General features: G+C 60.8%; 46 protein-coding genes and 1 tRNA gene (2 of these 47 cut by a window edge). 29 read left to right on the top strand and 18 right to left on the bottom strand.

Annotation, left to right across the window (positions count from 1 at the left end; all coding sequences use genetic code 11):
- From ACKLNA_RS10885 to ACKLNA_RS10875, 3 genes are all read right to left on the bottom strand, one after another.
- Positions 1-690, bottom strand: the 5' portion of a protein-coding gene (locus ACKLNA_RS10885; RefSeq protein WP_108563389.1) for an ABC transporter ATP-binding protein. 438 nt of this gene lie to the left of the window's left edge; 690 of the gene's 1,128 nt are visible here — the first part of the coding sequence; it begins with the start codon at positions 688-690; its stop codon lies beyond the left edge, outside the window.
- Between the two features lie 218 nt (positions 691-908).
- The gene (locus ACKLNA_RS10880) at positions 909-1,538 is read right to left on the bottom strand and encodes a response regulator transcription factor (RefSeq protein ID WP_085709227.1); all 630 of its coding nucleotides are present in this window, start codon (positions 1,536-1,538) and stop codon (positions 909-911) included.
- Complete coding sequence (locus ACKLNA_RS10875) at positions 1,539-3,938, bottom strand: PAS domain S-box protein (RefSeq protein WP_408985849.1); 2,400 nt, start codon at positions 3,936-3,938, stop codon at positions 1,539-1,541. It abuts the gene before it with no gap.
- A 73-nt stretch (positions 3,939-4,011) separates the two neighbouring features.
- On the opposite strand from ACKLNA_RS10875, the gene ACKLNA_RS10870 reads away from it, so the two are divergent.
- Positions 4,012-5,001 carry an alpha/beta hydrolase family protein gene (locus ACKLNA_RS10870; RefSeq protein ID WP_408985848.1) on the top strand — a complete coding sequence of 330 codons (990 nt, stop codon included), beginning with the start codon at positions 4,012-4,014 and terminating at the stop codon, positions 4,999-5,001.
- Positions 5,002-5,049: 48 nt separating this feature from the next.
- On the opposite strand, the gene ACKLNA_RS10865 is transcribed toward ACKLNA_RS10870, so the two are convergent.
- From ACKLNA_RS10865 to ACKLNA_RS10855, 3 genes are read right to left on the bottom strand one after another with little or no spacing between them, the layout of a single operon-like run.
- Positions 5,050-5,817, bottom strand: coding sequence for a TerB family tellurite resistance protein (locus tag ACKLNA_RS10865; protein WP_408985847.1), 768 nt, complete (start codon positions 5,815-5,817; stop codon positions 5,050-5,052).
- 1 nt (position 5,818) lies between these two features.
- Positions 5,819-6,490, bottom strand: a complete 672-nt coding sequence (murU, locus tag ACKLNA_RS10860; protein WP_248740047.1) for an N-acetylmuramate alpha-1-phosphate uridylyltransferase MurU — start codon at positions 6,488-6,490, stop codon at positions 5,819-5,821.
- Positions 6,487-7,506: an aminoglycoside phosphotransferase family protein gene (locus ACKLNA_RS10855; RefSeq protein ID WP_114885884.1), complete on the bottom strand. Its 1,020-nt coding sequence runs from the start codon at positions 7,504-7,506 to the stop codon at positions 6,487-6,489. The genes murU and ACKLNA_RS10855 overlap by 4 nt, the downstream gene beginning before the upstream one ends.
- A 130-nt stretch (positions 7,507-7,636) precedes the next feature.
- On the opposite strand from ACKLNA_RS10855, the gene ACKLNA_RS10850 reads away from it, so the two are divergent.
- The 11 genes from ACKLNA_RS10850 (at position 7,637) to ACKLNA_RS10800 (ending at position 21,820) form a co-directional block, all read left to right on the top strand.
- The gene (locus ACKLNA_RS10850; protein ID WP_408985846.1) at positions 7,637-10,435 is read left to right on the top strand and encodes an LPS-assembly protein LptD; all 2,799 of its coding nucleotides are present in this window, start codon (positions 7,637-7,639) and stop codon (positions 10,433-10,435) included.
- Positions 10,416-11,732, top strand: a complete 1,317-nt coding sequence (surA, locus tag ACKLNA_RS10845; protein ID WP_408985845.1) for a peptidylprolyl isomerase SurA — start codon at positions 10,416-10,418, stop codon at positions 11,730-11,732. Before ACKLNA_RS10850 ends, surA begins: the two co-directional genes overlap by 20 nt.
- A complete protein-coding gene (gene pdxA, locus ACKLNA_RS10840; RefSeq protein ID WP_408985844.1) occupies positions 11,729-12,718 on the top strand; it encodes a 4-hydroxythreonine-4-phosphate dehydrogenase PdxA in 990 nt (329 codons plus the stop codon). Before surA ends, pdxA begins: the two co-directional genes overlap by 4 nt.
- Positions 12,715-13,533 (top strand): 16S rRNA (adenine(1518)-N(6)/adenine(1519)-N(6))-dimethyltransferase RsmA, encoded by an 819-nt coding sequence (rsmA, locus tag ACKLNA_RS10835; protein WP_085731707.1) that lies wholly within the window; start codon positions 12,715-12,717, stop codon positions 13,531-13,533. The genes pdxA and rsmA overlap by 4 nt, the downstream gene beginning before the upstream one ends.
- Before the next feature lie 114 nt (positions 13,534-13,647).
- Positions 13,648-14,028 carry a Co2+/Mg2+ efflux protein ApaG gene (gene apaG / locus ACKLNA_RS10830; protein WP_085709218.1) on the top strand — a complete coding sequence of 127 codons (381 nt, stop codon included), beginning with the start codon at positions 13,648-13,650 and terminating at the stop codon, positions 14,026-14,028.
- Positions 14,028-14,909 carry a symmetrical bis(5'-nucleosyl)-tetraphosphatase gene (locus ACKLNA_RS10825; protein ID WP_408985843.1) on the top strand — a complete coding sequence of 294 codons (882 nt, stop codon included), beginning with the start codon at positions 14,028-14,030 and terminating at the stop codon, positions 14,907-14,909. The genes apaG and ACKLNA_RS10825 overlap by 1 nt, the downstream gene beginning before the upstream one ends.
- A 33-nt stretch (positions 14,910-14,942) precedes the next feature.
- A complete protein-coding gene (gene glpE, locus ACKLNA_RS10820) occupies positions 14,943-15,272 on the top strand; it encodes a thiosulfate sulfurtransferase GlpE (protein WP_007959911.1) in 330 nt (109 codons plus the stop codon).
- Between the two features lie 297 nt (positions 15,273-15,569).
- A complete protein-coding gene (locus ACKLNA_RS10815; protein WP_011336211.1) occupies positions 15,570-17,492 on the top strand; it encodes a PrkA family serine protein kinase in 1,923 nt (640 codons plus the stop codon).
- A 204-nt stretch (positions 17,493-17,696) separates the two neighbouring features.
- Complete coding sequence (locus ACKLNA_RS10810; protein ID WP_085709216.1) at positions 17,697-18,968, top strand: YeaH/YhbH family protein; 1,272 nt, start codon at positions 17,697-17,699, stop codon at positions 18,966-18,968.
- Positions 18,965-20,527 carry a SpoVR family protein gene (locus ACKLNA_RS10805; protein ID WP_408985842.1) on the top strand — a complete coding sequence of 521 codons (1,563 nt, stop codon included), beginning with the start codon at positions 18,965-18,967 and terminating at the stop codon, positions 20,525-20,527. Before ACKLNA_RS10810 ends, ACKLNA_RS10805 begins: the two co-directional genes overlap by 4 nt.
- Before the next feature lie 63 nt (positions 20,528-20,590).
- Positions 20,591-21,820, top strand: coding sequence for a multifunctional CCA addition/repair protein (locus tag ACKLNA_RS10800; RefSeq protein WP_408985841.1), 1,230 nt, complete (start codon positions 20,591-20,593; stop codon positions 21,818-21,820).
- A gap of 41 nt (positions 21,821-21,861) precedes the next feature.
- Here ACKLNA_RS10800 and folK read toward each other — a convergent pair whose 3' ends face one another.
- Both folK and folB read right to left on the bottom strand, forming a co-directional pair.
- A complete protein-coding gene (gene folK, locus ACKLNA_RS10795) occupies positions 21,862-22,383 on the bottom strand; it encodes a 2-amino-4-hydroxy-6-hydroxymethyldihydropteridine diphosphokinase (RefSeq protein WP_408985840.1) in 522 nt (173 codons plus the stop codon).
- Positions 22,374-22,730 (bottom strand): dihydroneopterin aldolase, encoded by a 357-nt coding sequence (folB, locus tag ACKLNA_RS10790; protein ID WP_016772885.1) that lies wholly within the window; start codon positions 22,728-22,730, stop codon positions 22,374-22,376. The genes folK and folB overlap by 10 nt, the downstream gene beginning before the upstream one ends.
- Positions 22,731-22,804: 74 nt before the next feature.
- On the opposite strand from folB, the gene plsY reads away from it, so the two are divergent.
- Entirely contained in the window at positions 22,805-23,374 is a 570-nt protein-coding gene (gene plsY, locus ACKLNA_RS10785; RefSeq protein WP_085709211.1) for a glycerol-3-phosphate 1-O-acyltransferase PlsY, read from the top strand.
- Between the two features lie 23 nt (positions 23,375-23,397).
- Here plsY and tsaD read toward each other — a convergent pair whose 3' ends face one another.
- Complete coding sequence (tsaD, locus tag ACKLNA_RS10780; protein WP_039768071.1) at positions 23,398-24,423, bottom strand: tRNA (adenosine(37)-N6)-threonylcarbamoyltransferase complex transferase subunit TsaD; 1,026 nt, start codon at positions 24,421-24,423, stop codon at positions 23,398-23,400.
- Positions 24,424-24,622: 199 nt separating this feature from the next.
- Between tsaD and rpsU the strand changes: the two genes are divergently transcribed.
- From rpsU to ACKLNA_RS10705, 15 genes are all read left to right on the top strand, one after another.
- Complete coding sequence (rpsU, locus tag ACKLNA_RS10775; RefSeq protein ID WP_002551877.1) at positions 24,623-24,838, top strand: 30S ribosomal protein S21; 216 nt, start codon at positions 24,623-24,625, stop codon at positions 24,836-24,838.
- 482 nt (positions 24,839-25,320) lie between these two features.
- Positions 25,321-27,288 (top strand): DNA primase, encoded by a 1,968-nt coding sequence (dnaG, locus tag ACKLNA_RS10770; RefSeq protein ID WP_408985839.1) that lies wholly within the window; start codon positions 25,321-25,323, stop codon positions 27,286-27,288.
- A gap of 67 nt (positions 27,289-27,355) precedes the next feature.
- Positions 27,356-29,203 carry an RNA polymerase sigma factor RpoD gene (gene rpoD, locus ACKLNA_RS10765; protein ID WP_408985838.1) on the top strand — a complete coding sequence of 616 codons (1,848 nt, stop codon included), beginning with the start codon at positions 27,356-27,358 and terminating at the stop codon, positions 29,201-29,203.
- 125 nt (positions 29,204-29,328) lie between these two features.
- Complete coding sequence (locus ACKLNA_RS10760; protein ID WP_408985837.1) at positions 29,329-33,075, top strand: bifunctional diguanylate cyclase/phosphodiesterase; 3,747 nt, start codon at positions 29,329-29,331, stop codon at positions 33,073-33,075.
- 15 nt (positions 33,076-33,090) lie between these two features.
- Positions 33,091-33,167: transfer RNA gene (locus ACKLNA_RS10755), tRNA-Ile, on the top strand.
- 56 nt (positions 33,168-33,223) lie between these two features.
- A complete protein-coding gene (locus ACKLNA_RS10750) occupies positions 33,224-33,685 on the top strand; it encodes an Lrp/AsnC family transcriptional regulator (protein ID WP_065259123.1) in 462 nt (153 codons plus the stop codon).
- A gap of 146 nt (positions 33,686-33,831) precedes the next feature.
- A complete protein-coding gene (locus ACKLNA_RS10745) occupies positions 33,832-35,514 on the top strand; it encodes a flavin monoamine oxidase family protein (protein WP_408985836.1) in 1,683 nt (560 codons plus the stop codon).
- A 12-nt stretch (positions 35,515-35,526) separates the two neighbouring features.
- A complete protein-coding gene (locus ACKLNA_RS10740) occupies positions 35,527-36,321 on the top strand; it encodes a carbon-nitrogen hydrolase family protein (protein ID WP_007959880.1) in 795 nt (264 codons plus the stop codon).
- 38 nt (positions 36,322-36,359) lie between these two features.
- The gene (pqqF, locus tag ACKLNA_RS10735) at positions 36,360-38,786 is read left to right on the top strand and encodes a pyrroloquinoline quinone biosynthesis protein PqqF (RefSeq protein WP_408985835.1); all 2,427 of its coding nucleotides are present in this window, start codon (positions 36,360-36,362) and stop codon (positions 38,784-38,786) included.
- 159 nt (positions 38,787-38,945) lie between these two features.
- On the top strand, positions 38,946-39,020 hold the full coding sequence (gene pqqA, locus ACKLNA_RS10730; RefSeq protein WP_003444522.1) for a pyrroloquinoline quinone precursor peptide PqqA: 75 nt from the start codon (positions 38,946-38,948) through the stop codon (positions 39,018-39,020).
- A gap of 81 nt (positions 39,021-39,101) precedes the next feature.
- Positions 39,102-40,013 carry a pyrroloquinoline quinone biosynthesis protein PqqB gene (pqqB, locus tag ACKLNA_RS10725; RefSeq protein ID WP_408985834.1) on the top strand — a complete coding sequence of 304 codons (912 nt, stop codon included), beginning with the start codon at positions 39,102-39,104 and terminating at the stop codon, positions 40,011-40,013.
- Between the two features lie 21 nt (positions 40,014-40,034).
- Positions 40,035-40,787 (top strand): pyrroloquinoline-quinone synthase PqqC, encoded by a 753-nt coding sequence (gene pqqC, locus ACKLNA_RS10720; RefSeq protein ID WP_011336228.1) that lies wholly within the window; start codon positions 40,035-40,037, stop codon positions 40,785-40,787.
- Entirely contained in the window at positions 40,784-41,059 is a 276-nt protein-coding gene (pqqD, locus tag ACKLNA_RS10715; RefSeq protein WP_007959876.1) for a pyrroloquinoline quinone biosynthesis peptide chaperone PqqD, read from the top strand. The genes pqqC and pqqD overlap by 4 nt, the downstream gene beginning before the upstream one ends.
- 7 nt (positions 41,060-41,066) lie before the next feature.
- Positions 41,067-42,203 carry a pyrroloquinoline quinone biosynthesis protein PqqE gene (gene pqqE, locus ACKLNA_RS10710; protein ID WP_408985875.1) on the top strand — a complete coding sequence of 379 codons (1,137 nt, stop codon included), beginning with the start codon at positions 41,067-41,069 and terminating at the stop codon, positions 42,201-42,203.
- A complete protein-coding gene (locus ACKLNA_RS10705; RefSeq protein ID WP_408985833.1) occupies positions 42,169-43,977 on the top strand; it encodes a prolyl oligopeptidase family serine peptidase in 1,809 nt (602 codons plus the stop codon). Before pqqE ends, ACKLNA_RS10705 begins: the two co-directional genes overlap by 35 nt.
- Before the next feature lie 3 nt (positions 43,978-43,980).
- Here ACKLNA_RS10705 and ACKLNA_RS10700 read toward each other — a convergent pair whose 3' ends face one another.
- Both ACKLNA_RS10700 and ACKLNA_RS10695 read right to left on the bottom strand, forming a co-directional pair.
- A complete protein-coding gene (locus tag ACKLNA_RS10700; protein ID WP_065259115.1) occupies positions 43,981-44,139 on the bottom strand; it encodes a YqaE/Pmp3 family membrane protein in 159 nt (52 codons plus the stop codon).
- A 206-nt stretch (positions 44,140-44,345) separates the two neighbouring features.
- The gene (locus ACKLNA_RS10695; protein ID WP_408985832.1) at positions 44,346-45,629 is read right to left on the bottom strand and encodes an aspartate aminotransferase family protein; all 1,284 of its coding nucleotides are present in this window, start codon (positions 45,627-45,629) and stop codon (positions 44,346-44,348) included.
- A 169-nt stretch (positions 45,630-45,798) separates the two neighbouring features.
- On the opposite strand from ACKLNA_RS10695, the gene ACKLNA_RS10690 reads away from it, so the two are divergent.
- Positions 45,799-46,728, top strand: coding sequence for a LysR family transcriptional regulator (locus tag ACKLNA_RS10690; protein WP_248742209.1), 930 nt, complete (start codon positions 45,799-45,801; stop codon positions 46,726-46,728).
- 228 nt (positions 46,729-46,956) lie between these two features.
- Here ACKLNA_RS10690 and ACKLNA_RS10685 read toward each other — a convergent pair whose 3' ends face one another.
- The 7 genes from ACKLNA_RS10685 to bioD all read right to left on the bottom strand — a co-directional run.
- Complete coding sequence (locus tag ACKLNA_RS10685) at positions 46,957-48,735, bottom strand: acyl-CoA dehydrogenase C-terminal domain-containing protein (RefSeq protein ID WP_085709197.1); 1,779 nt, start codon at positions 48,733-48,735, stop codon at positions 46,957-46,959.
- Between the two features lie 184 nt (positions 48,736-48,919).
- The gene (locus ACKLNA_RS10680) at positions 48,920-50,716 is read right to left on the bottom strand and encodes an acyl-CoA dehydrogenase C-terminal domain-containing protein (protein ID WP_408985831.1); all 1,797 of its coding nucleotides are present in this window, start codon (positions 50,714-50,716) and stop codon (positions 48,920-48,922) included.
- A 90-nt stretch (positions 50,717-50,806) separates the two neighbouring features.
- Complete coding sequence (locus ACKLNA_RS10675) at positions 50,807-52,096, bottom strand: GGDEF domain-containing protein (RefSeq protein WP_114885924.1); 1,290 nt, start codon at positions 52,094-52,096, stop codon at positions 50,807-50,809.
- Positions 52,097-52,304: 208 nt separating this feature from the next.
- The gene (locus ACKLNA_RS10670; RefSeq protein ID WP_408985830.1) at positions 52,305-54,419 is read right to left on the bottom strand and encodes a cytochrome-c peroxidase; all 2,115 of its coding nucleotides are present in this window, start codon (positions 54,417-54,419) and stop codon (positions 52,305-52,307) included.
- Positions 54,420-54,681: 262 nt separating this feature from the next.
- The gene (locus ACKLNA_RS10665) at positions 54,682-56,487 is read right to left on the bottom strand and encodes a phenylacyl-CoA dehydrogenase (protein ID WP_408985829.1); all 1,806 of its coding nucleotides are present in this window, start codon (positions 56,485-56,487) and stop codon (positions 54,682-54,684) included.
- A gap of 275 nt (positions 56,488-56,762) precedes the next feature.
- On the bottom strand, positions 56,763-57,059 hold the full coding sequence (locus ACKLNA_RS10660) for a pyrroloquinoline quinone biosynthesis protein PqqE (protein WP_085709192.1): 297 nt from the start codon (positions 57,057-57,059) through the stop codon (positions 56,763-56,765).
- Between the two features lie 106 nt (positions 57,060-57,165).
- Positions 57,166-57,671, bottom strand: the 3' portion of a protein-coding gene (bioD, locus tag ACKLNA_RS10655; protein ID WP_408985828.1) for a dethiobiotin synthase. Its footprint extends 175 nt past the window's final position; only the last 506 of its 681 coding nucleotides appear in the window; its start codon lies beyond the right edge, outside the window — the gene reads right to left on this strand; its stop codon occupies positions 57,166-57,168.

The raw sequence follows: 57,671 nt of genomic DNA, 5'->3' as shown, positions 1-57,671 counted from the left end.
CGGCGGTGCGATCTGCTGGATCTCGCCCTGATGGAACACGGCAACACGGTCGGACATGGTCAGGGCTTCGCCCTGGTCGTGGGTCACGTAGACCACGGTCACGCCGAGGCGCTGGTGCAGGTGTTTGATCTCCATCTGCATGTGTTCGCGCAGTTGCTTGTCGAGGGCGCCGAGGGGTTCGTCCATCAGCACCAGTTGCGGCTCGAACACCAGCGCGCGGGCCAGTGCCACACGCTGCTGCTGACCGCCGGACAGTTGCGCCGGATAACGCGATGCGAAGGCATCGAGCTGGACCATGCTCAGGACTTTCTTGACCTTGTCGCTGACGTCGCTCTTGTTCAGGCCACGCACGGTCAGCGGAAACGCCAGGTTCTCGGCGACAGTCATGTGCGGGAACAGTGCGTAGTTCTGGAACACCATGCCGATGTCACGCTTGTGCGGCGGCACGTTGTTGATCGCGCGCCCGGCCAGGAGGATTTCGCCGGCAGTCGGTGTTTCGAAACCGGCGAGCATCATCAGGCTGGTGGTCTTGCCGGAGCCGGACGGCCCGAGCAGGGTCAGGAACTCGCCCTTGCGAATGTCCAGGTTGAGGTCTTTGACGATCAGGTTCTCGCCGTCGTAGCTCTTCTGCACCCCACGAAAGCTGACCAGCACATCGCTGGCCCCTGCGTTTGATTCGACCTGGCTCATACCCACACCTTTGTTATTGATGACTGCTGTGGGATTAAGCCTAGTGGCTGCTTGCAGTCACGCAAATCGGGGCGCAGGAGAGAATCGCCTCAGCCGGATGGAAGGCCGGGGGTAGGGATTGCCCTACAAGGATGGCGCGTTTGGACACGTCAGGTGGCGGCCCTGAAGCTCCAGCCACAGGAACCGGCAAAAGTGCCTGTCGCTATTGGATATGGGCGTTAGAGGAGCTTGTGTTCCATCGCGTACTTCACCAGCTCGGCAAGTGAGGTGATGTTGAGTTTCTGCATCAGCCGCGCCTTGTGGGTGCTGATGGTCTTGCTGCTCAGGGCCAGTTGCTGGGCGATGTCGTTGACGTTGGCGCCCTGGGCCAGGCGTTCGAACACCGAGAACTCGCGTTCGGACAACAACGAGTGCAGCGGCCGCGTATCGGTCAGGCCGACTTCGAAGACCATGCGGTCGGCCAGTTCCGGATCAATGTAGCGCCCGCCCGCCGCGACCTTGCGGATTGCTGTCAGCAGCAATGCCGGATCGCTGTCCTTGGTCGCATACCCGGCAGCGCCGACCTTCAGCGCCCGGGCGGCCATCTGCGCTTCGTCGTGCATCGACAGCACCAGAATCGCCGGCGGATTGTTCAGCGCGCGGATGCGCGGAATCGCTTCCAGCCCGTTGACCCCGGGCATGGAAATATCCAGCAGCACCACCTCGCACGGCACATTGCGCAGGGTTTCGAGCAACTGCTCGCCATTGCTCGCCTCCCCCACCACTTGCAGATCCTTGGCCAGGCCGATCAATTGCTTGATGCCTTCGCGAACGATGGTGTGGTCTTCGGCTACCAGTACACGGATCACTTACTTCTCCTCATCCAGAGGCACCCGCACGCTCAGTGTGGTGCCCTCGCCCGGCGCGCTGTCGAGTGACAACTGCCCGCCCATGATCAACACCCGCTCGCGCATGCCCACCAGTCCAAAGGATGTCGGCCTGCCCGCAGCGGCGACAAATCCTACGCCATCATCGCTGACGGTCAGACACAAATCGGTGCCCTCCAGCGCCAGCGTCAGTTCCACAGTATGCGTCCGGGCGTGGCGCATGACGTTGGTCAGCGCCTCCTGGAGGATGCGGAACAGGCCGATGGCCTTGGCGTCGCTGAGCGGTGGCAGATTGTCCGGCACCTGCACCAGACACGGAATCTGCGTGCGCGCCTCGAAACGCCGGGCCTGCCATTCGATCGCCGAGGCAATCCCGGCATCGAGAATCGGCGGGCGCAATGCCGTCGCTACGTCGCGCACCAACTGGAACAACTGGGCGATCAGGCGTTTCATGCTGTTCAGGCGCTCGTTCAGACCCGGGTCGAGTTGCGCATAGGCCAGTTCGCACATCGATGTCTCCAGTTTCAGCACCGTCAACATCTGCCCCAGTTCGTCGTGAACCTCGCGGGCGATGCGCGCCTTCTCCTCTTCCCGCACGCTTTCGAGGTGCGCGGAAAGTTCGCGCAACTGCTCCCGCGATGCCGCCAGCTCCAGTTCGATGCGCTTGCTTTCGGTGATATCCCAGACGATGCCGTCCCAGACATAGGCGCCGTCCTCCAGTTGCCGCGTGATGGCCTTGATCTCGGCCCAGCGCTGCTCGCCCTGGCGCGTCAGGATCCGCCCCTGCCACGACCAGTCGCTGTCGGTGTCCAGCGCATGGTCCTGAGTCTGGTGATAACCGGCCTTGTCGTCCGGATGCACCAGGCTGCGCAAACCCATGTCGCGATGGGCGATGGCGGCCGGTGCGTAGCCCACCAGACTCTCGCTGCCCTCACTGATGTAGGCAAAGTCGATCTGCCCGGTCACCGGCGCCCGCTCCAGGCGGAACACCAGCCCCGGCACGTTGGCCGCGATGCCTTGCAGGCGCGCTTCGCTTTCCTGCAACGCGGCCAGGGCGCGTCGGCGTTCGGTCACGTCGGTGAGATAGACCACCAGATACTCACTGTCGCGAAAGCGCAGAAAACTCAGCGACACATCCGCTGGCAAAACACTGCCATCGGCCCGCACGCAGTTCGTCTCGAAACTGAGCGGCCCTTCCTCGCTGGCCCGGGCGCGCTTCCACAAATTGAGCCAGCGATCCATGTGCAGGCCGGGTTCGAAGTCGATCAACGGTCGCTCGATCAGTGCGCCCTGTGGATAACCAAGCATGTGTTCCGCCGCGCGGTTGGCGTAACGCACGTGACTGTCCCAGTTGACCCAGAGAATGCCGACGGTGCTCTGGTCAATGGAAAACTGGGTCAGGCGCAAGGCTTCTTCGCTGGCGGCGCGCAGGGCGATGTCTTCCCGGGCGGCGAGCAGGCGTTGTTCGAGACTGCGTTGCTGACGCCGCTGCCAGAAAACAATTGCCGCACAACTGAGCAGCAACACGGCGAACAACAGGCTCAGGTTCTGCCAGAACCCCGGCGATTCCGAGAGCCTTGGGTATTTGGGTTGCAGCCATTGCGTGTGCAGGCGTTCCAGATCTTTCGCCGGGATCGCCCGCAAGGCGCTTTCGACGATCCCGGCCAGTTCCGGCCAGTCGCGACGGGTGGCGACTCGCAACAGTTGCGGCAGACCGATGTCGCCAACCACCACCAGTCCGGCAAACTCCGGTTCTGTCGACAGCCGCCCCAGTTGCGCTTCATCCACCACGGCGTAAGACGCCTGCTGACTCAACAGCAACTGCAAGGCCTGACGCTCCAGCGGCACGCCTTGCAGATTCAAATGGGGATAGTTGCCGCGCAGGTAATCAGCGGTGACGCTGGGCATGCGCACGGCCACCCGGGCCTGGCTGTCGAGCTTTTCCAGCTCGACCGAACTGCTGACTTTCTGGTCGCTGACCACCAGTTGCGGCACGCGCATGTACGGATCGGAAAACTGCCAGAGACGCAGCGAGCCGGGCGTCTGGGTCAGGCCCGGGGCGATATCGATCTCGCCGTCCCGTGCGGCGGCTTCGAGTTGTTCCAGATCGGGGAAGTTGCGCCAGCTGAGTTCGATGTCGAGGGCCTTGGCCATCCACTTCATCAACTCGACATTGGCCCCGGACAGCCGCTGCAAGCGCCGGTCGTATTGCGCGTACGGCGCCTGAAGAATCAGGCCGACGCGCAATTCATTGTGTTGGGTCAGCCACTGTTGCTGGCCCGCCGACAACTGCGCAACATGGCTCGGTGGCGCAGCCGCGGCCCAGCCCATCAAGGGAAACGCCAGACAGCCGATAACCCACAGGCAGCAAAAACGCATCATTGAAATCCCATACACTGACAAATTCTGACCAACCCATTAGGCTGCCGGGATACTTTCTGGCCTGGAATAACCGATGCCCCCTGTCTCTCGCCTGGCAATGCCAGCATTGTGCCTGTCGCTGATCCTGCCTTGTGCCTTTTCCGTCGAAGCCGCCGATCCGGCACCCACCCCTGCCGCGGAAAAAACCGCCGAAGAAAAACCGGTCGAACGCCAGCCACTGCTTGAGCGTAGTCAGGAAGAAGCCTCGGCACTCGAACGCAAAGTCCCGGCCCAGGAACAACAACAGTTGCAGGCCGGCAGCGACACCTTCCTCGCCCTGTGGAAACCGGCCAACACCGCCGACCCCAAAGGTGTGGTGATCCTCATCCCCGGTGCCGGCGAAACCGCTGACTGGCCCCAGGCGATCGGCCCGCTGCGGCGCAAGTTGCCGGACGTCGAGTGGAACAGCCTGAGTATCACCCTGCCCGACCTGCAAAGCGATGCCATCGCACCACGCGTGGCCGAAGCACCCGCAACGCCGAAAACCGCCGATGCCGGCAGCAAGGATTCGACCACCGCCCAACCGATCGAGCAAGCCGCCGGTGGTGAAGCGGACGTGGCTGACAAGGTCGTTGCCGAAACTACCGAAGAACAGGCCAAGGCCGACGCCGAGCGAATCTTCGCCCGGATCGACGCGGCGATTGCCTACGCCGAACAGCAAGGCGCGCACAGCATCGTGGTGCTGGGTCACGGCACTGGCGCCTATTGGGCCGCACGGTTCCTCAACGAAAAGCAGACCGCGCAAGTGGAAAAGCTGCTGATGGTCGCCGCGCAAGTGCCGCCCAAGGCCAAGCCTGAACTCGCAGAGCTGACGCCACTGCTGAAGCTGCCGACCGCCGATATCTTCTATATGGACAAGCCGCTGGATCGCAACACCGCACTGGAGCGTCTGCAGGCCAGCAAGCGTTTGAAGACGTCGTCGTTCAGCCAGGTCGCGCTCCAGGCGCTGCCCGACAACAAGGCCGAGCAGGAGCAATTGTTCCGCCGGGTGCGCGGCTGGTTGAACCCGCAAAACCCGGACTGACCGACCACACAAAAAAAGATCGCAGCCTGGGCTGCGATCTTTTTTCATCTAGCGGAAATCCCGCCGCTCGCGAATCAATGTGTAGGCATTGTGCAATTCACGGGTCTTTTCAGTCGCTTCGAGCACCTGAGCCGCCGTCGCTCCACTACCGGCCACCTTGTCCGGATGATGGCGGCTGAGCAGGCGACGATAGGCGCGCTTGATCTGTGCCGGTTCGCTGGTCGCTGACACGCCGAGCAGGCGCATCGCATCCTGATAGCTCACCGCCGCGCTGACGATCGGGCGCTTGTGCGGTTCGTAATCCGCCGCCAGCGCCTGAATCTGGTGAGTCGTCCAGCCCAGCCACTTGCCCCACTGCGCCAGCAGTTCGCGCTCGCTGCTGCCGGCCCGACCGTCGGCCCAGACCATCCGCCAGCAGGCGCGCAACACGCCTTCGGCAGCATGGGGTTGAGCACTCAGACGCCGCAGATAACCGCGCAGGCGATCCCCGCCGGTCTTGCCGCGATTGAACGCGGCAATGGCCCGACGCTGCGCCGGCTCGCTCATGTCCAGCGCGCGCATCTCCTGACGCGCCTGCTGGATATGCCCGTCGGTGACCCGCCCGTCGCTCTTGGCCAGACGCCCGAGCAGGACGAACAACAACTCGTCGTTGCGCAGCATCGGCTGGCCGCCGAGTTTTTCCCGCAAATGTCCCCAGCTCTGCAAATGCAGGCGCCGATCCAGCGCCTGCCCCAACAAAGCCCCAAGCATGGCCCCCGGAATGCTGGCGATAGCAAAACCCGCTCCGGCTCCAATCAGAGTCCCTGGCCACAACATATCAGCGACTCGCTTCTATCAAGGTTTCGGCCTCGGCCAGACGCTCGTGCGTACCGACATCGACCCACTGACCTTTCAGTCGCTCACCGCTGACCTGCCCGTCCGCCATGGCTTTGCGCAGCAACGGTGCCAGTTTGAAGGCGCCGTCCGTGCAGCCGTCGAACAGTTGCGGATGCAGCACGGCGATGCCGCTGTAGGTCAGGGTCGGCGCATCCGGTTGGCCGTCCTGTACCTGATCACCGATCAGACTGAAGTCACCGCTCGGGTGATGGGCCGGGTTGTCCGCCAGCACCAGATGCGCCAGTCCGGAGATCGGCTGGTGCAGCACGCTGAAATCGTAATCGGTCCAGATATCACCGTTGACCACCAGGAACGCTTCGTCACCGAGCAGCGGCAAGGCGCGGAAGATGCCGCCACCGGTTTCCAGCGGCTCGCCTTCGGGCGAGTAACGGATGCTCAGGCCGAATTGCGAGCCGTCGCCCAGGTAATCTTCGATCTGCTGGCCGAGCCAGGCATGGTTGATCACGATCTCGCTGAAACCCGCCGCCGCGAGGGCGCGCAGGTGATACTCGATCAACGGTACGCCAGCGGCACGCACCAGCGGTTTGGGGGTGGTCAGGGTCAGCGGGCGCATGCGCTCGCCTTTGCCGGCCGCCAGAATCATTGCCTTCATGCCGTCACTCCGGCACGCAGGCTGACCAGCAGCGCCTGCAGTTGCGCCAACTCCGGACGGCGTGCGATCACCGCTTCTATATAAGCGAAGAAACGCGGCACGTCGGCCAGGTATCGAGGCTTGCCATCGCGGTGACAGATGCGGGCGAAGATCCCGATGACCTTCAAGTGACGCTGCACGCCCATCAGGTCGCTGGCGCGCAGGAAGTCTTCGAAATCCGGCTGTACCGGAATATTCAGCGCCGTCGCCTGCTGCCAGTAGCTTTCGAGCCAGCCGCGCACACGTTCTTCAGGCCAGCTGAGGAAGGCGTCCTTGAACAGGCAGGTCACGTCGTAGGTCACCGGGCCATAGACTGCATCCTGGAAGTCCAGCACGCCGGGGTTCGGCTCACTGAGCATCAGGTTGCGCGGCATGTAGTCGCGGTGCACCAGCACTTTAGGCTGGGCCAGTGCGCTGTCGATCAGCAGATCGCTGACCTGCTGCCATTGTTGCTGCTGAGTCGCGTCGAATTCGATGCCCAGCTCGCGCTTCACGTACCACTCGGGGAACAGTTCCAGCTCACGGCGCAACAGGGCGACATCGTAGCTCGGCAGCGGTGCCACCATCGGCAACTGCTGAAATGCCAATAGCGCCTGCAAGGCATCGCTGAACAATGCGTCGGCATTTTCGCCATTGATCACGTCGAGATAGGTCTTGTTGCCCAGGTCATTGAGCAAAAGAAATCCGCGTTCGAGGTCTTCTGCATAAATTTTCGGCACGTTGATACCGGATTTCGCCAGCAAAAAGGCGATATCCACAAACGGTTTGCAGTTTTCCTGGGGCGGCGGCGCGTCCATCACGACGAAACTGCGACCGGCGCCTTCCCAACGGAAATAACGGCGGAAACTCGCGTCGCTGCTGGCCGCGGTCAACGTGGCCGGGGGTACGGCACCCCAGCCCTGTTCGGCAAAAAGGGTCGCCAACTGTTCATCGAGCCAAACTTTCAGGTGTTGCAAGCGTACATCTTGGTCAGGCATTGCAAGGGTCTCCGACGGCGCTAGCCGTCAAGCGGGTCATGCTTTATTATCCAGCATCTTTTTCAGACCATCGAGAGGCGTGCGGCCCACACCGCGGGCAGATGGCACGCAGGAAGCCCGGACTAATAAGATGGCATTGAAATCCCCCGCGTTTCGTAAAAAATTTCCGTTGTTGGTAACCGGCAGTCTGCTGGCTATGCAACCTCTGGCCAGTTCATTCGTCGCCGCCGCCGAGCAGTATGACTGCGCCGTCTCGGCTACGGGCGGTTGGGCCTGTTCGCCGAAGACGCCGACGGCTGCATTGCCACCGCGTCCGGTGCATGACGGCAGCGCTGTCAGCGCCACCGGCGAAGCCCCGGCCGAGAACGGCAGCGTTTCGGACTCCGGTCCCAAACCCGTGCTGGTCACCGAGTCCAAGGGCCGCGGCCTGAAATCCCGTAGCGAAGACTACAGTCACCTCGACTGGGTTCCGCGCGAGAAGCTCACCGCCGCCCAACTGGCCGAGACCGGTCCTTACTGCTCTGGTTCCTATATCGAACCGATTCGTCCTGGCATGAATGACAAGACGAATAAAAGTGACGCCCCGACCTTCATCGGCGCGAAAGCGTCGCGCTACAACACCGAAGATCAGGTCGGCACGCTGGCCGGTGACGTGGTTCTGCGTCAGGGCAGCATGCAGGTCGAATCCCAGGAAGCGAGCCTCTACCAGGCCGAGAGCCGCGCCGAACTCAAGGGCGACGTGCGCATCCGCGACAACGGCGCGCTGATCGTCGGCGACCACGCCGATGTGCAGCTCGACACCGGTGAAGCCAAGGTCGACAACGCCGAATACGTGATGCACAAATCGCGTATCCGCGGTAACGCGCTGTACGCCAAGCGCGCCGAAAACGCGATCATCCGTTTGAAGGACGGCACGTACACCACGTGCGAACCGAACAGCAACGCCTGGCAGCTCAAGGGCAACAACATCACCCTGAACCCTGCCACCGGCTTCGGTACCGCGACCAACGTGACACTGCGGGTCAAGGACATTCCGATCCTGTACACCCCGTACATCTACTTCCCGATCGACGATCGTCGCCAGTCGGGTTTCCTGCCGCCGACCATCGGCACCGGCAGCGACACCGGCTTCATGCTGGTCACCCCGTACTACTTCAACCTGGCACCGAATTACGATGCCACGTTGTACCCGCGCTACATGAGCAAGCGTGGCTTGTTGATGGAAGGCGAATTCCGTTACCTGACCAAGTCCAGCGAAGGTCAGTTCGGCGCCGCGTTCCTCAACGACGAAGACACCGATCGCAGCAAACAGACCGATTACGAAAAAAATCGTTACATGTACAACTGGCAACACAAGGGCGGTCTCGACTCCCGCGTGTTCACCCAGGTTGACTACACCAAGATCAGCGATCCGTACTACTTCCAGGATCTGACTACCGATCAGATTGGTGTGAAGAGCGCAGACTTCGTGAACCAGCAGGGTTCGGTCACCTACCGTGGCGACAGCTACACCGCACGCCTGAACGCTCAGGCGTATCAGCTGGCGACCGTATCGAACATCACGCCGTATGACCGTCTGCCGCAGATCACCTTCAATGGTCAGCTGCCATACCATCCGGAAGGTCTGAATTTCGATTACGAGACCGAGATCGTTCGGTTTGATCGCGATCTGAAAAACGGCAACTTCACGAATGAAGACGGTACTGTCGAGCCGCGTCTGGACAACAACGTCCAGGGCCTGGCCCGCGCCAACGGCGACCGCTTGAATCTGAAGCCAGGCGTCAGCCTGCCGATGAACTGGACTTATGGCTTCCTCAAGCCATCGCTCAAGTACCAGTACACCCAGTACCAGCTGGATCTTGACGGCACCGGCAAGTCGCAGATCGATGCCATGACTGCCGAGCAACAAAAACTCAACGGCAAGTTCGACAGCAACCAGAACCGCGGCGTACCGATCGCCAGCATCGACAGCGGCCTGTACTTCGATCGCAACACCTCCTTCTTTGGCAAGAATTACCGCCAGACCCTGGAGCCACGCCTCTTCTACCTCTATGTACCTGAGGTGGACCAGGAAGACATTCCGGTATTCGACACCAGCGAATACACCTTCAACTACGCCTCGCTCTTCCGTGACAACCGCTTCTCGGGTTCCGACCGTGTCGGCGACGAGAACAAACTGTCGCTGGGCGTGACCAGTCGCTGGATCGAAGACGACGGATTCGAGCGTCAACGCATCAGCGTCGGCCAGGCCCTGTACTTCAAGGACCGTGAAGTCCAACTGCCAGGTATCGACGCAAAAACCCGCGACGACGCTCACTCCAATGTGTCTCCGTATGCACTTGAATACGAATACCGTTGGAACCGCGACTGGCGCACCACTGCCGACTACAACTGGGACCCGGACAGCCGCAGCCCACGTTCCGGCAGCGCGATGTTCCATTACCAGCCTGAAGACAACCCGAACAAGGTGGTCAACCTCGGTTATCGCTATCGCAACGACCAGATCCGCTACGACCAGAACACCGGTAAGTGGGCTGTGGGTGGCGGTGACTATGGCACCCCGGGCCAGCCTGGCTACGTGAAGGACTACTACAAGATCCAGCAGCATGACTTTTCGGTCATCTGGCCGATCGTTCCACAGTGGAGCGCGATCAGCCGCTGGCAGTACGACTACAACCGCAATCGCACGCTGGAAGCCTTCGGTGGTTTCGAATACGACAACTGCTGCTGGAAACTGCGCCTGATCAATCGTTACTGGGTTTCTTATGACGAGTTCAGTCAGCAGGCCCCACAAAACGAAAAAGGCGACCACGGCGTCTTCCTCCAAATTGTTCTGAAGGGACTCGGCGGCCTGACTGGCGCCAAGGTAGAGAGCTTCCTCGACAAAGGCATCCAAGGTTATCGTCAACGTGAAGACCAAGCTTTCTGATTGTCTGCGCCCGCTGATGCTGGGCGCGCTGTTCCTGGGTACTGCGGCAAACGCCGCAGTACAGTCCATCGATAAGGTTGTGGCCATCGTCGACAACGACGTGGTCATGCAGAGCCAGCTGGATCAACGCGTCCACGAAGTTCAGCAAACCATCGCCAAGCGCGGTGGCGGCTTGCCGCCTCCGGGCGTGCTGGATCAGCAGGTGCTCGAGCGCCTGATCGTCGAAAACCTGCAGCTGCAGATCGGCGAACGCTCCGGCATCCGCATCACCGATGAAGAGCTGAACCAGGCTGTCGGCACCATTGCCCAGCGCAACAACATGACTGTCGACCAGTTCCGCGCGGCACTGGCTCGCGACGGCCTGAGTTACGAAGCCGCCCGTGATCAGATCCGCAAGGAAATGATCATCAGCCGTGTACGTCAGCGCCGTGTTGCGGAACGCATTCAGGTATCGGAACAGGAAGTGAAGAACTTCCTCGCCTCCGACCTGGGCAAGATGCAACTGTCGGAAGAGCTGCACCTGGCCAACATCCTGATTCCGACCCCGGAAAGCGCCAACTCTGAAGCGATTCAGAGCGCCGCACGTCAGGCGATGGAGGTTTACCAGCAACTCAAGCAAGGCGCTGACTTCGGTCAACTGGCCGTTGCCAGATCCGGCAGCGACAACGCCCTGGAAGGCGGCGACATGGGCTGGCGTAAAGCCGCTCAACTGCCACCACCTTTCGATCGTGAACTGAGCGCCATGTCGCCAGGCGACATCACTCAGCCAGCGCGCACTCCGGGTGGCTTCATCATCCTGAAGCTGCTGGAAAAACGCGGCGGCGAAAGCCAGATGCGTGACGAAGTGCATGTACGCCACATTCTGGTCAAGCCAAGTCCGGTTCGTGACGAAGCCAAAACCAAGGAACTGGCCCAGTCGCTGTATAACCGCATCGAAGCTGGCGAAGATTTCGCCGAACTGGCGAAGAAATACTCGGAAGACCCGGGCTCCGCCCTCAACGGCGGCGACCTGAACTGGATCGACCCGAACGCACTGGTACCGGAATTCCGCGCCGTGATGGCCAAGTCCCCGCAGGGTCAGCTGTCCAAGCCGTTCCAGACCCAATACGGCTGGCACGTTCTGGAAGTCCTTGGCCGTCGCGCCACCGACAGCACCGAACAGGCCCGCGAGCAGCAAGCAATGACCGTACTGCGTAACCGCAAATACGACGAAGAGCTGCAAACCTGGCTGCGTCAGATCCGTGACGAAGCGTACGTAGAGATCAAACTCCCTGGTGCAGACCAGGCAGCGCAGTGAAACCCAAGCGTTTCGCGCTGACACCCGGCGAACCGGCCGGCATCGGTCCCGACCTGTGCCTGCTGCTCGCCTCGCAAGCCCAGCCACATCCCCTGATTGCCATCACCAGCCGCGACCTGCTCCAAGAGCGGGCCGCGCAGCTGGGGCTGGTCGTCAGCTTGCTGGAAGTGGCGCCTGACAACTGGCCGGACGCCCCGGCGCCTGCCAACAGCCTGTACGTCTGGGACACCCCGCTCAGCGCCCCCGTGGTCGCCGGGCAACTGGACAAGGCCAACGCTGCCTTCGTCCTTGAAACCCTGACCCGCGCCGGCAATGGCTGTCTGAACGGCGATTTCGCCGGGATGATCACCGCCCCGGTGCACAAGGGGGTAATCAACGAATCCGGCATCGCCTTTTCCGGCCACACCGAATTCCTCGCCGACCTGACCCACACCGCCCAGGTGGTGATGATGCTTGCCACCCGCGGTTTGCGCGTGGCGCTGGTCACCACTCACCTGCCCTTGCGCGACATCGCCGATGCGATCACGCCGGAGCGGCTGGAACGGGTCACGCGGATCCTGCACGCCGACCTGCAAGACAAATTCGGCATCGCCCAACCGCGCATCCTGGTCTGCGGGCTCAACCCGCACGCCGGCGAAGGCGGACACCTGGGCCATGAAGAAATCGACATCATCGAACCAACATTGGAGCGCCTGCGCGGCGAGGGCATGGACCTTCGTGGCCCGCTGCCTGCCGACACTCTGTTTACCCCCAAATATCTGGAGCACTGCGACGCAGTGCTGGCGATGTACCACGACCAGGGCCTGCCCGTGCTCAAGTACAAAGGCTTCGGCGCAGCGGTCAACGTGACCCTGGGCCTGCCGATCATCCGCACCTCCGTCGATCATGGCACCGCCCTGGATCTGGCCGGCAGCGGCAAGATCGACACCGGCAGCCTGCAGGTCGCCCTGGAAACCGCCTACCAGATGGCCGAGACCCGTTTATGACCGAGCAATACCAACACAAGGCGCGCAAACGCTTTGGCCAGAACTTCCTGCACGATGCCGGCGTCATCGACCGCATCCTGCGCTCCATCAGTGCCAAGCCTGACGACCGGATGCTGGAAATCGGCCCGGGCCAGGGCGCGCTGACCGCCGGCATCCTCAATTCCGGCGCACAGCTGGACGTGGTGGAACTGGACAAGGACCTGATCCCGATCCTCAACCAGCAGTTCGCCGGCAAGAGCAATTTCAACCTGCACCAGGGCGATGCGTTGAAGTTCGACTTCAACACCCTGAACGCAGCGCCGAACAGCCTGCGCGTGGTCGGCAACCTGCCGTACAACATTTCCACGCCGCTGATTTTCCACCTGCTGAACAACGCCGGCATCATTCGCGACATGCACTTCATGTTGCAGAAGGAAGTCGTGGAGCGTCTGGCCGCCGGCCCGGGTGGCGGCGACTGGGGCCGTCTGTCGATCATGGTTCAGTACCACTGCCGGGTCGAACATCTGTTCAACGTCGGCCCGGGGGCTTTCAACCCGCCGCCGAAGGTCGACTCGGCCATCGTGCGTCTTGTGCCGCACGCGGTACTGCCGCATCCGGCCAAGGATCATCGCTTGCTGGAGCGCGTCGTGCGCGAAGCTTTCAACCAGCGCCGCAAGACTCTGCGCAACACCCTCAAGCAATTGCTGAGCAACGCTGAAATCGAGGCCGCCGGCGTCGATGGCAGCCTGCGTCCCGAGCAGCTCGATCTGGCCGCATTCGTGCGCCTGGCCGACAAGCTTGCCGAACAGCCTGCGAAAACACCTGCAGCCGACTGACAGGCAATCATCGCGCTCGGGCAGGACGCCGCTCTGGTCTCCTGCCCGATACTTGCCTAGACTCAACCCATCGGCTACCCCCCCGCGTTCCGCTTTGTCCTTAAGGCCTTTTGCATGTCTGATCCTCGTTATCAGGTCGATGTCAGTGTCGTTACTCACTACCTGGCAGACCAATCGCAGCCCGAGCACGACCGCTTCGCCTTCGCCTACACCATCACTGTGCAGAACAATGGCGAACAACCGGCCCGACTGATGTCCCGGCATTGGGTGATCACTGATGGCGACGGACATGTCGAAGAAGTGCGCGGAGCCGGCGTGGTCGGCCAGCAGCCCTTGATCGACGCGGGGCAAAGCCACACCTACAGCAGCGGCACGGTCATGACCACCAAGGTCGGCACCATGCAGGGCAGCTATGAAATGGTCGCCAGTGACGGCAAGCATTTCGATGCGATCATCAAACCCTTCCGCCTCGCCGTTCCCGGAGCCCTGCACTAATGGCGACGTATGCCGTCGGCGACCTTCAGGGCTGCCTCGAACCGCTCAAGTGTCTGCTCAGGCAGGTCGCGTTCGACCCGGCAGTGGATCGGCTGTGGCTGGTAGGCGATCTGGTCAACCGTGGTCCGCAATCGCTGGAAACCCTGCGTTTTCTCTACGGCATGCGTGAGTCGCTGGTCTGCGTCCTCGGCAATCACGACCTGCACCTGCTGGCGGCGGCGAAAAACATCGAGCGGATGAAGAAGTCCGACACCCTGCGCGAGATTCTCGAAGCACCGGACTGCGCCGAACTGATGCAGTGGCTGCGTCAACAGAAACTCATGCACTACGACGAGCAACGTGAAGTCGCCATGACCCACGCGGGCATCCCGCCGCAATGGTCGCTGCGCAAGGCCCTGAAGTACGCCGAAGAAGTCGAGACCGCCCTGCGCGACGACAATCTGCTCCCGGCCTTCCTCGACGGCATGTACGGCAATGAGCCGGCGAAATGGGACAGCGAACTCAAAGGCGTGGCGCGCCTGCGGGTCATCACCAACTACTTCACGCGCATGCGCTTCTGCACCGCCGAAGGCAAGCTCGACCTCAAGAGCAAGGAAGGTCTGGACACGGCGCCACCAGGCTACAAACCGTGGTTCCAGCACAAGGAACGCAAGACCCGTGGCCTGCGGATCATTTTCGGCCACTGGGCGGCGCTTGAAGGCGATGTCCACGAGCCAGGCATCTCCGCCCTCGACACCGGTTGTGTGTGGGGTGGCAGCCTGACCCTGATGAACGTCGACAGCTTTGAACGGCTGTCGTGCAAATGCGACGAACACGGCGGTGTTCTGCCTCCCGTCGCACCACCGATCACCGAATCCTCGCCAGTCAGCGCCCCGCGTTAGACTGCGTTTTCAGCCGAGCCACAGGAACCCGCCATGAGCGAATTCAAACGAATCCCCCCGGAACAGGCCCAGGCCCTGCGCGAGCAAGGTGCCGTGGTCGTCGACGTCCGTGACCCAGCCACATTCGCGGCGCTGCATATCAGCGGCTCGAAGCATCTGGACAATCATTCCCTGCATGCCTTCATCCAGGGCGCCGACCTCGATGCCCCGACCGTCGTGGTCTGCTACCACGGCAATTCGAGCCAGGGTGCCGCGGCGTATCTTGTCAGCCAGGGTTTTTCCGACGTCTACAGCATGGACGGCGGCTTCGAGCTGTGGCGTACGACTTTTCCTTCGGAAACCGCGCAAGGCACCTCCGAATAATTTTTTTGTAACGTGCAAGCCCCGGCTCCCGTGGGCTCGCGCGGTGGCAGACGAACGGTCTGCCACAACTAATTACGTATCTCGCCTTTACCTCCCGAATTCCCAACTATCCTTAAGCCCAGGCCATCCAAAACAGGGGAGAGCCGGTACACCGGCGCACGGGTCATCGGGAGTGACTTTCGCGGTTGTCGATCGCGAAAGGGTTCTGGGGGGTAAACAACAGCTGCCATCGCGGCTGCTTGCCAGCATCGACTGAGTGATCCGGCGTCGGCTCCACGTATCGAGCGAGGTGACGTCATGAGTATCTTTAGCCACTTCCAACAACGCTTCGAGTCCACACGCCAGGAAGAATTCTCGCTGCAGGAATACCTGGAACTGTGCAAAAAGGATCGCAGCGCCTACGTTTCCGCCGCCGAGCGTCTGTTGATGGCTATCGGCGAACCGGAGCTGCTCGACACTTCGACCAATTCGAGGCTGTCGCGAATCTTTTCCAACAAGGTGATCCGCCGCTATCCGGCCTTTGAAGACTTCCACGGGATGGAAGAATGCATCGACCAGATCGTGTCGTATTTCCGCCATGCCGCCCAAGGTCTCGAGGAGAAGAAACAGATCCTCTACCTGCTCGGCCCCGTCGGTGGCGGTAAATCGTCCCTGGCCGAGAAGCTGAAACAGCTCATGGAAAAAGTGCCCTTCTATGCCATCAAGGGCTCACCGGTATTCGAATCTCCACTGGGTCTGTTCAACGCCACCGAAGATGGCGCGATCCTCGAAGAGGACTTCGGCATTCCCCGCCGCTACCTGAACACCATCATGTCGCCATGGGCCACCAAGCGCCTTGCCGAATTCGGTGGCGACATCAGCCAGTTCCGCGTGGTCAAGCTGTACCCCTCGATCCTCAACCAGATCGCCGTGGCCAAGACCGAACCGGGCGACGAGAACAACCAGGACATCTCCGCGCTGGTGGGCAAGGTCGATATCCGCAAGCTGGAAGAATTCCCGCAGAACGACGCCGATGCCTACAGCTATTCCGGTGCGCTGTGCCGGGCCAACCAGGGCCTGATGGAATTCGTCGAAATGTTCAAGGCACCGATCAAGGTGCTGCACCCTCTGCTGACCGCCACCCAGGAGGGCAACTACAACAGTACCGAAGGCCTGGGCGCGATTCCGTTCACCGGGATCCTGCTGGCCCACTCCAACGAATCGGAGTGGCACACCTTCCGCAACAACAAGAACAACGAAGCCTTCATCGACCGGATCTACATCGTCAAAGTGCCGTACTGCCTGCGGGTCAGCGACGAAGTGAAGATCTACGACAAGCTGCTGTTCAACAGCTCCCTGGCCAAGGCCCATTGCGCGCCGGACACCCTGAAGATGCTGGCGCAGTTCACCGTTCTGTCGCGTCTGAAAGAACCGGAAAACTCCAACATCTATTCCAAGATGCGTGTGTATGACGGCGAAAACCTCAAGGACACCGATCCGAAGGCCAAGTCGATCCAGGAATACCGCGACGCGGCAGGTGTCGACGAAGGCATGAACGGTCTGTCGACCCGGTTCGCGTTCAAGATCCTGTCCAAGGTCTTCAACTTCGACCCGCACGAAATCGCCGCCAACCCGGTGCACCTGCTCTATGTGCTGGAACAGCAGATCGAACAGGAACAGTTCCAGGCCGAGACCCGCGAGCGCTATCTGCGTTATCTGAAGGAATACCTGGCACCGCGTTATATCGAATTCATCGGCAAGGAGATCCAGACCGCCTACCTCGAGTCTTACAGCGAGTACGGCCAGAACATCTTCGACCGCTACGTGCTGTACGCGGACTTCTGGATTCAGGATCAGGAATACCGCGATCCGGAAACCGGCGAGATCCTCAACCGCGTCGCCCTCAACGAGGAACTGGAAAAAATCGAGAAACCGGCCGGCATCAGCAATCCGAAGGATTTCCGCAACGAAATCGTCAACTTCGTGTTGCGCGCCCGGGCCAACAACAACGGCAAGAACCCGACCTGGCTCAGCTACGAAAAACTGCGGGTGGTCATCGAGAAGAAAATGTTCTCGAACACCGAGGACCTGCTGCCGGTCATCAGCTTCAATGCCAAGGCCAGCAAAGAGGATCAACAGAAACACAACGACTTCGTTACACGAATGGTCGAACGCGGCTACACCGACAAACAGGTACGACTGCTCTCCGAGTGGTATCTGCGGGTCAGAAAATCACAGTAAACCGCGGCCGGTCAGACCGGTTGTCGTCAGCCCGAGGCCTGTGTGCGCATTTTCTGCTACACAGGCCTCTGGAAGGTGTTCGAAAGGCGGTAGCGAGGTTCAGGCAGCACCCAAAGCGCTTGGGGGAGCGTTTGCGTCCCCAGGCATTCGGTTAAACGCTGCATGACCGCCCGCCCTTTGCAGGACAGCTTCTAAGGAGCAGTCATGAGCTATGTGATCGACCGACGTCTCAATGGCAAGAACAAGAGCACGGTGAACCGTCAGCGCTTCCTGCGACGTTACCGTGACCACATCAAGAAGGCTGTCGAAGAGGCGGTCAGCCGGCGCTCCATCACCGACATGGAGCACGGCGAGCAGATCAGCATTCCCGGTCGCGACATCGACGAACCGGTGCTTCACCATGGTCGCGGCGGCAAGCAGACCGTGGTTCATCCCGGCAACAAGGAATTCACCGCCGGCGAACACATCGCCCGCCCACCGGGAGGCGGCGGAGGCCGTGGGCCGGGCAAGGCCGGAAACTCCGGCGAAGGCATGGACGAATTCGTCTTCCAGATCACCCAGGAAGAATTCCTCGAGTTCATGTTCGAGGACCTCGAACTGCCGAACCTGGTCAAGCGCAACCTGACCGGTACCGATACCTTCAAGACTGTTCGCGCCGGGATCAGCAACGAGGGCAACCCGTCCCGGATCAACATCATCCGCACCCTTCGCTCGGCCCATGCCCGACGGATCGCGCTGTCCGGCAGCAGCCGCGCCAAGCTGCGCGAGGCCAAGGAGGAACTGGCCCGCCTGAAACGCGAAGAACCGGACAATTTCGGCGACATTCAAAACCTGGAAGCGGAAATCGAGAAACTCAGCGCGCGCATTCATCGCGTGCCCTTCCTCGACACCTTCGACCTCAAGTACAACCTGCTGATCAAGCAACCCAACCCCAGCTCCAAAGCCGTGATGTTCTGCCTGATGGACGTTTCCGGCTCCATGACCCAGGCGACCAAGGACATCGCCAAGCGCTTTTTCATCCTGTTGTACCTGTTCCTGAAGCGGAACTACGACAAGATCGACGTCGTGTTCATCCGTCACCACACCAGCGCCCGGGAAGTGGACGAGGAAGAGTTTTTCTACTCACGGGAAACCGGCGGCACCATCGTCTCCAGCGCCCTGAAACTGATGCAGGAGATCATGGCCGAGCGCTACCCGAGCAACGAATGGAACATCTACGCCGCCCAGGCCTCCGACGGCGACAACTGGAACGATGACTCGCCGATCTGCCGCGACATCCTGATCAACCAGATCATGCCGTTCGTGCAGTACTACACTTACGTAGAGATCACCCCGCGCGAACATCAGGCCCTGTGGTACGAGTACGAACGCATCGCCGAAGCCTTTTCCGACACTTTTGCCCAGCAGCAGCTGGTCTCGGCCGGAGATATCTATCCGGTCTTCCGTGAACTCTTCCAGCGCAGGTTAGTGACATGACCGCCAAAGAGCAGAAGCGCCAACCCATTTCCACCGGCTCCGAATGGACATTCGAGCTGATCCAGACCTACGACCGCGAAATTGCCCGGATCGCGGCCGGGTACGCCCTGGACACTTATCCCAACCAGATCGAAGTGATCACCGCCGAACAGATGATGGATGCCTACGCCTCGGTCGGCATGCCGCTGGGCTATCACCACTGGTCCTACGGCAAACACTTCCTCAGCACCGAGAAATCCTACAGTCGCGGGCAGATGGGGCTGGCCTACGAGATCGTGATCAACTCCGACCCGTGCATCGCGTATCTGATGGAGGAGAACACCATCTGCATGCAGGCACTGGTGGTGGCCCATGCCTGTTATGGCCACAACAGCTTCTTCAAGGGCAACTACCTGTTCCGCACCTGGACCGACGCCAGCTCGATCATCGATTACCTGGTGTTCGCCAAGCAGTACATCATGCAGTGCGAGGAGCGCCACGGCATCGACGCGGTCGAGGACCTGCTCGACTCCTGCCATGCCTTGATGAACTACGGCGTCGACCGCTACAAACGCCCATACCCAATTTCCGCCGAGGAAGAGCGGCGCCGGCAGAAGGATCGTGAAGAGCATCTGCAGAAACAGATCAACGACCTGTGGCGCACCATTCCCAAAGGCGCGGACAAGTTCAGCGACAAGGACAACGCACGGTTCCCGGCCGAACCCCAGGAAAACATCCTGTACTTCATCGAGAAACACGCACCGCTGCTGGAGCCGTGGCAACGGGAAATCGTGCGCATCGTGCGCAAGATCGCCCAGTATTTCTATCCACAGCGCCAGACCCAGGTGATGAACGAGGGCTGGGCGACTTTCTGGCACTACACGCTGATGAACGACCTTTACGACGAGGGTCTGGTCACCGACGGTTTCATGATGGAGTTCCTGACGTCTCACACCAGCGTGGTGTTCCAGCCGGGTTTCGACAGCCCCTACTACAATGGCATCAACCCTTACGCACTGGGCTTTGCCATGTACCGCGACATCCGGCGCATATGCGAGGAACCGACGGAAGAAGACCGCCGCTGGTTCCCGGAAATCGCCGGCACCGACTGGCTGTCGACCATCAAGTTCGCCATGAGCAGCTTCAAGGATGAGAGTTTCATCCTGCAGTACCTGTCGCCGAAGGTGATCCGCGACCTGAAACTGTTCAGCATCCTCGATGACGACCAGAAAGATGATCTATTGGTGCCCGCCATCCATGACGAGGGCGGCTACCGGATCATCCGCGAGACCCTGGCCGCGCAGTACAACCTCGGCAACCGTGAACCGAACGTGCAGATCTACAGCATCGACCGGCGCGGCGACCGCTCACTGACCCTGCGTCACCAGCAGCACGACCGCAAACCGCTCGGTGACTCCACCGACGAGGTACTCAAGCATCTGCACCGCTTGTGGGGTTTCGACATTCATCTGGAAACCCTGCAGGGCGACCAGATCATGAAAACCCATCATGTACCGCCCCGCAGCGAACACGGCGAGGGGGATTACGGTCGGCTCGATCTGGCCGTCATTCATCTTTGATCCCGTTCTGGCCTCCGAAAGTCCGGCGCAAGGGTTATCCTGTCGGGCCAACGGAGGTTTTTTATGCAGATTTACAAGGTCGGCGGCGCGGTACGTGATCGCCTGCTGGGCAAACCGGTCACCGATATCGATTGGGTGGTGGTCGGCGCCACCGCAGAAGAAATGCTCGCCAAAGGGTTTCGCCCGGTCGGTGCGGATTTCCCTGTGTTTCTTCACCCGAAAAGCGGCGAGGAGTACGCCCTCGCCCGCACCGAACGCAAGAGCGGTCGCGGTTATGGCGGGTTCACCTTTCACGCCAGCCCCGAGGTCACGCTTGAAGAAGATCTGATCCGTCGCGACCTCACGATCAACGCCATGGCCGAGGACGATCAGCAAAACCTGACGGATCCCTATCACGGCCAGCGCGATCTCGAAGACCGGATCCTGCGTCACGTTTCCCCCGCGTTCGCCGAAGATCCCCTGCGAGTCTTGCGTGTTGCCCGCTTCGCGGCTCGTTACGCAGAACTCGGTTTCAAGGTTGCACCCGAGACCCTTGAGTTGATGCGCCAGCTCAGCGAATCCGGTGAACTGGAGGCCCTGACCGCCGAGCGCAGCTGGAAAGAGATTTCCCGCGCACTGATGGAAAGTCAGCCGCAGGTGTTCATTCAGGTACTGCGTGACTGTGGCGCACTGAAAGTGCTGATGCCGGAGGTCGACGCCCTGTTCGGCGTACCGCAACCGGAAGTTCATCACCCGGAAATCGACAGCGGCATTCACACACTGAGCGTGCTTGAGCAAGCCGCCCTGCACCAGCAACCATTGACGGTGCGCTGGGCCTGCCTGCTGCATGATCTCGGCAAGGGCCTGACCCCGGAAGAGGAATGGCCGCGGCATATCGCCCACGAGCACAAGGGCCTGAAGCTGATCAAAGCAGTCAACGAACGCTTCAAGGCACCGAAGGACTGCCAGGAACTGGCCCTGTTGGTTGGTCAGTACCACACCCACGGCCATCGCGCCCTGGAACTGAAGGCTTCTACCTTGCTGGAATTGCTGCAGAGCTTTGACGTTTATCGCCGACCACAGCGTTTCGAAGAATTTATCGTCGCATGCGAGATGGATGCCCGAGGCCGCAAAGGACTTGAGCAGCGCAGTTATCCACAGGCCGATTACCTGCGCGGTGCAGCCAGCGCTGCTCGGGGCGTTGCGGTACAGCCGCTGCTGGAGAAAGGTTTCAAGGGCCCGGAACTGGGCGAAGCGCTCAAGCGCGAACGGCTCAAGGCGTTGAAGGCTTACAAGGAATCAGCGTCGTCCTGAGAACACCTGACGCCATCGCGAACCGGTCGCGATGGCGTCAGTCAGTTCAACAGATCTGGAGGCGTGAGCTGAATACCGCGCCATTCAAACCCGACCGGTGCCAGCACCTGATCGATCTGCGTCTCGGACCACAGCGTGGCAAAGCTTTTTCCCACACCTGGATGCACCCGATCCGGCGCGATCAGCGACAACGGCCACAACACGAAGGCATTTTTCAGAATCTCGGCCCGGGGCAGGATCAGCCCGTCGAAATTGCCTGCCAGCTCGCCATACAACAGGACGTCGATGTCCAGCGGCAATCCCTTGCGATCCGGGGCATAACGGCCGTTATCCGCCTCGATGAATTTCAGCCGTCGATCCAGCTCCATCAGCGGCAGATCGGTGTAGGCCGACACCACGAAATTGAAGAACGGGCCGCTCTTGATCCCCACCGGCTGGCTTTCGAACACCGCCGAACAGCGGATATCCACCAGAAAACCGGCCAAGGCATCCAGACCGGCTCGCAAATGAGTTTCGCGCTCGATATTGCTACCGAGCCCGAGGTAGACCTGAGTCAGCGACATCCGCGCTCGATCTCCACACCCACGCCACCCTTGGCGGCCGGAACCGCGCCGGGCTTGGTCAGCTTCAGGCGCACCCAGGTGATCTTGAATTCGGCCATCAGCACTTCGACCAGACGCTCGGCAAAGGTCTCGACCAGCTGGAACTGTGCCTGCTCGGCAAAGGCCTGGATCCGCGTGGAAACACTGGCGTAATCGAGTGCCAGGGTCAGGTCGTCACCGGCGGCGGCCGGGCGATTGTCCCAGGCGAAGCTCAGATCAAGACGCAAGCACTGTCGGATGCCGCGCTCCCAGTCGTAGGCACCGATCACGGTGTCGACTTCCAGGCCCTCGATAAACACTCTGTCCAAGCACTTCTCTCCGCTGCACGACAAGGGCGCAATGCGCCGTTAGAATCAGGGCGTCCTCGCCCGGAATAGTTAGCATGTTTTGGTTACTGGCGATTCTCGCCTACCTGCTCGGCTCGCTGTCCTTCGCCATTTTGCTCAGCCGCCTGACCGGAAATCCGGATCCGCGAATGAGTGGCTCGGGTAATGCCGGTGCCACCAACATGCTGCGCCTGGCCGGTCGCAAACTCGCGATTCTGACCCTGCTGGGTGATCTGTGCAAAGGCCTGCTGCCGGTGCTGATCGCCTCGGCGGCAGGCCTTTCGCTGCAGGATCAGGCATGGATCGGCGTCTGCGCCGTGATCGGTCACCTGTTCCCGCTGTACTTCCGCTTCCGCGGCGGCAAGGGTGTCGCCACGGCGGCCGGCATGCTGCTGGGCCTGTATCCGCCCGCCGCACTGCTGGCGGTGTGCGCCTGGCTGCTGACGTTCTACCTGACCCGCACCAGCTCGCTGGCAGCATTGATCGCCACGCCCCTGACCCTGCCATTGCTGGCCTGGCAGGAACCGGAAGCGCTGTTGCCGATGAGCACGCTCACTCTGCTGATCGTATGGCGCCACCGAGGCAATCTACGCGACCTGTTTGCCGGGCGCGAACGGCATTTTTAAATACCGTACGTGAGCACCGTTCATCACAGCGCCGACAACTGCTCCATCGGCCAGCGCGCCTGCACGCTGATCGCCAGGCTTTCCTGCTGACCGGCCTGCAGACGCTGGCAACCGGCAAACGCAATCATCGCGCCATTGTCGGTGCAGAACTCGGGACGGGCATAGAACACATCACCCTTCATGTCGCCGAGCATTTTCTCCAGAGAAACCCGCAATGCCTTGTTGGCGCTGACGCCACCGGCGATCACCAGACGCTTCATGCCGGCCTGCTTCAACGCACGCTTGCACTTGATGGTCAAAGTCTCCACCACGGCCTGCTGGAACGCCAGCGCGATGTCGCAACGGGCTTGCTCGCTGTCGTCCCCGGCGCTGACGCACTGCTGCCAGGTGTTGAGAGCAAAAGTCTTCAAGCCGCTGAAGCTGAAATCCAGGCCCGGGCGATCGCACATCGGACGCGGAAAGGTGAAACGTCCTGCAACGCCCTTCTCCGCCAATTTGGCGATTTCCGGTCCGCCCGGATAATTGAGGCCCATCATCTTCGCAGTCTTGTCGAAGGCTTCGCCTGCGGCGTCATCGAGCGTTTCGCCCAGCAGGCTGTATTGGCCGATACCATCGACCTGAACCAGCTGCGTATGACCACCGGAGACCAACAAAGCGACGAACGGAAACTCCGGCGGTTTTGGCTCCAGCATCGGCGCCAGCAGGTGGCCTTCCATGTGGTGCACACCGAGGGCCGGAATGCCCCAGGCAAACGCCAGCGCCTGGGCGCAGGAAGCACCCACCAGCAAAGCGCCGACCAGGCCAGGACCTGCGGTGTAGGCGATGGCGTCGATCTCGGTCGGCACGCAGTCAGCCTCGGCCAGCACCTGACGGATCAAGGGCAGCATGCGCTTGACGTGATCGCGGGAGGCAAGCTCCGGCACCACACCGCCGTAGACGCGGTGCAGGTCGATCTGGCTGAACAGTGCGTCGGCCAGCAGGCCCCGCTCACTGTCGTATAAAGCGACGCCGGTTTCGTCGCAGGAAGTTTCTAATCCCAGTACTAGCATGGGTTTGCGCCTTGTTTAGGCTGAATTCGAAGGCGCGCATAATAGTCGCCACTGGATGCCCCGACCAGCGGTTTTCGATCAGAGGCTTTGCATTCCGAGCGTTGAGGGGTTAACATCCGCAACCCTTAAAAACCGACGTCTTCAAGTGCTCTTTTGCCGCGAGGATGTTGACCCCGGTAATGAATGAAGGTAGCTCTGGATGCCAGCCGTCAAAGTTAAAGAGAACGAACCCTTCGACGTAGCTCTGCGTCGTTTCAAGCGCTCCTGCGAAAAAGCCGGTGTACTGGCTGAAGTTCGTAGCCGCGAATTTTACGAGAAGCCAACTTCCGAGCGTAAGCGCAAGGCAGCAGCCGCTGTTAAGCGTCACGCCAAGAAAGTTCAGCGCGAACAGCGCCGCGCCGTTCGTCTGTACTAATACACAGACGATCGTAGCAAGCTTCTGCCAAGCCCGGCCCTCAGCCGGGCTAATGGCATTTGCGTAAAACGCTTGATGCTTCACCGTCGAAGCCGCACACGCGACCGAGACAAATCCGCTTCACCGCGTCAGGCCTGGCTCTTTTGCCAGCGGTGCACGTCTTTTCTGACGAGCCTTTCAAGGCTACTGACGAGCACACCCACTGATTCCTCTTACGACGATCAGCCCAAGGCACCTGCTTGCGTGCCCGCTTCATGAGCTATCCGAGGCCTCAACCGGCCGTCAGCGGATTCAGCGCAACACTTTCATAAAGTCGAAGACTGATAGGTACTAACGTCAGTGGATTTTCGGCAGATACACTTCCCGACAGCGATTACGCAGACGACACCGGTCGAGCCGCACTCTTCGTGCGCTTTCAAGCATGACCCGCGTCCGGCCGCCCATCGCATCGGACTCATTACAGCGCAGACGACGAGAACGCCATGGCCGGGCTGATTCCCCAGAGCTTCATTGACGACCTGCTGAACCGCACCGACATCGTCGACGTGGTCAGCTCGCGCGTGCAACTGAAGAAGGCCGGCAAGAACTACACCGCCTGCTGCCCGTTCCATAAAGAGAAAACCCCGTCGTTCAGCGTAAGCCCCGACAAGCAGTTCTATTACTGCTTCGGTTGCGGCGCCGGCGGTAACGCGCTCGGTTTTCTCATGGATCACGACAACCTGGACTTTCCCCAGGCAGTCGAGGACCTGGCCAAAGCCGCCGGCATGGAAGTGCCCCGCGAAGAAGGTGGCCGCTCGCACAAACCGCGACAGCCGACCGATTCGCCGCTTTATCCACTGCTGACTGCCGCTGCGGACTTTTACCGCCAGGCGCTCAAGAGCCACCCGTCACGCAAGGCTGCCGTGGATTACCTAAAGGGCCGCGGACTGACAGGTGAAATTGCCCGGGACTTCGGCCTCGGCTTCGCCCCGCCAGGCTGGGACAATCTGTTCAAGCACCTGAGCAGCGACACCCTGCAGCAGAAAGCAATGATCGACGCCGGCCTGCTGATCGAGAACGCCGAAACCGGCAAGCGCTATGACCGCTTCCGCGATCGCGTGATGTTTCCGATCCGCGACACCCGGGGGCGCATTATCGCCTTCGGCGGTCGGGTCCTCGGCGACGACAAGCCGAAATACCTGAACTCACCGGAAACCCCGGTATTCCATAAAGGCCAGGAACTCTACGGCCTCTACGAAGCCCGCAAGAACAACCGCAACCTCGACGAAATCATCGTCGTCGAGGGCTACATGGACGTTATCGCCCTGGCCCAGCAGGGGCTGCGCAATGCCGTTGCAACACTGGGCACGGCCACCAGCGAAGAGCACCTGAAGCGCCTTTTTCGCGTCGTGCCGAACGTGCTGTTCTGCTTCGACGGCGACCAGGCCGGCCGCAACGCCGCATGGCGCGCACTGGAAGCCACGCTGAGCAGCCTGCAGGACGGTCGCCGCGCACGCTTCCTGTTCCTCCCCGAGGGCGAGGACCCGGACACCTTGATCCGCGCCGAAGGCACCGACGCCTTCCGCGCGCGGATCAATCAGCACGCGCAGCCACTGGCAGATTATTTCTTCCAGCAACTGACCGAAGAAGCCGACCCTCGCTCGCTCGAAGGCAAGGCGCACATGGCGACGCTTGCCGCGCCGTTGATCGATAAAGTACCAGGGGCAAACCTGCGAATCCTGATGCGTCAGCGCCTGACCGAAATCACCGGCCTGAGCAGCGAGACCGTCAGTCAGCTGGCCCAGAGCGCACCGCAGGAAGCGCCGCCCGCCTACGATCCGGGCATCGACTACGACGCGATGCCGGACTTCAGCGACTACCATCAGCCGCAGGCACAGGATATGTATGTGCCGCAGCAGGAATGGACGCCGAAGAAACCCGGTGCCGGCGGCAAGAAATGGGACAAAAAGCCCTGGGACAAGAACGGCAAGCGTGGCGGTGATCGCGATCAACCGCGCGCCCCTAGAGTGCCGGCTCCCGTCGAGCCACCGATCATGGCTGCCCTGCGAACAGTGATCCATCACCCGCAACTGGCGCTGAAGGTCGAGACGGCCAGCCATTTTGCGGACGAAGACAATACCAACACTCAGCTGCTGGTGGCCTCACTGGAAGCCGTGCAAAAGAATCCTCAGCTAAACTCTTTTCAGTTGATCTCGCGATGGCATGGCACCGAACAAGGTCGATTGCTGACCCGCCTGGCAGAAAAGGAGTGGTTGATCAACGGAGAAAACCTTGAACAACAGTTTTTCGACACCATAACTAGCTTGTCAGCCCGCCAGCGCGAGCGAAAGCTGGAACAACTTCTCAGGAAATCACGTCAAAGCGATCTGAGCACCGAAGAAAAATCTTTGCTGCTCGAATTGCTCAAACGGGATGTTCCTGCATCAAACCCGACCTCAACTGGCGCGTGAGGTCATAGCTCAGGTATAATCCTCGGCTTGTTTTTTGCCCGCCAAGACCTTCAGTGGATAGGGTGTTATGTCCGGAAAAGCGCAACAGCAGTCTCGTATTATTGAGTTGATCAAACTGGGTCGTGAGCAGAAGTATCTGACTTACGCCGAGGTCAACGACCACCTGCCCGAGGATATTTCAGATCCGGAGCAGGTGGAAGACATCATCCGCATGATTAACGACATGGGGATCCCCGTACACGAGAGTGCTCCGGATGCGGACGCCCTTATGTTGGCCGACGCCGATACCGACGAGGCCGCTGCGGAAGAAGCAGCCGCCGCGTTGGCAGCGGTCGAGACCGATATCGGTCGCACCACTGACCCAGTGCGCATGTACATGCGTGAAATGGGTACGGTCGAGCTTCTGACTCGTGAAGGCGAAATCGAAATCGCCAAGCGTATCGAAGAGGGCATCCGTGAGGTGATGAGCGCAATCGCGCACTTCCCCGGCACGGTTGACCATATTCTCTCCGAATACACTCGGGTCACCACCGAAGGCGGTCGCCTGTCCGACGTCCTGAGCGGTTACATCGACCCGGACGACGGCATTACGCCGCCGGCTGCCGAAGTGCCACCGCCGATCGACGCGAAAGCCGCGAAAGCGGACGACGATTCCGAGGACGATGACGGCGAAGCTTCCGATGACGAAGAAGAAGCCGAAAGCGGTCCGGATCCGGTCATTGCTGCCCAGCGTTTCGGCGCCGTGGCCGACCAGATGGAAATCACCCGCAAGGCCCTGAAAAAGCACGGTCGTCACAACAAGGCAGCGGTTGCCGAGTTGCTGGCCCTTGCCGATCTGTTCATGCCGATCAAACTGGTGCCGAAGCAATTCGAAGCCCTGGTCGAGCGCGTTCGCAGTGCCCTGGATCGTCTGCGTCAGCAAGAGCGCGCGATCATGCAGCTGTGCGTACGTGATGCACGTATGCCGCGTGCCGATTTCCTGCGGCAGTTCCCGGGCAACGAAGTCGACGAAAGCTGGTCCGACGCTCTGGCCAAAGGCAAGAGCAAGTACGCCGAAGCCATCGGCCGCGTGCAACCGGACATCATCCGTTGCCAGCAGAAGCTGACCGCACTGGAAACCGAGACCGGTCTGACCATCGCCGAGATCAAGGACATCAACCGTCGCATGTCGATCGGTGAGGCGAAAGCCCGCCGCGCGAAGAAAGAGATGGTTGAAGCGAACCTGCGTCTGGTGATCTCCATCGCCAAGAAGTACACCAACCGTGGCCTGCAATTCCTCGACCTGATCCAGGAAGGCAACATCGGTCTGATGAAAGCGGTGGACAAGTTCGAATACCGTCGTGGTTACAAGTTCTCGACCTATGCCACCTGGTGGATCCGTCAGGCGATCACTCGCTCGATCGCCGACCAGGCTCGCACCATCCGTATTCCGGTGCACATGATCGAGACGATCAACAAGCTCAACCGTATTTCCCGGCAGATGCTGCAGGAAATGGGTCGCGAACCGACCCCGGAAGAGCTGGGTGAACGCATGGAAATGCCTGAGGACAAGATCCGCAAGGTATTGAAGATCGCCAAAGAGCCGATCTCCATGGAGACCCCGATCGGTGATGACGAAGACTCTCATCTGGGTGACTTCATCGAAGACTCGACCATGCAGTCGCCAATCGATGTCGCCACTGTCGAGAGCCTGAAAGAAGCGACCCGCGAAGTGCTGTCCGGCCTCACTGCCCGTGAAGCCAAGGTACTGCGCATGCGTTTCGGTATCGACATGAACACCGACCATACGCTCGAAGAAGTCGGCAAACAGTTTGACGTGACCCGTGAGCGGATCCGTCAGATCGAAGCCAAGGCGCTGCGCAAGCTGCGCCACCCGACGCGAAGCGAACACCTGCGTTCGTTCCTCGACGAGTAATACCAGAACCCCCGGCCCAGGCCGGGGGTTTTGTTTATATGGCAGATTAAATACCTAGCTCCGCCCTCTCCCGCGCACAGCCCGTCTACACTCGAAACATTCCCCCGAGCCATAACGAGACCGTTATGCCCAGACTGGCGTCCGTGCTTTTTTTGCTGTCACTGATGATCTGGACCGCAACGGCTGACGCGCTGACTCTGACCGACGAAGAACGTAGCTGGCTGGCGGCTCACCCGGATTTACGCCTGGGTGTCGATGCTTCGTGGCCGCCCTTCGAGTTTCGCGATGACCAGAACCGCTATCAGGGCCTGGCCGCGGACTATATCGACGTGATCCGCCAACGCCTGGCCATCAAACTTACGCCCATCGAACCCTCGAGCTGGACAGCCGTGCTCGAACAGGCCAAAAACGGTACGATCGATCTGCTGCCAGGCATCATGTCCACCCCTGAGCGCCAGAATTACCTGGCCTTCACCCGCCCCTACCTGGACTTTCCGATCGTCATCCTCGCCCACGTCGGCGGCCCGCAACCGCGCAAGATCGAGGATTTGTACGGGCTGAAGATCGCCGTCGTCGAAAACTATGCTCCCCATGAGCTGTTGCGCACCCATCATCCCGATCTGAATCTGGTGGCCATGCCCAATGTCAGTTCGGCGTTGCAGGCCCTGGCGACCGATGAGGTGGACGCGGTGGTCGGCGATCTCGCCTCCAGTGTCTGGAGCCTGCGCCAGCTCAAGCTCGACGGGTTGTATGTCAGTGGCGAAACCCCTTATCGCTATCAATTGGCAATGGGGGTTCCCCGAGACAGCAAAATGCTGGTGGGCATTCTGGACAAAGTTCTGGCCGACATGTCCCCGGAGCAGATCAGCAGCATCCAGGAACACTGGGTGGGCAACGTCCTCGATCATCGGACATTCTGGTCTGATCTGCTGGTCTACGGATTACCCGGCCTGCTATTGCTGGTGATCATCCTGGCAGTGGTGATCCGCATCAACCGCCGCTTGAGCTCGGAAATCGCCCGGCGCATCGACCTCGAACAGGAACTGCGCAGCAGCGAATACCACTATCGCGGACTGGTGGAGAGCCTGTCGGCCATTGCCTGGGAAGCACGAATCAGCGACTTCACCTACAGCTACGTGTCGCCCCACGCCGAAGACCTGCTGGGTTATCCACTGTCGCACTGGCTGATCCCGGGCTTCTGGCGCAACATCATCCACCCCGCCGACCTGACCCGCGCACAGAGTTTCTGCGATCACGAAGTCCTCGCCGGGCGCGATCACAGCCTCGACTATCGAGTGATCACCGCTGATGGCCGGTGCCTGTGGGTGCGCGACATCGTCAGCCTGATCGAGCACGGCCACGAGCCGGTGATGCGCGGCCTGATGATCGATATCAGTGAAACCAAGCGTACGGAGGAAGCCCTGCGCCTGTCGGAGCAGAAGTTCGCCTCAGTGTTCCAGCAATGCCCGGACATCCTGGTGATTGCGCGTCTGTCCGACGGCTGTCTGCTGGAGGTCAACGAAGCCTTTGAGGAACAGATCGGGCTCAAAGCCGAAGATGTCATCGGCCAGACCGCCACCGAGCTCAACATCTGGGGCATTCCCGGCGTTGGCCCCGGCCTGCTGCAACGCTTGCAGGCCGGCAGCATTCGCAACCTGGAGATGCCCTTTCGTCGTAGCAACGGCCAGGTGTTCACCGGGCTGATTTCCGCCGAACCGTTCGAGCTCGACACGACACCGGCGCTGGTCGTGGTGGTGCGCGATATTACCCAGCTCAAGGAAACCCAACAGCAGTTGCAAACCTCCGAAGAAAAGTTCGCCAAGGCCTTCCACGCCTCGCCGGACGGCCTGTTGCTGTCACGCCAGAGCGATGGCCTGCTGCTGGAGGTCAACGAAGGTTTCAGCCGCATCACCGGTTTCAACAGCGCCATGTCGGTGGACCGTTCGGCACTGGATCTGGGGATCTGGGTCAACCTCAACGAACGCAAACAAATGCTCGACCTGCTGCACCGTGACGGTTTCGTTCGCGACTTCACCTGCCACATCCGCCGCAGCGACGGGCAAATTCGCCTGTGCGAAGTGTCCAGCCGTCCGTTGCCGATCGGCGATGACGACTGCATGTTGACCATCGCTCGCGACATCACCGAACGCCACCTGATGCAGGAAAAACTGCAACAGGCCGCGACGGTGTTCGAGAGCACCGCCGAAGGCGTACTGATCACCGATACGCAACAGCACATCAGTGCCGTGAACCGCGCCTTTACCGAAATCACCGGTTACAGCGAAAGCGAGGCGCTGGGCCATACCCCGCGCCTGCTGGCTTCCGGCCTGCACGACAGCGCGTTCTATGCAGCGATGTGGCATCAATTGACTGACGAAGGCCACTGGCAGGGCGAAATTTCCAACCGGCGCAAGAATGGTGAGTTGTACCCGAGCTGGCTGACCATCAGTGCCGTACGCAACCGCGACCGGTTCATCACTCACTTCGTCGCGGTGTTTGCCGATATCTCCAGCCTCAAGCACGCCCAGGCCAAACTCGATTATCAGGCTCACCATGACCCACTGACCGGCCTGCCGAATCGCACACTGTTCGAAAGTCGCCTGCTGACGGCACTGAACGGCCAGCAAGAGAACGGCGGTCTGGGCGCGGTGCTGTTCCTCGACCTTGACCGCTTCAAGCACATCAACGACAGCCTCGGCCACCCGGTTGGCGACCTGCTGCTCAAGGGCATCGCCGTGCGCCTCAAGGAACAGTTACGCGATATCGATACCGTGGCGCGACTGGGTGGCGACGAATTCATCATCCTGCTGCCGGGGCTGCAACAGGCCGGTGATGCCGACAACATCGCCACCAAACTGCTGAATTGCTTCGGCGCACCGTTTCAGGCCGGCGAGCACGAGTTTTTCATCAGTGCCAGCATCGGCACCAGCCTCTATCCCCGTGACGGCTGTGACGTCGCCACTCTGATCAAGAACGCCGACGCGGCGATGTACCGTTCCAAGGCCAAGGGTCGCAACCGCGTCGAAAGCTACACCCGCGACCTCACCGCCCAGGCCAGCGAACGTGTGGCGCTGGAACATGAACTGCGCCGGGCCATCGAGCGCGAAGAGCTGTACCTCTACTACCAGCCGAAAATCAGCCTCGACGATCACAGCCTGGTCGGGGCTGAAGCCCTGATCCGCTGGCGCCACCCGACCTTCGGCGAGGTGCCTCCGGAGCATTTCATACCGCTGGCGGAAGAGAACGGGATGATTCTGCAAATCGGCGACTGGGTGCTGGAAACCGCCTGCCGGCAGATGTTCGAGTGGAGCCAGATCTACGAATCCCTGGGCCCGCTCTCGGTCAACCTTGCCGGCGCACAATTGCGTCAGCCAAACCTGCTGGGACGCATCGAACAACTGCTCAAGGACAACCGCCTGAGACCGGATTTACTGCAACTGGAAATTACCGAAAACTTCATCATGAGCCAGGCCGAAGAGGCGCTGGCCGTGTTGCACCAGCTCAAACACCTCGGCGTGCAACTGGCCATCGACGACTTCGGCACCGGTTACTCCTCGCTGAGTTACCTCAAACGCCTGCCGCTGGACATCCTCAAGATCGACCAGTCTTTCGTCCGTGGTCTGCCCGACGACCCCCACGACGCGGCGATTGTCCGCGCCATCATCGCCCTGGGCCGCAGCATGCAATTCACCGTGATCGCCGAAGGCGTGGAAACCCAGGCCCAACAACAATTCCTCGCCGCCGAAGGCTGCGAGCAGATCCAGGGCTACATCGTCAGCCTGCCGCTGCCACCCGAGGAATTCGCCGCGACGTTTCTTCGCATAGCCGTATCAGATTTTTCGGATAGCACAGCCGAGAAACCGTCGCTATAATCCGCGGCCTACTGAGGGCCTATAGCTCAGTTGGTTAGAGCAGAGGACTCATAATCCTTTGGTCCACGGTTCAAGTCCGTGTGGGCCCACCAAACATGAAAAAGCCGCGCTTATGTGCGGCTTTTTCGTACCTGCGTGGAGAAGTCCCTTGCCCGACATCCGTCCACCCGTGCTCGATGAAATCGACCGCCAGCTGATCGCAGCCCTGCAAATCAATGCCCGCGAAAGCGTGGCGATGCTGGCCAGGCAATTGGGGATCGCCCGCACGACCGTGACTTCGCGACTGGCGCGGCTGGAAAAGGCCAAAGTCATCACCGGCTATGGCGTGCGCCTGGGTCAGCGCGTGGTGGATGGCGGGTTGCAGGCGTACGTCGGGATCAAGGTGCAGCCGCGCTCCGGCAAAGAAGTGTTGCGGCGGTTGAGTGCGATGGCCCAGGTGCAGCAATTGTGCGCGGTGAGTGGCGAATTTGATTACGTGGCGTGGCTGCGAACCGACTCGCCGGAACAGTTGGATCAATTGCTGGATCAGATCGGCAGCGTAGACGGCGTGGACAAGACCACGACCTCGATCATCCTCAGCAGCAAAATCGATCGCGGGCATCCAGTTTGACCAACACTGTCGTCATATTGCAGCACCGACACTCAAATCGACGACACTTTGCGTCTTATTAACGTGTTCTACGCTCCCTAGAATGGCTGGCATCTTTTCCTATACTCAGACGCGCATCCGGCGTCGGGTCGCCAGCAAGGTCAGCCATGAACAAGAACAATCGCCATCCTGCAGACGGTAAGAAACCGATCACCATTTTCGGCCCGGACTTTCCGTTCGCCTTCGACGACTGGATCGAACACCCCGCCGGTCTGGGCAGCATTCCCGAGCACAATCACGGCGCCGAAGTGGCGATCGTCGGTGCCGGTATTGCCGGTCTGGTGGCGGCTTACGAGCTGATGAAGCTTGGTCTGAAACCCGTGGTGTACGAAGCCTCGAAGCTTGGCGGCCGTCTGCGCTCACAAGCGTTCAATGGCACTGACGGCATCGTCGCCGAGCTTGGTGGCATGCGTTTCCCGGTGTCCTCCACCGCGTTCTATCACTACGTCGACAAACTCGGTCTGGAGACCAAGCCCTTCCCCAACCCGCTGACACCGGCCTCCGGCAGCACCGTGATCGACCTGGAAGGCAAAACCCATTACGCACAGAGCCTGAAGGATCTTCCTGCGTTGTTCCAGGAAGTGGCTGACGCCTGGGCCGATGCCCTGGAGGCCGGCTCGCAGTTCGCCGATATCCAGCAAGCCATCCGCGACCGCGATGTGCCACGTCTCAAGGAACTGTGGAACACCCTGGTGCCGCTGTGGGACGACCGCACCTTCTACGACTTCGTCGCCACGTCGAAAGCCTTCGCCAAGTTGTCGTTCCATCACCGCGAAGTGTTCGGTCAGGTCGGTTTCGGTACCGGCGGCTGGGACTCTGACTTCCCCAACTCGATGCTGGAAATCTTCCGCGTGGTGATGACCAACTGCGACGATCACCAGCACCTGGTGGTCGGCGGTGTGGAACAAGTGCCACAAGGCATCTGGCGTCATGTGCCGGAGCGCTGCGTACACTGGCCCCAAGGCACCAGCCTGAAATCGTTGCACCACGGCGCGCCGCGTTCCGGGGTGAAGAAAATCGCCCACGCGCCTGACGGACGTTTCGCGGTCACGGACAACAACGGTGACACCCGCGAATACGCCGCCGTACTGACCACCTGCCAGAGCTGGCTGCTGACCACCCAGATCGAATGCGACGAAACCCTGTTCTCGCAAAAGATGTGGATGGCGCTGGACCGTACGCGCTACATGCAATCGTCCAAGACGTTCGTGATGGTCGACCGCCCGTTCTGGAAGGACAAGGACCCGGAAACCGGCCGCGACCTGATGAGCATGACCCTCACCGATCGCCTGACCCGTGGCACCTACCTGTTCGACAACGGCGACGACAAGCCAGGCGTCATCTGCCTGTCGTATTCGTGGATGAGCGATGCGCTGAAAATGCTCCCGCATCCGGTGGAAAAACGCGTGAAACTGGCACTGGATGCGTTGAAGAAGATCTACCCGAAAGTCGACATCGCCGCGCGGATCATCGGCGATCCGATCACCGTATCCTGGGAAGCCGATCCGCATTTCCTCGGTGCGTTCAAGGGCGCCCTGCCCGGCCACTATCGCTACAACCAGCGGATGTACGCGCACTTCATGCAGGACGACATGCCGGCGGAACAGCGCGGGATTTTCATCGCCGGCGACGACGTCTCGTGGACGCCGGCCTGGGTCGAAGGTGCGGTGCAGACGTCGCTCAACGCGGTGTGGGGAATCATGAAGCACTTTGGCGGGTCCACACATAAAGAGAACCCCGGCCCGGGTGATGTGTTCAACGACATCGGCCCGATCGCCCTGCCCGAGTAAGAGGAATTCCCGATGCGTGTAGCCCTTTACCAATGCCCACCGCTGCCACTGGAACCGGCCGCCAACCTCCAGCGCCTGCATCAACTGGCGATGGAGGCCAAAGGTGCCGATTTGCTGGTGGTACCGGAGATGTTCCTGACCGGCTACAACATCGGTAAGGAGGCGGTCGCGACATTGGCCGAGGTCTACAACGGCGAATGGGCGCAGCAAGTCGGACGAATCGCCAAGGCTGCCGGTCTGGCGATTCTCTACGGTTACCCAGAGCGTACCGCCGAAGGGCAGATCTACAACGCCGTACAGTTGATCGACTCGAACGGCGAGCGCCTGTGCAATTACCGCAAGACGCACCTGTTCGGCGATCTGGATCGTTCGATGTTCAGCCCCGGCGATGGCGAATTTCCCATCGTCGAACTCAACGGATGGAAGCTCGGGTTTCTGATCTGCTACGACCTGGAGTTCCCGGAAAACGCGCGGCGCCTGGCCCTTGAAGGCGCCGAGCTGATTCTGGTGCCGACGGCGAACATGATTCCTTTCGATTTCATTGCCGATGTTTCCGTGCGCTCCCGCGCCTTCGAAAACCAATGCTACGTGGCTTACGCCAACTACTGCGGCCACGAAGGCGACATCCATTACTGCGGACAAAGCAGCATTGCTGCGCCGGATGGCAGCCGCATAGCCCAGGCCGGGCTGGATGAAGCACTGATCGTCGGCGAGCTGGATCGCCAGTTGATGGTCGACTCCCGCAGCGCCAACCGCTACTTCAACGACCGCCGCCCTGAACTTTACGACGCGCTCAACAAGCGCTAATCCGCTAGCATTGGCACTTCACCGTTCTGGAAGTGCCCATGCCTGCGCCGACTCACCCCCGCCCCCTTACCGAAACCCTGGCCAACGGCTTGCGTGTGACCCTGCGTCACGTGCCCGGCCTGAAGCGCAGCGCCGCTGCGTTGCGGGTGGCTGCCGGCAGTCATGACGTACCGTTGGCGTGGCCGGGACTGGCGCATTTTCTTGAGCATTTGCTGTTCCTCGGCACCGAGCGATTTCCTGCACAGCAAGGGTTGATGGCCTACGTACAAGGTCACGGCGGTCAGGTGAACGCCAGTACCCGTGAGCGCACCACCGATTTCTTCTTTGAATTGCCGCCGGCGTCCTTCAGTGGCGGGCTTGAGCGTCTGTCAGACATGCTCGCCCGGCCGCGTATGAATCCGGACGATCAGGTGCGGGAACGGGAAGTGCTGCAGGCGGAGTTTGTCGCGTGGTCCCAGGACACCGCCGCTCAGCAGAAAGAGGCGCTGTTCGAACGGTTGTCAGCAGCACATCCGCTGCGCGGCTTTCATGCCGGGAATCGCGATAGCCTGCCGATAGAACAAGCGGAGTTTCAGCAGGCGTTGAAAGATTTCCATCAGCAGTTTTACCGCACCGGGCAGATGACCCTGAGTCTGGTCGGGCCGCAGAGTGTTGAAGAACTCCGAGCGTTGGCCGAACAATTTGCCGCCGCACAGATGGCTGGGGATAAAACTGCGCAGGCGGCCCCCGTTCGCTTGATGGACAACCCGCAGGCAAGTTATCAACAGGTCGGCGAGCGGCACGGCAATCTGCTGTTTGCACTGGAAGACCTGCCGAAGTCATCGGCCGAAGCGTTGGCGTTTCTCTGTCATTGGTTGAACAGCGCCAAACCTGGTGGCTTGCTCGCGCATTTGCAGCAGCAGGGTCTCGCGCAAGGGTTGCAGGCGAGTCTGCTCTATCAGTTTGCCGGGCAGGCTTTGCTGCACCTTCAATTCACTGCGGCATCCGGATCACTCGACGCCATCCGCGCACAATCTCTCGACTGGTTAAGCTTCTTCGCAGCGCAGCAGGACTGGCCCGCATTGCGTGCGGAATACGCGGAACTGCTTCAGCGTCAGCAGCAAGTAAGCAGTGCGCTGCAACTGGCGCGGCTCGACAGCGAGCAACTCGAAAGCGGCCTGTCCGAATCGGCCGTTACGGCGCTCAAAACGGTTCTCGGCAAAATCGGCACTGTGGATAACTTCAGCCCCCATTGGCATCTGCCGAGCGCCAACCCGTTCCTGCGCACTGCCGAACCGCTGGCCAACGCCGGGCTGATCCGTGGCCAGACCAGCGCTCACCGGGGTCTGCGCACGTTTGCTCAGGATCGCTCGCGCAGCCGCCGTGAACGCTCGCCGATGCAATTCAGTCAGGCACTGCCGGATAACAGCGACGTAGGCGCGGTGTATGTGCGCTGGCAAACGGAAGCAGCGGCCACGGCCGAGCTGCAGGCGAAACTGCAACACAGTCTGCGGGAAGTGTCTGACGATGCCCGCCAGGCCGGGGTCGAGTTGTCGCTCAGCACCATGGGTAATCAGTGGTTGCTGAAAGTGACCGGCCTGCAGGACACGCTGCCTGCTGTGCTGGAGCACGCGCTGAAATCTCTGACACAAGTGGGCGTCGATTCCGCGAAAGGCGAGCCGCAAACTGCACTGATACCGATCCGCCAACTGCTCAAGGCATTGCCCGAACAATGCCTGCCAGCGGTAGGCGAATCCACTGACGCCGTGCACCTGTGGACAACTTCCCGCTGGGACGGTCTGGCGTTGGGCCTCAATCCACAGACCCAATCCGCCATGGGCCTGGCCCTGAGTCGCATCCCCGGCGCGCCGGACAATCAATTGCCCGCCCCCTCGGCAACCCACGCCCAATACTCGTGGCAGCAAATCGAATGCGACTCCAGCGAACACGCTTTGCTACTGTTCTGTCCTGCCGCCAGCCAGGAAATCGCTGGCGAAGCCGCGTGGCGTCTGCTCGCGCACCTGTGCCAGACGCCGTTCTACCAACGCCTGCGAGTTGAACTGCAACTGGGTTATGCGGTGTTCAGCGGGTTGCGCCAGATCCATGGCCAAAGCGGAATACTGTTTGGCGCGCAATCGCCAACGACCAGCGCCGTGCAATTGCTCGAGCACATTCAGCAGTTCCTCAACGACTTGCCAGCCCTTATCGAAAAACTCGATGACGCCAGCCTCACCCAGCAACGCCAGACGCTTGCCGATCAGTTCGATGACAGCGTCCTGACCGGCAAAGAGGCGGCCGAGCTCCTGTGGCAGGCCCGACTCGCCGGCCACTCGTCGGATTATCTGGCCCAGCTGCGCAGCGCCATCGCTCAGCTGGATCGCCCGGCATTGCTGGCCGCCGCACAACGCCTGATTCGCGCCGAAGGTGGCTGGCACGGTCTGTCCAGCGCCCCTGCGCCAGGCGCACCATGGCAAGCGGCAAAATGATCATTACCGGGGCTGCAAGGAGCTTTCTCAAAGATTCACGGGCAAACCCTCTGAAATTTTGAGTAACATAGCCACCTAACTATTTGGAACATCTCAGCGCTGCCGTGGACTATACCTATGGATAGCGCTATCTCACCCACCTGAAGAAGGAGTCACCCGATGGCTTGGACCAAACCTGCTTACACCGACCTGCGTATCGGCTTCGAAGTCACCATGTACTTCGCCAGCCGCTGAGTTCTGCCTAGTCAGAATTGCAGTGCAACGCCTCGGCTCGCCGGGGCGTTTTATTTTCAGCGTTGAAATGATGGAGCGTTCATGTTCGTCCAGATTCTGGGTTCGGCCGCCGGTGGCGGTTTTCCGCAGTGGAACTGCAACTGCGTCAATTGCGCCGGTTTTCGCGATGGCAGCCTGAATGCCAAGGCCCGTACCCAATCGTCCATCGCGATCTCCGATGACGGCGTGAACTGGGTGCTGTGCAACGCCTCCCCGGACATCCGCGCGCAGCTCCAGAGCTTCGCCCCGATGCAACCGGGCCGTGCCCTGCGTGACACCGGCATCAGCGCGATCATCCTGATGGACAGCCAGATCGACCACACCACCGGCCTGCTCAGCCTGCGCGAAGGCTGCCCGCATCAGGTCTGGTGTACGGACATGGTCCACGAAGACCTGAGCACCGGTTTCCCGCTGTTCACCATGCTCAAGCACTGGAACGGCGGGCTGGACTGGAATCGCATCGAACTCGACCAGAGCTTCACCGTCGCTGCCTGCCCGAACCTGCGTTTCACCCCGCTGCCATTGCGCAGCGCCGCACCGCCCTACTCGCCGCACCGCTTCGACCCGCATCCGGGCGACAACATCGGCCTGATCGTCGAAGACCTCAGCACCGGCGGCAAACTGTTCTACGCCCCAGGCCTGGGCAAAGTCGATGCACCATTGCTGGAAATCATGGCCGGCAGCGACTGCGTGCTGGTGGACGGAACGCTGTGGGACGACGATGAAATGCAACGCCGTGGCGTCGGCACCCGCACCGGTCGCGAAATGGGCCACCTGGCCCAGAATGGCCCCGGCGGCATGCTCGAAGCGCTGGAACAGCTTCCCGAGCAGCGCAAGGTACTTATCCACATCAACAACACCAACCCGATTCTCGACGAAGACTCACCGGAGCGCGCGGAACTGGTGCGGCGCAATGTTGAAGTGGCATATGACGGCATGAGCATCGTCCTGTAACGAATGGCCCGGAGAACCGCAATGACCGACACCCCGCTGTCCCCCGCCGAATTCGAGGCGGCCCTGCGCGCCAAGGGCGCCTACTACCACATCCATCACCCGTATCACGTGGCGATGTATGAAGGCCGGGCTACCCGCGAGCAGATCCAGGGCTGGGTTGCCAACCGCTTCTACTATCAGGTGAACATCCCCCTGAAAGACGCGGCGATCCTCGCCAATTGCCCGGATCGCGAGATCCGCCGCGAGTGGATCCAGCGTCTGCTCGACCACGACGGCGCCCCCGGCGAAGACGGTGGCATCGAAGCCTGGCTGCGCCTCGGCCAGGCCGTCGGTCTCGATCCGGATCAATTGCGTTCCCAGGAACTGGTATTGCCCGGTGTGCGTTTCGCCGTCGATGCCTACGTCAACTTCGCCCGCCGCGCCAGTTGGCAGGAAGCCGCCAGCAGCTCGCTGACCGAGCTGTTCGCGCCGCAGATCCACCAGTCGCGCCTCGACAGCTGGCCGCAGCATTACCCGTGGATCGACCCGGCCGGCTACGAATACTTCCGCACCCGTCTCGGTCAGGCCCGGCGCGATGTCGAGCATGGTCTGGCGATTACGCTCGAGCACTACAAGACCCGCGAAGGTCAGGAGCGCATGCTGGAAATTCTCCAGTTCAAACTGGACATCCTTTGGAGCATGCTCGATGCCATGAGCATGGCCTACGAACTGAACCGCCCGCCGTATCACAGCGTCACCGATCAACGGGTCTGGCATAAAGGAATCGCCTTATGAGTTTCGACCGCAGCAAGACCCCGACCTGGCGTCCCGGCTACCGCTTCCAGTACGAACCGGCGCAGAAAGGCCATGTGCTGCTGTACCCGGAAGGCATGATCAAGCTCAACGAAAGTGCCGCGCTGATCGGCGGCCTGATCGACGGTGAGCGGGATGTCGCGGCGATCATCGCCGAACTCGACAGACAGTTCCCCGGCGTACCCGAACTCGGTGACGACATCGAGCAATTCATGGAGGTTGCCCGTGCGCAGCACTGGATCGAACTTGCCTGAGTCATCGGTGCAAGTCCCGGCCAAACCGGAAATCGGCCTGCCGCTGTGGCTGCTCGCCGAGCTGACTTATCGTTGCCCGCTGCAATGTCCGTACTGCTCCAATCCGCTGGATTTCGCCGAGCAGGGCAAGGAGCTGAGCACCGAGCAGTGGATCAAGGTGTTCCGCGAGGCGCGGGAGATGGGTGCGGCGCAACTGGGATTTTCCGGGGGCGAACCGCTGGTGCGCCAGGACCTTGCCGAACTGATCCGTGAAGCGCGCCAGTTGGGTTTCTACACCAACCTGATCACTTCCGGCATCGGCCTGACCGAGCAGAAGATCAGCGACTTCAAGAAGGCCGGGCTCGATCACATTCAGATCAGTTTCCAGGCCAGCGACGAGCAAGTGAACAACCTGCTTGCCGGCTCAAAAAAGGCCTTTGCGCAGAAACTGGAAATGGCCCGCGCCGTGAAGGCCCACGGCTATCCGATGGTGCTGAACTTCGTCACCCATCGGCACAACATCGACAAGATCGACCGCATCATCGAGCTGTGCATCGCGCTCGAAGCGGACTTCGTCGAGCTCGCCACCTGCCAGTTCTACGGCTGGGCGCAGCTCAATCGTGTCGGCCTGTTGCCGACCAAAGAGCAACTGGTCCGCGCCGAACGCATCACCAACGAATACCGCGCCAAACTGGAAGCCGAAGGGCATCCTTGCAAACTGATTTTCGTCACCCCGGACTACTACGAAGAGCGCCCGAAAGCCTGCATGAATGGCTGGGGCAGCCTGTTTCTGACGGTCACGCCGGACGGCACCGCCCTGCCCTGCCATGGTGCCCGACAGCTGCCGGTACAATTTCCCAATGTGCGCGACCACAGCATGCAGCACATCTGGTACGATTCGTTCGGCTTCAACCGCTTTCGCGGCTATGACTGGATGCCCGAGCCGTGCCGCTCCTGCGACGAGAAAGAACAGGATTTCGGCGGCTGTCGTTGCCAGGCGTTCATGCTCACCGGCGATGCCAGCAATGCCGACCCGGTGTGCAGCAAGTCCGAACATCACGACGTGATCCTCAAGGCCCGCGAAGAAGCCGAGCACGCCACCCAGACCATCGAACAACTGGCCTTTCGCAATGAACGAAACTCGCGCCTCATCGCCAAAGGCTGAGCCCTTCAGCGCCACTGCCGCGGTTGCCGCCGGCGTGGACTTCGCCGAACTGCAGCTCGGCGCACAGGGTTTGTTCTGGAATGAATACCGGCCGGCAGACGCCGCGTGCCGGATCTGGCACTGGCGCGATGGCGTGGCGAAATGCCTGACACCTGCGGGTTTCAGCGTGCGTAGCCGGGTGTACGAATATGGCGGTGGGGCGTTTTGTCTGACGCCGGATGGCGTGGTTTTCGTCAACGAGGCGGATCAGCAGCTGTATCGCCAGACGCTGGATGGAGAGCCTGAGGCGTTGACGTCGAGCGAGTGTCGGTATGGCGATCTGCATTTTGCCAACGGGCAGGTGCTGGCCGTTGAAGAGAATGGTGACTGCCATCGGCTGGTGGCCATCGATCTGGCAACTGGCACCCGTCATAAGCTGGTTGAAGGCGCAGACTTTTATGCGTCGCCGATCATCAGCCCGGACGGCCAGCGCCTGGCGTGGATCGAGTGGAGCCGCCCGCATCAGCCGTGGACCTCCACCCGTTTGATGATCGCCGAGCGCACAGGTAATGGATTTTCTGCCCCACGTTGCGTGGCCGGTGACACGCTTGAAGAGTCGATCCAGCAACCGCGCTTCGATGCCAGTGGCCGATTGGGCTGTCTGACTGATCGTGGCGGGTATTGGCAGCCGTGGATCGAGTCTGCAGACGGCCTGCAACCGTTACCTTGTGCCGAGGCCGACCACGCGCCAGCCCCATGGCAACTCGGCGGCTGCACCTGGCTGCCCATCGGCGAAGGCTATTTGGCAAGTTGGAGCGAAGGCGGTTTCGGTCGTCTGGCACTCAACGGCGAGGACTTCACCTGCGACTACAGTCGCTTCCGTCATCTGGCGGTCGATGATCAATTCATTTACAGCATCGCTGCTTCACCGATCAGCCCTTCAGCCGTGATCGCCATTGATCGGGAGTCGCGTGAAGTGAAAGTGCTGGCCGGCGGCGTCGCACCGTTGCCCCCCGAGCGCATCAGCCGTCCGCAAACCCTGCGCTATCCCAGCGGTTCAAGTGAAGCGCACGGCTTCTTTTACCCGGCCACGAGTGGCGATGAGAAACCGCCGCTGGTGGTGTTCATCCACGGAGGCCCGACGTCGGCCTGCTACCCGATGCTCGACCCGCGCATCCAGTACTGGACGCAACGCGGCTTCGCCGTCGCCGACCTCAACTACCGCGGCAGCAGCGGCTACGGCCGGGAATATCGGCAGGCGTTGCATCTGAGTTGGGGCGCGGTGGATGCCGAGGATGCCTGTGCGGTCGTCGCTGACCTAAATGATCGCGGCATGATCGACGGCGAGCGTGCGTTTATCCGCGGTGGCAGCGCCGGTGGTTACACGACGCTGTGCGCGTTGGCATTCCATCAAGTGTTCCGCGCCGGCGCCAGCCTGTACGGCGTCAGTGACCCGGTAGCGCTTGGCCGCGCGACCCACAAGTTCGAAGGCGATTACCTGGACTGGCTGATCGGCGATCCCGAGCAAGACGCCGAACGCTATGCGGCCCGCACACCGTTGCTGCACGCCGGCAACATTCGCGTGCCGGTGATTTTCTTCCAGGGTGAACTGGACGCCGTGGTCGTGCCGCAACAGACCCGCGACATGGTCGCCGCCCTGGAGCACAACGGCATCGAGGTCGAGGCGCATTACTACGCCGACGAACGCCACGGCTTCCGCCGGGCCGTCAATCAGGCCCATGCGCTGGAGCAGGAGTGGCGTTTCTATCGGCGAGTGATGGGCCTGGCGGACTGAAGCTCAGCGCTTGGCGATGATGTACACCGCGTGCACGATCCCCGGGATGTAACCGCACAGCGTCAGCAGAATGTTCAACCAGAACGCGCCGCCGAACCCGACCTGCAGAAACACACCCAGTGGCGGCAAGATAATGGCGATGATGATGCGGATGAAGTCCATGGGGCAGCTCCTGATTGGGGGCTGGCTCGACTGAGCCATACAAGCTAATCGACCTGTGCCGTTTGTCAGGGTTCAGTGCAACCCGCGATCTCGCCATTTGAATGCCATTACCCGGCTACAAAAAAACGCCCCACGCCAAAAGAATCAGGCGTGGGGCGTGCGTTATACCGCGAGACGGTTCTTGAATTCGGGTGGGAAACTTCAGTTCAGACGGCAATCCCTTTTCGGCATTGCAGTTGCGCCGTGCGTACCCGGGAGAAGGCGCGAGCCAGGCGCAGGAGCATTTCGTCGATGTTGGCCTTGCTGACCGTGAGTGCCGGGGTGAAGCGCAGGCAGTTGGATTGTGGGGCGTTGAGCAGCAAGCCTTCATGGAGCGCGGCTTTGACCACGGCCTCGGCGGAGTCTTCCGACAGGGTCAGCCCCCAGAACAGCCCTTGCCCGCGCAACTCGCCATGTTCATAACGATGGGCCAGACGGGCGAGCCCTTCGCGCAGATGCTGGCCGTTTTCCCGGATCTGTTCGAGGAAGGCGCGGTCCTGCACGCTGTCGAGTACTACCAGGCCGGCGGCGGTCATCAGGGCGTTGCCGTGATGCGTACCGCCCAGCTCGCCGAAGTCGAAACAGCAGGCCTTACCTCGCGCCAACAGCGCAGCCAGCGGTACGCCACCGCCAAGTCCCTTGCCGAGTACGACGATATCGGCGCGCACGCCGTAGGATTGTTCGGCGAGCAAGGTGCCACAGCGGCCGATGCCGGTCTGCACTTCGTCGAGAATCAGCAGAATGCCCAGTTCACGACACAGGCGCTCGACACCCTTGAGGTAATGCTCGGTCGCCGGAATGACACCGGCATCGCTCTGGATCGGTTCGAGCATGATCGCCACGGTCTGCGCATCGACTGCGGCATGCAGCGCCGGCAGATCATTGAACGGCACCAGGTCGAACCCCGGCAGCAGCGGGGCGAAGCGATTGTGCAGGTTGCAACTGTCCGACGCCGAAATCGTCGCCAGACTACGTCCGTGACAGCCTTGTCTCGCGACAATGATCCGCGAGGCGCCGCCGCGATGCAGCTGGCCCCATTTGCGCGCCAGTTTGATCGCGGCTTCACAGGCTTCGCTGCCACTGTTGAGCAGATACGCCTGATCGCTGGAAGTGCTGGCACACAAACGCTCGGCGAGGCTGAGCATGCCGCGGTTGTGCAGATTGAATCCGGGATTGATCAAGGCCTGTGCCTGGCTGGCGATGGCTTTGACCAGCGCCGAAGGGCTGTGGCCCAGGCTGTTGGCGCCGCCGGCCTGGGAAAAGTCCAGGTAGGCGCGGTCATTGCTGTCCCACAACCAGGAGCCCTGGCCGCGAACGAAAACCTGCTGCGGGCGCTCGACGCTGGGCATCAGGCGCTCGGCATTCAGGCCATCAGCGGTATCCGATTCATGGGTTTCAAAAGCCAGGTCATCGAGGCTCGGCGCCTGGCGCCGCAAGCTGAACAGATTCATTGAAAAAAACCTCGATCGAGGTTTTTTGAACTGCCTATGTAAACACTTTCGAAGCAAACGCTGGTCATTGCGCTTTCCGGCCCTGTAAGCCTTGTGAATGCGGTTAGACTAGGCGTCTTCAAGGCGCCGAGCCATTTCGATTTCCCAGCATTTTCGATAAGTATCACTTATGGATTTCAAACAACTGCGTTATTTCGTCGCGGTCTACGAAGAAGGCCATGTGGGGCGTGCCGCCGAGCGCCTGTCGATCTCTCAACCCGCGTTGTCCCAGCAGATCCGCCATCTGGAACAGAACCTCGACGTCACCCTGTTCGAACGCAGCAGCAAACGCCTGCTGCCGACCTTGGCCGCCCACACGCTGTACAACCACGCGCTGCCATTGCTCGACGGCATGCAGCGGGCGCGTGAAGCGCTGGGCAATTTCAAGGGCCAGGCGCTGCGTACGCTGGCGATCGGTGTGCTGCAAACCGTACACACCAGCCTTGTGCCGCAAATGCTTGAGCGGGTGCGCAAAGCCCAGCCCCATCTGGTAGTACAGATTTATGAACTGACGGGACTGGAGATCGAGCGGCGCCTGCTCAATGGTTCGCTGGACATCGGCATCAGCTATCTGCCGCCCCGCCAGCCGGGTCTGCACGGCGTGATGCTGTACGAAGATGAACTGACACTGGTCATTCCGGCGGATCATCCGTTGCGCGAATTCAAGAAAGTCTCGATGAGTCAGGCCGCAGAATTGCCGATGTTGTTGCTGGGAGAGGAATTCCAGATCCGCCAGATCTGGCAGGCGCAACTGGCCAGCCTCGGGCGACGCCCGCAAGTACAGGCAGAACTGAACAATATGGTGGGGATTCTCGACAGCCTGCCGCACACACGGCTGGCGACGGTGTTGCCGGGGCGCTCACAGAAGGAGTACGACGATCAGGACTTGCTGTGGAAACCGATCAGCGAACCACGGGTACCGCTGAAGGTGGGCCTGGTGTGTCGCGATGTGCAGCGTCAGCAGGCGTCATTGGCCTTGCTGCGAACGTTGCTGGAGGAAGTGATGCAGCGCGAGGAAAAACCACTCAAAGGTGCGCCAGGCCTGGAATCGCTGAGCTGAAAACTTTTCTGCGGGCATAAGAAAACCCCGCCGAAGCGGGGCTTTGCAGACTGTTTCCCTGACATCCATTTCACTCCGCCACCCTGGCAGAATCCTTACGTGTCCGTGTTGTTGCTTTGCGCTTCCTGCGCGACGTCCATGGAAACTAGATTAGCTCTGGATCCAATCTGCGCCTATGGGAGAACAGCAGCACGTCATGTAAGAGATCGCTTACATGACGTTACAACCTCAGAACTGCGCAGCATCCAGCAGGAACAGCGACTCGCTGCCAGCCTTCACTGAAGCGCTCAACGAGTGAATCCGCGGCAGCAGGCGGGCAAAGTAGAACCGCGCCGTGCCGAGTTTGCTCGCGTAGAAATCGTCCTGCGCTTCTTTGCCCAGCGATGCCTTGGCCATCAGAGCCCACATGTAGGCGTAAGCGGTGTAGCCGAAGGCTTGCAGGTACTCGACCGACGCCGCACCAATTTCGTTCGGGTTGGTTTTCGCTCGGTCCAACAGCCACGAGGTCAGTTCGTCGAGATTGTCGACAGCGTCATTCAGCGGCTTGGTGAACTCGCCCAGATCGGCACTGGCAGTCGCGGTGAAATGGCGGATCTCGTCGGCGAACAGTTTGTAGAACGCGCCGCCGCTACCGACGATCTTGCGACCCACCAGATCCAGCGCCTGAATGCCGTTGGTGCCTTCGTAGATCTGGGTGATGCGCACATCACGCACCAGCTGTTCCTGGCCCCACTCACGAATATAGCCGTGGCCGCCGAAGATCTGCTGGCCGTGGACGGTGGTTTCCAGACCCAGATCGGTCAGGAATGCCTTGGCCACCGGCGTCAGCAAGGCAACCAGATCTTCCGCACGCTTGCGGGTAGCTGCGTCTTCGCTGAACTTGGCGGTATCGAGCTGCATCGCCACGTAGGTGGAGAACGCACGGCCGCCTTCGTTCGAGGCTTTCATGGTCAGCAGCATGCGACGCACGTCCGGGTGGACGATGATCGGATCGGCGACCTTGTCCTTGTTCTGCGCGCCGGTCGGCGAACGGCTTTGCAGACGATCACGGGCGTATTCGAGGGCGTTCTGGTAGGAACGCTCGCCAGTGGCCAGGCCCTGGATACCGACGCCCAGACGCTCGTAGTTCATCATGGTGAACATCGCGGCCAGGCCCTTGTTCGGCTCGCCGACCAGGTAACCCACGGCTTCGTCGAAGTTCATCACACAGGTGGCCGAAGCCTGGATGCCCATCTTGTGTTCGATCGAACCGCAGTTCGCCGGGTTACGCGCACCCAGGCTGCCATCGGCATTGACCATGAACTTCGGCACCAGGAACAACGAAATGCCTTTCGGCCCCGCTGGCGCGTCCGGCAGCTTGGCCAGCACCAGGTGGATGATGTTTTCGGTCAGGTCGTGCTCACCGCCGGTGATGAAGATCTTGGTGCCACTGACCTTGTAGGAACCGTCGGCCTGAGGCTCGGCCTTGGTGCGGATAATGCCCAGGTCGGTACCGGCGTGCGGCTCGGTCAGGCACATGGAACCTGCCCAGACGCCGGCGTACATGTTCGGCAGGTACGCGGCTTTCAGCTCTTCGCTGGCGTGGGCGTTGATCGACAGGCACGCGCCGGCCGTCAGCATCGGGTACAGACCGAAGGACAGGCTGGCGGAGTTGACCATCTCTTCGACCTGAGCCGACACGGCTTTGGGCATGCCCATGCCGCCGTATTCCGGATCACCGCCAACACCGACCCAGCCGCCTTCGGCATAAGTCTGATAGGCCTGTGGGAAACCGGCCGGGGTGGTGACGGCACCGTCGGCCCAGTGGCAGCCTTCTTCGTCGGCCGCGCGGCTCAGGGGCGCGATGCTTTTGCTGGTGACCTTGCCGGCCTCTTCGAGAATGGCTTCAACGGTTTCCGCGTCGACGGTCTCGGCCAGGGCCGGCAGTTCGGCCCAGAGTTTGGCGACTTCGAACACTTCATTGAGGACGAAGCGCATATCGCGCAGCGGCGCTTTGTAGTCAGCCATGGCAAACCTCGCAAAGATCTAAACAGGTGATTCGTGGAAGGGTGTTTTCGTTGAGCTGGAGTGTAACCCAACAACTTTTGCGACACATAGGGTCAGGCGGTGACTGTTTTGTTATTTTTAGTCACCAGCAATCAGCCATAAAGAAGCCCGCAATCAGCGGGCTCTTTTGTTTAACAGGGGCGTGTTACAGCGAGAACAACTGAGCCGGCAGTTTCATCAGGCAATCACTGCCCGCCTCGATCGCCGAGCGATGTGCTGCGGTACGCGGCAACAGACGCTTGAAGTAAAACTCGCACGTCGCCAGTTTGCCCTGGCAGAAATCACCATCCCCCTCGCCCGACTCCAGCTGCGCCTGAGCAACCAGCGCCATGCGCAACCACAGGTAGCCGAGAACGATGTAACCGCTGTACATCAGGTAATCCACCGACGCGGCGCCGACCTCATCCGGATTCTTCATCGCGGCCATGCCGACCTGCATGGTCAGCTCGCCCCACTGTTGATTGAGGCCATCGAGCTGCGCCACAAATCCGCCCAGTTGCGCGTGCCCCGCGTTGGCGGCGCAGAACTTGTGGACGATTTTGGTGAAGTTGCGCAGCAGCTTGCCCTGGCTGCCAAGGACTTTGCGGCCCAGCAGATCCAGCGCCTGAATGCCGTTGGTGCCTTCGTAGATCGGTGCAATCCGGCAGTCGCGAACCAGTTGCTCCATGCCCCACTCACGGATGAAACCGTGGCCACCGAACACCTGCATGCCGTGGTTGGTCACCTCCAGGCCGGTGTCGGTCATGAACGCCTTGCAGATCGGCGTTAGAAACGCCAACAGATCTTCGGCCTCCTGACGCGCCTCGGCATCCGGACTCAGGTGCGCAACATCGAGCATCTGCGCGGTGAAATAGGTCAGCGCGCGGTTGCCTTCGTTGAAGGCTTTCATGGTCAGCAGCATGCGCCGCACGTCCGGATGGACGATGATCGGATCCGCCGGTTTGTCCGGAGCTTTGGCGCCGGTCAGGGCGCGCATCTGCAAGCGGTCGTTGGCGTATTTGATTGCGCCCTGGAAACTCGCCTCGCCCAGACACAAACCCTGCATCCCGGTGCCGAGCCGCGCGTGGTTCATCATGGTGAACATGCAATTCAGGCCTTTGTTCGGCTCGCCGATCAGGAAGCCTTTGGCGTCATCGAAGTTCAGCACGCAGGTGGCCGAGGCCTTGATGCCCATCTTGTGCTCGATCGAACCGCAGGAAACGCCGTTGCGTTCCCCCGCCTCGCCGGCTGCATCCGGGAGGAATTTCGGCACGATGAACAGCGATATCCCCTTGGTCCCGGCCGGGGCGTCCGGCAGTTTGGCCAGCACCAGATGAATGATGTTGTCGCTCATGTCGTGCTCGCCGGCGGAGATGAAAATCTTGCTGCCGGTGACCGCATAACTGCCGTCGGCCCGGGGCACGGCGCGGGTCTTGATGATGCCCAGGTCGGTGCCGCAATGGGCTTCGGTCAGGCACATGGTGCCGGTCCACTGCCCGGCGGTGAGTTTGCGCAGATAGGTGTTTTTCTGTTCGTCGGTGCCGTGGGCGTGGATCGCCGACATCGCGCCGTGGGTCAGGCCCGGGTACATGCCCCAGGAGGTGTTGCTGGAGGCAACCATTTCGCTGATCACCAGCCCCAGCGAACTCGGCAGGCCCTGGCCACCGTAAGCCGGATCCGCAGCCAGACCGTGCCAGCCACCTTCCACGTATTGTGCGAAGGCTTGCTTGAAGCCTGCAGGCGTTGTCACCACGCCGTTGTCGAAATGGCAGCCTTCTTCGTCGCCGCTGCGATTGAGCGGTGCCAGAACGTTCTCACAGAACTTCGCGCCCTCCTCGAGGATCGCGTTGACCATGTCCGGGCTGGCGTCGTGAGCGCCGAGGGCCGCGTACCGGGTGTGGAAGTCGAAGACGTGGTCGATCAGAAAGCGCATGTCGCGCAGGGGAGCTTTGTACTCGGGCATGGTGGCTTCTCCGTCAGCAGATCGTTTCAACCTACTGCCGGCCACCCTGCCCCACAATCACTGTCCAGACGCTGAATGCGCCGTCATCACTCAACCTGCGGCGCTGTCCATGCGCACTGCGCCACGGCGGTTCTGACCGAACGCCATCACGCAGTTGCGGCCCGCGCCCTTGGCGGCGTAGAGCGCCTGGTCGGCGGATTTGAGCACGTCTTCCGGGGTCCGCTGCTCGACCCGTTCGGCGACACCGATACTGACCGTGACCGATACGCTGGACGCACCGGAGCCGCCTCGTCGCTGTCGCCCCTGCTGATCGTCCTGCGGGCGGTTTTCCTGATTGCGCAGCTGGATGTTGTAGGACGCAATCGACTCGCGGATGACTTCCAGGTGCGGCATGCACTCTTCAAGGGTCTTGCCCGCAAACACCAGGGCGAATTCCTCACCACCGTAGCGATACGCCCTACCGCCACCGCTGATTTTGGACAGCTTGCTGGCGACCAGTCGCAACACCTGGTCACCCACGTCGTGACCGTGGGTGTCGTTGAATTTTTTGAAATGATCGACGTCGCTCATCGCCAGCACATAGTTGCGCCCCAGACGCTGCATGCGCTCGTTGAGCGCACGACGGCCCGGCAGACCGGTGAGCTCGTCACGGAAGGCCATTTGATACGCCTCGTGCGCCACCGCCGCCGCAATCATCAGCATGACCTGGCTGCACATGATGTTCAGGGTGAACGGCAGGATGAAGGTTTTCGGCAGCATCCAGAACACCCCGAGCAACCCCACCAGTTGCGCCGCGTGCAGCGGACGCGGGTTGCGCCAGTACTGCCAGGCCAGCAACAGGAACGCCGAGAGGAACACCGGATAGGACATCTGGATCAGGCTCATCCAAGCGCCGTGCAGGGCCGGCCAGCGGATCTCCGAAAGCCACATCAGCAACGCCTGCGGGTAACTTTGCTCAAGTCCCAGCGCCACGCTGCCAAACGCCAGCAGCACGGCAAAGCGCGCCACCATGTCCTGAAACAGGTGCGTGCGCTCCTGCCACGCCGCAAACAGACCGAACAACAAGGGCAGCAGCAGACACACCAGATGGAACACCACGGCCGCGTCTTCGCGCACCTTGCCGTTGTCGCGGTAATAGTCGGTCTGGGTATCGAGCAGGAAGTAGGCGATGTACACCGTGACCATCAGAAACAGTTCGCGCTGGCGTCGGTAAACCGCGCAATACGACCCGCCGAGCAACAGCACCAGGGTTGGCAACACGTTGAACAGCGAGGTGAAGAACACATTGAGGTCTTTGACGTACGCAGCCGCCAACCCCGCAAGCAACAACAGCAGTGAAGGTATGAAATGACTGAAACGTACAGCGGAAGAACGCGGCAAGGGTAAAGCTCCGACCGTCTTGGCAAAGAGATGGCATTGTGCCTGCAATGTGGCCAGTTAAGCACACACAATGTGATCCAGATCACAGGTTGTCTCTTTAACGGCCGAATCCCTTGGTTTCTGAGCCTTCAATCAAGGTTTTTTCCCTGACAAACATGAAACTTCCGTCATGGCCATCATGTTTGATGGCCATGACGATCATTTCTACTCAAAGATCGTTGTAGAACGGCTGCAATGGTCCCTCCGCCGCCGGCCGGCCTTCAGCGCCATAAGGCTTGAGATTGAGCACTGCATCCGTTGCCTGGCGGGTCGTGACTTTCGGACTGGCCGGGCGCTGGGTCACGGCATTTTCATCACCGACGTGGCCCTGCGGAATCACCAGAGACGGATGATCGAATGGCGCCCGTTCCCAGGCGACGCGCGGATCGGTCAGGCCGACCTCCATGAATTTCACCAGCGCATCGATTTCGTCAGGCGTCAGGTTCAGCGCCGTCATGTCCGGATCGAGGTTGGAGGTGTTGTGCTGATTCACCGCCGGATGCTCGAAGCCGCTGGTGTTGTTGGCATCCTCGCCACGCCGGTCGCCGCCACGGTTGTAGAACTCCATGACCTGCTTGAGCGTGGCGCGACTGCCGTTGTGGAAGTACGGGCCGGTCAAGGCAATGTTACGCAGGGTCGGGGTCTTGAATGCGCCGTCGACTGAATCGCGGAACCCGACATTCGGCTTGAGCGTGGCATCGCACGGAATCGCTGCACTCAGCGGCGCCTCGAAGGTGCACACGTCGACATCCAGCGGATCGACGGATTTTCCACCCTGCAACACCGTGTTGTACTGGCGGGTAAACGACCACGGATTACCCCAGGCATCCGCACCGCCGAGGGCGAGATCCTCCGAAGTCGGGCGGACACCGGTGTTGTAGAAGCCGTTGTCGTAGAGCGTGGTCAGATTATCAGCCATCACCATCCGTTCGATGCGCTCGCGAGGGTGCATCAGCAAACGGCTGGCGGCATTGGTCAGTTCCGCTCCGCCGTGGCAATTGACGCATTTGCCCTTGCCGAGGAACAGGTTCATGCCCTCGACCTGCTGCGCGTTCATCGCGGTGTGATCGCCTTGCAGGTAAGCATCGATCGGTGCCTGATCGGAGATCAGCGTCGCTTCGTACATCTGGATCGCCAGGCCGAAGAACAGCGGGAAATTGGCTTCCATCTGGGTGTACGGCGCGCCGCCCACCAACACGCTTTGCGTGGCGTTCCACAGCCGGGGCTGGAAGGCATTTTTGATCAGTTCGCGATAGGTCGGACGCCGTGCGCCGGACACCGGCCCCAGCACCGAATCGCTGGACGAAATCCGTTGCTGCTTGAGCATCAGCGTGTCGAGCATCCGGCGACCGATGTCGGCAAAGGTACGGCCGCCACAGGACATTTCCACCGGACTTCCGGGCGGGCCGACGGCTTGCGAGGCGGCAGATGCATCGTTGAGTGCCAGCCTGACTTTAGTGGCGACCGTGCTGCGTTCGCTGGTCACGTAGATCCCCGCATCCGGATCGCGATTGCCGAACGGCGAAAACCCGTTGAACACGTTGTTGGCCCGGCCGTCCCAGAAGTTGCGCACGTTGAACGCGGCGTTGATTACCGACGGTGCGTTGCGCCCGGTGCTGCGTCGAACGTTGATGCCGCCGACCTGAAACAGGCCGTCCGGCTGCTGGGTGCACTTGTCGAAACGCGGCTGGTTGGGTTTGACGAAGTTGGCATCGAACACGCCTTGCGAGCCGACCACATCGTCAGTCGAGAAAACGATCGGTGAGTTGCGCTCCAGCGGATTGCTCAGCACATGAGTCGGAAAGTCGGTTTTCTTCAGCGTGTAGTTCGGCCCGCCCTTGCCACCGGACAAGGTTGAGTAAGTCGCCACGTCACCGGGAATGTCGGAGGCCACAAACGGCTTGTTGAAAATCGACGCGACGTTGGCGTTGGTGTTGGCCTGGCCGGGGTTGATCTGGTTGGTGATGCGGTGATCGACGCCGGCATGGTAGTGGCAGGAGGCGCATGCAGTCGCGCCGTCGCTGCCGATCTCCATGTCCCAGAACAACGCCTTGCCCAACAGGATGGCGGCAGAGCGGTTGAGCACGTAGTCGGTCATCAGATCGACCTTTCGCCCGCCTTCGGTCCCGGACGGATCGGGAGGAACCATCCCGCGCAACGATTGCAGTGACGGCACCTCGGGCACGGGAGGATCGACTTCGGCGGGGTCGGCGGCCCATGCGCTGTGGACTGACAGCGCGACGGGTAACCAGAAGGTCAAACGAGCGAGTCGACTGATGTTCATAGGCTTCACCCTGACTGTAGTTGTTAAGTCCCGGGCGTCATGCTTCTTTGAGCAGGCAGTTCTGGTCGGCACCGGTAATTCGGGCAGTGCAATTAATTGGCCACTCTTCGGGAAACATCTTGAATCAATCAGGGCTGGGGGATCGGCTGAGCAAAGCCGTCATCAGCGCTGGGGAACCAGCCCCGGGATTGGGGAAATCCGGGCACAAAAAAAACCGCTGCCCCCGAAGGAGCAGCGGTTTTCAGAACGACCGCGTTAAGGCTTAGTAGCCCAGCGAGAAGTTCTCTTCCTTCATGTCCATCAGGTTGTTGGCGCCCGACAGCATGGTTGCCACGTGCGTACGGGTACGCGGCAGGATGCGCTGGAAGTAGAAGCGCGCGGTTTGCAGCTTGGCGGTGTAGAACGCCTCGTCGCTGGTGCCGGCAGCCAGTTTTTCAGCAGCCAGACGCGCCATGTCGGCCCAGAAGTAGGCCAGGCAGGCGTAACCGGAGTACATCAGGTAGTCCACGGAGGCCGCGCCGACTTCTTCGCGGTCTTTCATGGCGGCCATACCGACCTTCATGGTCAGCTCGCCCCACTCTTTGTTCAGTGCAGCCAACGGGGCGACGAATTCCTTGACGGCTTCGTTGCCTTCGTTGTTCTGGCAGAACTTGTGGACGATCTTGGTGAAGCCTTTCAGAGCCTCGCCTTGAGTCATCAGCACTTTACGGCCCAGCAGGTCGAGTGCCTGGATGCCGGTGGTGCCTTCGTACAGCATCGAAATGCGGCTGTCGCGAACGTTCTGCTCCATGCCCCACTCGGCGATGAAACCGTGGCCGCCGTAGATCTGCACGCCGTGGTTGGCGGATTCGAAACCGACTTCGGTCATGAACGCCTTGGCGATCGGAGTCATGAAGGCCAGCAGTGCGTCGGCTTTCTTCTTCTCTTCTTCGTCCACGCCGTATTTGACGATGTCGACCTGTTTGGCGGTGAAGTACACCATCGCACGGTTGCCTTCGGCGAATGCCTTCATGGTCAACAGCATGCGGCGGACATCTGGGTGCACGATGATCGGGTCAGCGGCTTTGTCCGGCGCTTTTGGGCCAGTCAGGGAGCGCATTTGCAGGCGATCGCGAGCGTATTTCAGGCCGCCCTGGAAGCCGATTTCGGCGTGGGCCAGACCTTGCAGCGCGGTACCCAGACGTGCGGTGTTCATGAAGGTGAACATGCAGTTCAGGCCTTTGTTCGCCGGGCCGATCAGGAAACCGGTCGCACCGTCGAAGTTCATCACGCAAGTGGCGTTGCCGTGGATGCCCATCTTGTGTTCCAGCGAACCGCAGCTCACAGCATTGCGAGCGCCAACGGTGCCGTCAGCATTCGGCAGGAACTTCGGAACGATGAACAGGGAAATGCCTTTGGTGCCGGCCGGTGCATCCGGCAGGCGGGCCAGTACGATGTGAACGATGTTGTCGGCCATGTCGTGTTCACCGGCCGAGATGAAGATCTTGGTGCCGGAGACTTTGTAGGAACCGTCTGCCTGAGGTTCGGCCTTGGTACGCAGCATGCCCAGGTCGGTGCCGCAGTGCGGCTCGGTCAGGCACATGGTGCCGGTCCATTCACCGGAGACCAGCTTGGTCAGATAGGCCTCTTGCTGCTCTGGGGTGCCGTGCTCGGAGATGGTGTTCATCGCGCCGTGCGACAGGCCCGGGTACATGCCCCACGACCAGTTGGCTTCGCCGACCATTTCGCTGACAGCCAGGCCCAGCGACTCAGGCAGGCCTTGACCGCCGTGCTCGACGTCATGAGCCAGGCTTGGCCAGCCACCTTCCACAAATTGCTTGTAGGCCTCTTTGAAGCCAGTCGGGGTTTTCACGCCGGACTCGCTCCAGGTGCAACCTTCGATGTCGCCCACGCGGTTCAGCGGTGCCAGCACCTGCTCACAAAACTTGGCGCCCTCTTCGAGAATGGCGTCAACCATGTCCGGCGTTGCCTCTGCGCACGCTGGAAGGCTCTGATAGTGCGCTTCGTAGCCGAGCAGTTCGTCACGAACGAAGCGAATATCACGCAAGGGGGCCTTGTAGTCAGGCATAGCGATAAACCTCTGCTGATGTAACCGGGAATGAACGACCGCATTGATTTGTTGTGACGGTCAAACAGTTGTTTGAAACATACGTTTACGCCGAAATCTTGTCAAGCGTCGTTCTTTTGCCATTCGTCATCACATTTTCCGAATGCCGGATACAGCACCGCGACATGCGCCCGGACGAGCCATGTGCAATGGAAAAAGATTAGTTGAGGGAGAAGGACTTACAACGAAAAACGCCGCGAACAGTCGCGGCGTCTGGCAAAGCGCAGATCAGAAAATCAGGCGAACGTGTCGATGATCGTACCGAGCATTTCATCGGAAGCCTTGGCGACTTTCGTGCCCAGCTCCACTTGAAACTTGCCCTGGGCCATCTCGGCCATGGCGCTGCCCGGATCCATTTGCTGGCTGCGATCGATACCGCGCAGGCGATCGATCTGGGCCTCGGAAGACTGGCTGGTGACCGAACGCTCAATGGTGTTGTTGGCGATCTGGCTGGCGGCCTGATCGACGCGGTTCTGCCCGGTCTGAATGGTGCTCAGGCCTGCATAAAAAGCTGTGTTTCCGGAGATTTCCATGGGAGCTCTCATCCTTGGGAAGGATCAATGGGTGCCATTGAACCAGAGGCGTCAGAAAAACACCCGTCAAAAACACTAATGGCACAGTGCCTTGTCATAGCCAAAATCAGTCGAGCAGGTCCAGTTGCAAATGCTCGGCGACCGCCTCGGCACTGACGGCCTTGAGTTTCGGCACTCGCCCCAGGCACGGCGCCGGAATCCGTTCGGCCAGCGTCGCCAGGTTTTCCTCAAGCCTCGAAGTCTTCGGATCAATGATGTTCGCCACCCACCCAGCCAGTTGCAGCCCGTCACGGGCAATCGCCTCGGCCGTCAGCAAAGCATGGCTGATACACCCAAGGCGCACGCCCACCACCAGAATCACCGGCAGCTGCAACGCTATCGCCAGGTCCGACAGATTATCCTGATCCGCCAGCGGCACCCGCCAGCCACCCGCGCCTTCGATCAGCGTGAAGTCGGCGTTCATGGCCAGAATCTCGCGCATCGGTGCCAGCAACGATTGCACGGTCAGCGCCACACCCGCCTCACGCGCTGCCAGATGCGGCGCGATCGCTGGCTCGAACGCCACCGGGTTGACCTGTTGATACGTCAGCGGCAACGAGCATTCGGCCTGCA

The organism is Pseudomonas sp. UV AK001, from assembly GCF_046097675.1.
Lineage (GTDB): Bacteria > Pseudomonadota > Gammaproteobacteria > Pseudomonadales > Pseudomonadaceae > Aquipseudomonas > Aquipseudomonas kribbensis.
This window is presented reverse-complemented; position numbering and strand designations above follow the sequence as displayed.

Bases quoted from the DNA above. Each gene is read 5' to 3' on its own strand.
- ACKLNA_RS10875 (WP_408985849.1), bottom strand. From the start codon at position 3,938: ATGATGCGTTTTTGCTGCCTGTGGGTTATCGGCTGTCTGGCGTTTCCC.
- ACKLNA_RS10870 (WP_408985848.1), top strand. From the start codon at position 4,012: ATGCCCCCTGTCTCTCGCCTGGCAATGCCAGCATTGTGCCTGTCGCTG.
- ACKLNA_RS10865 (WP_408985847.1), bottom strand. From the start codon at position 5,817: ATGTTGTGGCCAGGGACTCTGATTGGAGCCGGAGCGGGTTTTGCTATC.
- murU (WP_248740047.1), bottom strand. From the start codon at position 6,490: ATGAAGGCAATGATTCTGGCGGCCGGCAAAGGCGAGCGCATGCGCCCG.
- ACKLNA_RS10855 (WP_114885884.1), bottom strand. From the start codon at position 7,506: ATGCCTGACCAAGATGTACGCTTGCAACACCTGAAAGTTTGGCTCGAT.
- ACKLNA_RS10850 (WP_408985846.1), top strand. From the start codon at position 7,637: ATGGCATTGAAATCCCCCGCGTTTCGTAAAAAATTTCCGTTGTTGGTA.
- rsmA (WP_085731707.1), top strand. From the start codon at position 12,715: ATGACCGAGCAATACCAACACAAGGCGCGCAAACGCTTTGGCCAGAAC.
- apaG (WP_085709218.1), top strand. From the start codon at position 13,648: ATGTCTGATCCTCGTTATCAGGTCGATGTCAGTGTCGTTACTCACTAC.
- ACKLNA_RS10825 (WP_408985843.1), top strand. From the start codon at position 14,028: ATGGCGACGTATGCCGTCGGCGACCTTCAGGGCTGCCTCGAACCGCTC.
- glpE (WP_007959911.1), top strand. From the start codon at position 14,943: ATGAGCGAATTCAAACGAATCCCCCCGGAACAGGCCCAGGCCCTGCGC.
- ACKLNA_RS10815 (WP_011336211.1), top strand. From the start codon at position 15,570: ATGAGTATCTTTAGCCACTTCCAACAACGCTTCGAGTCCACACGCCAG.
- ACKLNA_RS10810 (WP_085709216.1), top strand. From the start codon at position 17,697: ATGAGCTATGTGATCGACCGACGTCTCAATGGCAAGAACAAGAGCACG.
- ACKLNA_RS10805 (WP_408985842.1), top strand. From the start codon at position 18,965: ATGACCGCCAAAGAGCAGAAGCGCCAACCCATTTCCACCGGCTCCGAA.
- ACKLNA_RS10800 (WP_408985841.1), top strand. From the start codon at position 20,591: ATGCAGATTTACAAGGTCGGCGGCGCGGTACGTGATCGCCTGCTGGGC.
- folK (WP_408985840.1), bottom strand. From the start codon at position 22,383: ATGTCGCTGACTCAGGTCTACCTCGGGCTCGGTAGCAATATCGAGCGC.
- plsY (WP_085709211.1), top strand. From the start codon at position 22,805: ATGTTTTGGTTACTGGCGATTCTCGCCTACCTGCTCGGCTCGCTGTCC.
- tsaD (WP_039768071.1), bottom strand. From the start codon at position 24,423: ATGCTAGTACTGGGATTAGAAACTTCCTGCGACGAAACCGGCGTCGCT.
- rpsU (WP_002551877.1), top strand. From the start codon at position 24,623: ATGCCAGCCGTCAAAGTTAAAGAGAACGAACCCTTCGACGTAGCTCTG.
- dnaG (WP_408985839.1), top strand. From the start codon at position 25,321: ATGGCCGGGCTGATTCCCCAGAGCTTCATTGACGACCTGCTGAACCGC.
- rpoD (WP_408985838.1), top strand. From the start codon at position 27,356: ATGTCCGGAAAAGCGCAACAGCAGTCTCGTATTATTGAGTTGATCAAA.
- ACKLNA_RS10760 (WP_408985837.1), top strand. From the start codon at position 29,329: ATGCCCAGACTGGCGTCCGTGCTTTTTTTGCTGTCACTGATGATCTGG.
- ACKLNA_RS10745 (WP_408985836.1), top strand. From the start codon at position 33,832: ATGAACAAGAACAATCGCCATCCTGCAGACGGTAAGAAACCGATCACC.
- ACKLNA_RS10740 (WP_007959880.1), top strand. From the start codon at position 35,527: ATGCGTGTAGCCCTTTACCAATGCCCACCGCTGCCACTGGAACCGGCC.
- pqqF (WP_408985835.1), top strand. From the start codon at position 36,360: ATGCCTGCGCCGACTCACCCCCGCCCCCTTACCGAAACCCTGGCCAAC.
- pqqB (WP_408985834.1), top strand. From the start codon at position 39,102: ATGTTCGTCCAGATTCTGGGTTCGGCCGCCGGTGGCGGTTTTCCGCAG.
- pqqC (WP_011336228.1), top strand. From the start codon at position 40,035: ATGACCGACACCCCGCTGTCCCCCGCCGAATTCGAGGCGGCCCTGCGC.
- pqqD (WP_007959876.1), top strand. From the start codon at position 40,784: ATGAGTTTCGACCGCAGCAAGACCCCGACCTGGCGTCCCGGCTACCGC.
- ACKLNA_RS10705 (WP_408985833.1), top strand. From the start codon at position 42,169: ATGAACGAAACTCGCGCCTCATCGCCAAAGGCTGAGCCCTTCAGCGCC.
- ACKLNA_RS10700 (WP_065259115.1), bottom strand. From the start codon at position 44,139: ATGGACTTCATCCGCATCATCATCGCCATTATCTTGCCGCCACTGGGT.
- ACKLNA_RS10695 (WP_408985832.1), bottom strand. From the start codon at position 45,629: ATGAATCTGTTCAGCTTGCGGCGCCAGGCGCCGAGCCTCGATGACCTG.
- ACKLNA_RS10690 (WP_248742209.1), top strand. From the start codon at position 45,799: ATGGATTTCAAACAACTGCGTTATTTCGTCGCGGTCTACGAAGAAGGC.
- ACKLNA_RS10685 (WP_085709197.1), bottom strand. From the start codon at position 48,735: ATGGCTGACTACAAAGCGCCGCTGCGCGATATGCGCTTCGTCCTCAAT.
- ACKLNA_RS10680 (WP_408985831.1), bottom strand. From the start codon at position 50,716: ATGCCCGAGTACAAAGCTCCCCTGCGCGACATGCGCTTTCTGATCGAC.
- ACKLNA_RS10670 (WP_408985830.1), bottom strand. From the start codon at position 54,419: ATGAACATCAGTCGACTCGCTCGTTTGACCTTCTGGTTACCCGTCGCG.
- ACKLNA_RS10665 (WP_408985829.1), bottom strand. From the start codon at position 56,487: ATGCCTGACTACAAGGCCCCCTTGCGTGATATTCGCTTCGTTCGTGAC.
- ACKLNA_RS10660 (WP_085709192.1), bottom strand. From the start codon at position 57,059: ATGGAAATCTCCGGAAACACAGCTTTTTATGCAGGCCTGAGCACCATT.